This window comes from Paracoccus nototheniae (genome assembly GCF_004335005.1).
Taxonomy (GTDB): Bacteria; Pseudomonadota; Alphaproteobacteria; order Rhodobacterales; family Rhodobacteraceae; genus Paracoccus; species Paracoccus nototheniae.
Map to the genome: position 1 here is coordinate 1 of NZ_RQRT01000018.1, position 57,671 is coordinate 57,671.

General features: G+C 63.7%; 52 protein-coding genes and 1 pseudogene (1 of these 53 running past the window's edge). 41 read left to right on the top strand and 12 right to left on the bottom strand.

All coding sequences use genetic code 11. The annotated features are described in order from the left end of the window. From EG885_RS08920 to EG885_RS08935, 4 genes and pseudogenes are all read left to right on the top strand, one after another. Positions 1–112 (top strand): annotated as a pseudogene (locus EG885_RS08920) (IS5/IS1182 family transposase); the annotation flags it as partial. Between the two features lie 197 nt (positions 113–309). Further along, positions 310–1,290, top strand: coding sequence for a Bug family tripartite tricarboxylate transporter substrate binding protein (locus EG885_RS08925; protein ID WP_131574136.1), 981 nt, complete (start codon positions 310–312; stop codon positions 1,288–1,290). A 12-nt stretch (positions 1,291–1,302) separates the two neighbouring features. Then, a complete protein-coding gene (locus tag EG885_RS08930) occupies positions 1,303–1,752 on the top strand; it encodes a tripartite tricarboxylate transporter TctB family protein (RefSeq protein WP_131574137.1) in 450 nt (149 codons plus the stop codon). Continuing rightward, the gene (locus EG885_RS08935) at positions 1,749–3,254 is read left to right on the top strand and encodes a tripartite tricarboxylate transporter permease (protein WP_131574138.1); all 1,506 of its coding nucleotides are present in this window, start codon (positions 1,749–1,751) and stop codon (positions 3,252–3,254) included. Before EG885_RS08930 ends, EG885_RS08935 begins: the two co-directional genes overlap by 4 nt. A 184-nt stretch (positions 3,255–3,438) precedes the next feature. Here the strand turns inward: EG885_RS08935 and EG885_RS08940 are convergent, their stop codons facing one another. Next, positions 3,439–4,458 carry a purine-nucleoside phosphorylase gene (locus EG885_RS08940; RefSeq protein WP_131574139.1) on the bottom strand — a complete coding sequence of 340 codons (1,020 nt, stop codon included), beginning with the start codon at positions 4,456–4,458 and terminating at the stop codon, positions 3,439–3,441. A 168-nt stretch (positions 4,459–4,626) separates the two neighbouring features. After that, positions 4,627–4,803, bottom strand: coding sequence for a hypothetical protein (locus EG885_RS22700; RefSeq protein ID WP_165571087.1), 177 nt, complete (start codon positions 4,801–4,803; stop codon positions 4,627–4,629). Between the two features lie 517 nt (positions 4,804–5,320). Here EG885_RS22700 and EG885_RS08945 point away from each other — a divergent pair. The 9 genes from EG885_RS08945 to EG885_RS08985 are packed head-to-tail and all read left to right on the top strand — an operon-like array spanning position 5,321 to position 14,437. Continuing rightward, on the top strand, positions 5,321–6,124 hold the full coding sequence (locus EG885_RS08945) for a GntR family transcriptional regulator (protein WP_131574140.1): 804 nt from the start codon (positions 5,321–5,323) through the stop codon (positions 6,122–6,124). After that, on the top strand, positions 6,121–7,629 hold the full coding sequence (locus EG885_RS08950) for an ABC transporter substrate-binding protein (RefSeq protein WP_131574141.1): 1,509 nt from the start codon (positions 6,121–6,123) through the stop codon (positions 7,627–7,629). The genes EG885_RS08945 and EG885_RS08950 overlap by 4 nt, the downstream gene beginning before the upstream one ends. Before the next feature lie 31 nt (positions 7,630–7,660). Then, the gene (locus tag EG885_RS08955) at positions 7,661–8,587 is read left to right on the top strand and encodes an ABC transporter permease (RefSeq protein ID WP_131574142.1); all 927 of its coding nucleotides are present in this window, start codon (positions 7,661–7,663) and stop codon (positions 8,585–8,587) included. Continuing rightward, on the top strand, positions 8,584–9,426 hold the full coding sequence (locus EG885_RS08960; RefSeq protein ID WP_131574143.1) for an ABC transporter permease: 843 nt from the start codon (positions 8,584–8,586) through the stop codon (positions 9,424–9,426). Before EG885_RS08955 ends, EG885_RS08960 begins: the two co-directional genes overlap by 4 nt. Positions 9,427–9,449: 23 nt before the next feature. Then, positions 9,450–10,250 (top strand): SDR family NAD(P)-dependent oxidoreductase, encoded by an 801-nt coding sequence (locus tag EG885_RS08965; protein WP_131574144.1) that lies wholly within the window; start codon positions 9,450–9,452, stop codon positions 10,248–10,250. Then, positions 10,250–11,125 carry a polysaccharide deacetylase family protein gene (locus EG885_RS08970; protein WP_131574145.1) on the top strand — a complete coding sequence of 292 codons (876 nt, stop codon included), beginning with the start codon at positions 10,250–10,252 and terminating at the stop codon, positions 11,123–11,125. The genes EG885_RS08965 and EG885_RS08970 overlap by 1 nt, the downstream gene beginning before the upstream one ends. After that, positions 11,122–12,681, top strand: coding sequence for a gamma-glutamyltransferase family protein (locus tag EG885_RS08975; RefSeq protein WP_131574146.1), 1,560 nt, complete (start codon positions 11,122–11,124; stop codon positions 12,679–12,681). Before EG885_RS08970 ends, EG885_RS08975 begins: the two co-directional genes overlap by 4 nt. Next, the gene (locus EG885_RS08980; RefSeq protein ID WP_131574147.1) at positions 12,678–13,652 is read left to right on the top strand and encodes an ABC transporter ATP-binding protein; all 975 of its coding nucleotides are present in this window, start codon (positions 12,678–12,680) and stop codon (positions 13,650–13,652) included. The genes EG885_RS08975 and EG885_RS08980 overlap by 4 nt, the downstream gene beginning before the upstream one ends. Next, entirely contained in the window at positions 13,649–14,437 is a 789-nt protein-coding gene (locus tag EG885_RS08985; protein WP_131574148.1) for an ABC transporter ATP-binding protein, read from the top strand. The genes EG885_RS08980 and EG885_RS08985 overlap by 4 nt, the downstream gene beginning before the upstream one ends. A gap of 619 nt (positions 14,438–15,056) precedes the next feature. Here the strand turns inward: EG885_RS08985 and EG885_RS08990 are convergent. Continuing rightward, positions 15,057–16,211: an epoxide hydrolase family protein gene (locus EG885_RS08990; RefSeq protein ID WP_131574149.1), complete on the bottom strand. Its 1,155-nt coding sequence runs from the start codon at positions 16,209–16,211 to the stop codon at positions 15,057–15,059. Between the two features lie 94 nt (positions 16,212–16,305). Between EG885_RS08990 and EG885_RS08995 the strand changes: the two genes are divergently transcribed. Continuing rightward, positions 16,306–16,959: a TetR/AcrR family transcriptional regulator gene (locus EG885_RS08995; RefSeq protein ID WP_131574150.1), complete on the top strand. Its 654-nt coding sequence runs from the start codon at positions 16,306–16,308 to the stop codon at positions 16,957–16,959. Between the two features lie 208 nt (positions 16,960–17,167). On the opposite strand, the gene EG885_RS09000 is transcribed toward EG885_RS08995, so the two are convergent. From EG885_RS09000 to mqo, 5 genes are all read right to left on the bottom strand, one after another. Then, a complete protein-coding gene (locus tag EG885_RS09000; protein ID WP_341352756.1) occupies positions 17,168–18,640 on the bottom strand; it encodes a DUF6880 family protein in 1,473 nt (490 codons plus the stop codon). A 177-nt stretch (positions 18,641–18,817) separates the two neighbouring features. Further along, positions 18,818–19,575 (bottom strand): IS5 family transposase gene (locus tag EG885_RS09005; protein ID WP_131574152.1). Its coding sequence is split into 2 segments (ribosomal slippage): positions 18,818–19,254 and positions 19,254–19,575, totalling 759 coding nucleotides; the frame shifts between segments, so codons are not numbered across the junction. Positions 19,576–19,678: 103 nt separating this feature from the next. Further along, positions 19,679–19,996: a hypothetical protein gene (locus EG885_RS09010; RefSeq protein ID WP_131574153.1), complete on the bottom strand. Its 318-nt coding sequence runs from the start codon at positions 19,994–19,996 to the stop codon at positions 19,679–19,681. A gap of 182 nt (positions 19,997–20,178) precedes the next feature. Then, on the bottom strand, positions 20,179–21,549 hold the full coding sequence (locus tag EG885_RS09015; protein WP_131574154.1) for a tyrosine-type recombinase/integrase: 1,371 nt from the start codon (positions 21,547–21,549) through the stop codon (positions 20,179–20,181). 469 nt (positions 21,550–22,018) lie between these two features. Beyond that, positions 22,019–23,650: a malate dehydrogenase (quinone) gene (mqo, locus tag EG885_RS09025; protein ID WP_165571088.1), complete on the bottom strand. Its 1,632-nt coding sequence runs from the start codon at positions 23,648–23,650 to the stop codon at positions 22,019–22,021. Positions 23,651–24,632: 982 nt separating this feature from the next. On the opposite strand from mqo, the gene dusA reads away from it, so the two are divergent. Continuing rightward, positions 24,633–25,613, top strand: coding sequence for a tRNA dihydrouridine(20/20a) synthase DusA (gene dusA, locus EG885_RS09030; protein ID WP_131574156.1), 981 nt, complete (start codon positions 24,633–24,635; stop codon positions 25,611–25,613). Positions 25,614–25,658: 45 nt separating this feature from the next. Here dusA and mazG read toward each other — a convergent pair whose 3' ends face one another. After that, complete coding sequence (gene mazG, locus EG885_RS09035; protein WP_131574157.1) at positions 25,659–26,474, bottom strand: nucleoside triphosphate pyrophosphohydrolase; 816 nt, start codon at positions 26,472–26,474, stop codon at positions 25,659–25,661. A gap of 65 nt (positions 26,475–26,539) precedes the next feature. Here mazG and EG885_RS09040 point away from each other — a divergent pair, with 65 nt between their 5' ends. From EG885_RS09040 to EG885_RS09100, 13 genes are all read left to right on the top strand, one after another. After that, positions 26,540–27,706 (top strand): M20 aminoacylase family protein, encoded by a 1,167-nt coding sequence (locus EG885_RS09040; RefSeq protein WP_131574158.1) that lies wholly within the window; start codon positions 26,540–26,542, stop codon positions 27,704–27,706. 171 nt (positions 27,707–27,877) lie between these two features. Continuing rightward, positions 27,878–28,210, top strand: a complete 333-nt coding sequence (yajC, locus tag EG885_RS09045) for a preprotein translocase subunit YajC (protein ID WP_131574159.1) — start codon at positions 27,878–27,880, stop codon at positions 28,208–28,210. A gap of 16 nt (positions 28,211–28,226) precedes the next feature. Beyond that, complete coding sequence (secD, locus tag EG885_RS09050; RefSeq protein WP_131574160.1) at positions 28,227–29,891, top strand: protein translocase subunit SecD; 1,665 nt, start codon at positions 28,227–28,229, stop codon at positions 29,889–29,891. Position 29,892: 1 nt separating this feature from the next. Then, positions 29,893–30,888, top strand: coding sequence for a protein translocase subunit SecF (secF, locus tag EG885_RS09055; protein ID WP_131574161.1), 996 nt, complete (start codon positions 29,893–29,895; stop codon positions 30,886–30,888). Then, entirely contained in the window at positions 30,888–31,244 is a 357-nt protein-coding gene (locus EG885_RS09060) for an Mth938-like domain-containing protein (RefSeq protein WP_131574162.1), read from the top strand. Before secF ends, EG885_RS09060 begins: the two co-directional genes overlap by 1 nt. Then, on the top strand, positions 31,241–31,873 hold the full coding sequence (gene ccmA / locus EG885_RS09065) for a heme ABC exporter ATP-binding protein CcmA (RefSeq protein ID WP_131574163.1): 633 nt from the start codon (positions 31,241–31,243) through the stop codon (positions 31,871–31,873). The genes EG885_RS09060 and ccmA overlap by 4 nt, the downstream gene beginning before the upstream one ends. Next, positions 31,870–32,526: a heme exporter protein CcmB gene (ccmB, locus tag EG885_RS09070; protein WP_131574164.1), complete on the top strand. Its 657-nt coding sequence runs from the start codon at positions 31,870–31,872 to the stop codon at positions 32,524–32,526. The genes ccmA and ccmB overlap by 4 nt, the downstream gene beginning before the upstream one ends. 53 nt (positions 32,527–32,579) lie before the next feature. Beyond that, complete coding sequence (locus tag EG885_RS09075) at positions 32,580–33,305, top strand: heme ABC transporter permease (RefSeq protein ID WP_131574165.1); 726 nt, start codon at positions 32,580–32,582, stop codon at positions 33,303–33,305. Next, a complete protein-coding gene (gene ccmD / locus EG885_RS09080; RefSeq protein WP_131574166.1) occupies positions 33,302–33,445 on the top strand; it encodes a heme exporter protein CcmD in 144 nt (47 codons plus the stop codon). The genes EG885_RS09075 and ccmD overlap by 4 nt, the downstream gene beginning before the upstream one ends. Continuing rightward, positions 33,438–33,977: a DsbE family thiol:disulfide interchange protein gene (locus EG885_RS09085; RefSeq protein WP_242679575.1), complete on the top strand. Its 540-nt coding sequence runs from the start codon at positions 33,438–33,440 to the stop codon at positions 33,975–33,977. Before ccmD ends, EG885_RS09085 begins: the two co-directional genes overlap by 8 nt. Before the next feature lie 642 nt (positions 33,978–34,619). Then, complete coding sequence (gene dctP, locus EG885_RS09090) at positions 34,620–35,615, top strand: TRAP transporter substrate-binding protein DctP (protein ID WP_131574167.1); 996 nt, start codon at positions 34,620–34,622, stop codon at positions 35,613–35,615. 10 nt (positions 35,616–35,625) lie between these two features. Next, positions 35,626–36,180 carry a TRAP transporter small permease gene (locus EG885_RS09095; protein WP_131574168.1) on the top strand — a complete coding sequence of 185 codons (555 nt, stop codon included), beginning with the start codon at positions 35,626–35,628 and terminating at the stop codon, positions 36,178–36,180. Beyond that, on the top strand, positions 36,177–37,445 hold the full coding sequence (locus EG885_RS09100; RefSeq protein ID WP_131574169.1) for a TRAP transporter large permease: 1,269 nt from the start codon (positions 36,177–36,179) through the stop codon (positions 37,443–37,445). The genes EG885_RS09095 and EG885_RS09100 overlap by 4 nt, the downstream gene beginning before the upstream one ends. A 42-nt stretch (positions 37,446–37,487) precedes the next feature. On the opposite strand, the gene EG885_RS09105 is transcribed toward EG885_RS09100, so the two are convergent. Together EG885_RS09105 and EG885_RS09110 are read right to left on the bottom strand one after the other, a co-directional pair. Beyond that, positions 37,488–38,378 (bottom strand): hydroxymethylglutaryl-CoA lyase, encoded by an 891-nt coding sequence (locus EG885_RS09105; RefSeq protein WP_131574170.1) that lies wholly within the window; start codon positions 38,376–38,378, stop codon positions 37,488–37,490. Continuing rightward, positions 38,375–39,592, bottom strand: a complete 1,218-nt coding sequence (locus tag EG885_RS09110) for a CaiB/BaiF CoA transferase family protein (protein WP_131574171.1) — start codon at positions 39,590–39,592, stop codon at positions 38,375–38,377. Before EG885_RS09110 ends, EG885_RS09105 begins: the two co-directional genes overlap by 4 nt. Positions 39,593–39,782: 190 nt before the next feature. Here EG885_RS09110 and EG885_RS09115 point away from each other — a divergent pair, with 190 nt between their 5' ends. Further along, entirely contained in the window at positions 39,783–40,490 is a 708-nt protein-coding gene (locus EG885_RS09115) for a GntR family transcriptional regulator (RefSeq protein WP_131574172.1), read from the top strand. 182 nt (positions 40,491–40,672) lie between these two features. Here the strand turns inward: EG885_RS09115 and EG885_RS09120 are convergent, their stop codons facing one another. Continuing rightward, positions 40,673–41,632 carry an aldo/keto reductase gene (locus EG885_RS09120; protein ID WP_131574173.1) on the bottom strand — a complete coding sequence of 320 codons (960 nt, stop codon included), beginning with the start codon at positions 41,630–41,632 and terminating at the stop codon, positions 40,673–40,675. Positions 41,633–41,847: 215 nt separating this feature from the next. Between EG885_RS09120 and EG885_RS09125 the strand changes: the two genes are divergently transcribed. The 12 genes from EG885_RS09125 to EG885_RS09180 form a co-directional block, all read left to right on the top strand. Continuing rightward, positions 41,848–42,126 (top strand): SH3 domain-containing protein, encoded by a 279-nt coding sequence (locus EG885_RS09125; protein ID WP_131574174.1) that lies wholly within the window; start codon positions 41,848–41,850, stop codon positions 42,124–42,126. A 336-nt stretch (positions 42,127–42,462) separates the two neighbouring features. Then, positions 42,463–43,575 (top strand): efflux RND transporter periplasmic adaptor subunit, encoded by a 1,113-nt coding sequence (locus EG885_RS09130; RefSeq protein ID WP_131574175.1) that lies wholly within the window; start codon positions 42,463–42,465, stop codon positions 43,573–43,575. Further along, the gene (locus EG885_RS09135; protein WP_131574176.1) at positions 43,572–46,664 is read left to right on the top strand and encodes an efflux RND transporter permease subunit; all 3,093 of its coding nucleotides are present in this window, start codon (positions 43,572–43,574) and stop codon (positions 46,662–46,664) included. The genes EG885_RS09130 and EG885_RS09135 overlap by 4 nt, the downstream gene beginning before the upstream one ends. Positions 46,665–46,694: 30 nt before the next feature. Further along, entirely contained in the window at positions 46,695–46,985 is a 291-nt protein-coding gene (locus tag EG885_RS09140; RefSeq protein ID WP_131574177.1) for a hypothetical protein, read from the top strand. A gap of 56 nt (positions 46,986–47,041) precedes the next feature. Beyond that, positions 47,042–47,257 carry a hypothetical protein gene (locus EG885_RS09145; protein WP_131574178.1) on the top strand — a complete coding sequence of 72 codons (216 nt, stop codon included), beginning with the start codon at positions 47,042–47,044 and terminating at the stop codon, positions 47,255–47,257. Positions 47,258–47,278: 21 nt separating this feature from the next. After that, positions 47,279–49,978, top strand: a complete 2,700-nt coding sequence (locus EG885_RS09150; protein ID WP_131574179.1) for a calcium-binding protein — start codon at positions 47,279–47,281, stop codon at positions 49,976–49,978. Between the two features lie 127 nt (positions 49,979–50,105). Continuing rightward, the gene (locus EG885_RS09155) at positions 50,106–50,924 is read left to right on the top strand and encodes a glycosyl hydrolase (protein WP_131574187.1); all 819 of its coding nucleotides are present in this window, start codon (positions 50,106–50,108) and stop codon (positions 50,922–50,924) included. Positions 50,925–51,290: 366 nt separating this feature from the next. Next, positions 51,291–53,081, top strand: coding sequence for a polysaccharide pyruvyl transferase family protein (locus EG885_RS09160; protein ID WP_165571089.1), 1,791 nt, complete (start codon positions 51,291–51,293; stop codon positions 53,079–53,081). 14 nt (positions 53,082–53,095) lie between these two features. Beyond that, complete coding sequence (locus tag EG885_RS09165) at positions 53,096–54,265, top strand: KpsE/RkpR family capsule polysaccharide export protein (RefSeq protein WP_131574181.1); 1,170 nt, start codon at positions 53,096–53,098, stop codon at positions 54,263–54,265. After that, positions 54,265–54,945: an ABC transporter ATP-binding protein gene (locus EG885_RS09170; protein WP_131574182.1), complete on the top strand. Its 681-nt coding sequence runs from the start codon at positions 54,265–54,267 to the stop codon at positions 54,943–54,945. The genes EG885_RS09165 and EG885_RS09170 overlap by 1 nt, the downstream gene beginning before the upstream one ends. Before the next feature lie 4 nt (positions 54,946–54,949). Beyond that, positions 54,950–55,750, top strand: a complete 801-nt coding sequence (locus EG885_RS09175; RefSeq protein ID WP_242679576.1) for an ABC transporter permease — start codon at positions 54,950–54,952, stop codon at positions 55,748–55,750. Between the two features lie 317 nt (positions 55,751–56,067). Continuing rightward, positions 56,068–57,671, top strand: the 5' portion of a protein-coding gene (locus EG885_RS09180; protein WP_165571090.1) for a polysaccharide pyruvyl transferase family protein. The gene runs 286 nt beyond the window's last position; the window shows 1,604 of its 1,890 coding nt (coding positions 1–1,604); it begins with the start codon at positions 56,068–56,070; its stop codon lies off the right edge, out of view.

A 57,671-nucleotide genomic window follows, 5' to 3' on the forward strand; every position in this document is an offset into this window, starting at 1 on the left:
CATGTTCGGCAGGCTCAAGGATTGGAGGCGCGTGGCAACGCGATATGACAGATGTCCGAAGATCTTCCTCTCGGCCATCGCCCTCGCAGCAACCGTCATCTATTGGTTATGAATCCTGACCCTAGCACCCTTCCCCTGGCGCAGGATCCAATCTTAAAGGCGCCAGATCGTCGGCGTTAGAACGACGGACGGCATCTGCATCGGCAGCCCGATGCACGGCAGGCACCCGCATCTATCTGCCCATCGGCCATTGACGCCCCTGACCGCAGAGTGAAGAAACAGACCATCAATCACGGGGGGAAGCTTATCATGATCCATCGTCAGACCCGCAGCGCGGCGGCCATCGCTACGTTCGTTGCCGGATGTGCCCTTTCCTCGGGTGCGATGGCGCAGGAGTGGCCGACGGGGCCCGTCCATATCTTCGTGGGCTTTCCCGCAGGCTCTTCGCCCGACACGATCGCGCGCCTTGTCGCCGAGCCACTGGCCGAGGCGCTTGGCCAGCCTGTCATTGTCGAGAACCGGCCCGGCGCGGGTGGCGTGATCGCGGTCAAGCAGATGCTGGCGCGCGGCGGCGACAGCTTCGGGATCAATATCAATGGCCCGCTGACCACGGCGCAACGGCTGATCCCGGATCTGGGCTATGATCCGGCGACCGACATCGCCCCGGTGGGCCTGATCGCAACCAGCCCGCTGGTGCTGGCCGTGGGTGCCGATTTTCCGGCCGATGATCTGGCCTCGTTCATCGAGGCGGCCCGTGCCGAGCCCGAGGCGATCAGCTATGGCTCGGTCGGCGAAGGCTCGGGCGCGCATCTGACGGTCGAGCTGTTTGCCGATGCCGCCGGGGTCCAGCTGTTTCACATCCCATTCCAGAGCTATGCCGAAGTGACCACCTCGATTCTGGGGGGAGAGATCGACAGCGGCTTCATGGCCCCGTCGGCGGCGCTGCCGCAGGTCGAGGCGGGGTCAATGAAGATGTTGGGTGTCACTTCGGTCGAGCCCTTCGCCCAGGTGCCGGACGTGCCGGTGATGGCGGGCGCCGCAGGACTGCCCGACGACTTCCGTGCCGAGCTGTGGAACGCCTTCATCGCACCCACCGACACCGATCCCGCCATCATCGAACGCCTCAACGTCGAACTGAACCAGATCCTTGCGGATGAGGGTGTGCGTGATCGGCTGCTGGCCATGGGCTGGCAGGCAGAGCCGGGCACGCCCGCCGATTTGTCGCAGCGGATCGAGGATGACACCGCCCTCTGGGGCGGCGTGATCGACGCTGTCCAGACTGCGAACTGATCCGGATCGCCGATGCGCCGCGATCCATACGATCTGGCCTGGGGTGGCCTTCTGGGGCTGACGGGGCTGGTGGTCGCCGGATATGCTTGGGCCAGTTACGACATGGGCAGCCTGCGGCGAATGGGCCCCGGCGTCTTTCCGGTGACACTTGGGCTGCTGCTGGCCGTGTTTGGCGGGCTGATCGCCGTTCCGGCAATGGAGCGGCCGGTCCGGCGCCAACCCTTCGCATGGCCCGAGACCATCGCCGTCATCGCGGCGCTTCTGACCTTTGGGCTGCTTCTTGAAAGGCTGGGCGTGCTATTGACGACTGCCGCGACGGTGCTGATCGCCAGCTCGGTCGCCCCGCGTCGCGGACTTGGTTGGCGGCTGACGCTGACGCTGGCAGTCACCGCGCTGGTCTGGCTGGTCTTTGTGCGCGGTCTGAACATGTCGCTGCCCGTCTGGCCGGGAGCGGTGCGATGAACACGCTGGACGGTCTTGCGCATGGATTGGCCGTGGCGCTGCAACCCTCGGTGCTGATCTACAGCCTGCTGGGCGCGGTGCTGGGCACGCTGGTGGGCGTGCTGCCGGGGATCGGCGCGATGGCGGCCATCACCCTGCTGCTGCCGATCACCTATTACATCTCGTCCGAGGCGGCGCTGGCGATGCTGGCGGCGGTCTATTACGGCGCGCAATACGGCGGGGCGGTGGCCTCGATCCTGCTGCGGCTGCCCGGAACACCGCAATCGGTGGTCACCACCCTGGACGGATATCCAATGGCGCAACAGGGCCGGGCGGGGGTCGCGCTGTTCACGGCGATGATCTCGTCCTTTGCGGGCTCGATGCTGGGGATCGTTATTCTGGTCGTGCTGGCGGGGTGGCTCAGCGGTCTTGCGACCAGCTTTGGTGCGGCCGATTATGCCGCGATGATGGTGATGGGACTGGTTGCCGCCTGCACCATCGGCGAGGGGCGGCTGGCCAAGAGTCTTGCGATGGTCGTGCTGGGCATCATTCTGGGCTGCGTTGGCACCGACGTGAACTCCGGCGTGCAGCGATTTACCTTCGGGCAGGTCCAGCTGCTGGACGGCATCAATCTGGTTGCGCTGGCCATGGGCCTCTTCGGTCTGGCCGAGATCATCGGGAATATCCGCAAGGCCGAGCAGGACGGTCCGCCCCCCCGCGTCAGTCTGCGGCAGCTGGTTCCGACGCGCGACGATCTGCGCAGGATGGTCGCGCCCATCACGCGCGGCACCCTTCTGGGAGGCTTTTTCGGGGCTCTGCCCGGCACCGGCTCGACCATCTCGTCCTTCCTCAGCTATGCGCTGGAGCGGCGCGTGGCCCGCCATCCCGAACGCTTTGGCAAGGGCGCGATCGAGGGCATCGCGGGACCAGAATCGGCCAACAATTCGGCCTCGATCACAGCTTTTGTGCCGACTCTGACCCTTGGCATTCCCGGCGATCCAATCATGGCGCTGATGCTGGGCGCGCTGGTTATCCACGGTATCCAGCCCGGCCCGCTGATGCTGGATGCACATCCCGATATGTTCTGGGGTCTGGTTGTCAGCTTCGGGATCGGTAACCTGTTCCTGCTATTCCTGAACCTGCCACTGATCGGGATCTGGGTATCGATGCTGCGCATCCCGTTTCGCTTTCTGTATCCTGCAATCATCATCTTCGTCTGTCTGGGGGTCTACTCGGTGCGCGGATCGACCTTCGATATCGCCATGGTCGCTGCGATCGGTGTCATAGGCTACGCGCTTACGCAGGCGGCCTTCAGCCCGGCCCTGCTGCTATTGGGGTTCGTGCTGGGCCCACTGATCGAGACCAATTTGCGCCGCGCCCTGCTTGTTTCGCGCGGCGATCCGATGATCTTCGTCGAGCGTCCCATCTCTTGCGGCTTCGTGATCGCGACGACAGCGTTGCTGGTTTACGGCTTCGTAAAGCAAGGACGCCGCAGAGCCGGCAGCATCGGCGCTAGCGATTAGCAAACAGGCTGGCGGCCAGAGTAAGGGCTGGTCTTGCCGTTCGTTACGGCGCGCTGCTTCACATGGTGCCCCTTGAGAGCCCAAAATCGCGCTGGCGAAGGCTCGGCCCAATCTGCTGCTTGCAAAGATGGGCGGAACGGCGTGCGGTGGGCGGAGGCGCGTATTCGCGCACCCGCCTGTTTCCTTATTCCGCTTGAAGGCCTTCGGAAAACCGGACCCAGTCCCCTATAATCATCGTCGCAAACGCATTCCCCACGCGAAAGGCGTTCTCGGTCGCGGGGCCGAAGCCGCCCGAGGTGGCCGACAGCGAGGCCGCCGTATCCTGCCCTTCATGTGCGCGGTCGAAATTCGAAGCGGTGCGCAGCACGGCCACGCGATCCATGTCCAGCCGTCCCGCTTCGGCGGCGCGGGACAGGGCGGTGAGGGTGGCGTTATCTTCCATCTGGCTCATGCAATAGTCGGCAGCACCGTCGGTCAGAACGGCGGTGTGATCGGCGACTTCCGCGGCAAGCGTTGCGCCGTGCCAATAGGTGTCCGCCGAGACCGACGCGCAGACCATCACCTGCGGCGCGGCCTTGGCGGCATCCTGGGTGTAGTTGGCGCGATAGGCGGCGGCGTCCTCGCTGTCGGCCAGCTCGACATCCTTCGTGGCCTCCAAGGCAGCGGCGACAAGGGCGGGGTTCAGGGTGAAGACCTCGCTGCCCGCCGTCCATCCGGGCTTTTCGCCGGGGGCCTTGGCGCCCAGTTCGACGATCTGGCTGCTCCAGTCGTCAGGCGCATCGCGGCTGTCGATGCGGTGGACCAGCCCCGCATCCACGATATGATCGGCCCATGCCGCCGAGCCGAGTGTGCCATTCGTCGGATCGACGCCGGCAATCCCTGCGACCAGCACATAGGTCTGGGACAGGTCCAGCTGGTCGGAAAAGCCCACCGCCATCGCCGAACTGGCGGCATTGGCATAGCCCATGGTCGTGGTCATCACGCACAGGTCCGCATTGCAGGACAGCGCGTCGTAGTCCTTGGGCAGGCCGGGGACGGTGATGGTGTCGGGCAGGTCCAGATTGTCCAGCCAAGGCGCTGCCTCCGCCTCGAACATGGCCATCACCAGAACCTTGGGGGCAAAGGGCTCGGCTGCGGCCAGCACGGGCGTGGCGGTCAGCAACGTCGCAAGGGCAGCGCTGCAGGCAAGGGGGGTGGGGATCATCGTTCGTCTCCGGGTGAAGGGCTGGACCGGACCTATCGCGGCGGGGTCATGCTCGCCAGAGGCAAGGGTGGGGCGCGTCCTGCCGTGGCAGGTCTATGTCCTTGAAGGTTGCAATATGTGCAATTTTGAGGCGGCAGGAGGGGGTGCCCACCGGCCGCCAACAAAGCGTCAGTCCAGAGCGACGGCATCCGGGGCTGCGGCGACCAGAGGGGCAGGGGCGATGAAGGCCGCGATATCCTCGGTCGTGGGGATATCGGCGCGCAAGACACCTTGGCCGACGATCCATGTGGCCTCGCTGACCAGCGGGTCTAGCAGGTCGCGGTTCAGGATCGTTCCGAACTCCATATCCGCCCACATCCCATGCAGCGCCTCAACCGAGACGTTGCCGCTGCGCGAGGCCGAGACCGCCTCGGCTGCCGCCTGCGGGTGGGCGGCGACATCGGCATCGGCGCGAACGAGGGTGCCTAAGAAGGTGGTCAGATCCGCCCTGCGCGTCAGTATGTCTGAATCGATGAGCGGCAGGTGCGCCTGCTATTGCCTTGGTGAATGCCAATTCGACCTAAGCCGATCTGGGACGCTCAAGTCTTCGGATGGCAACGGCAGCCTCGTCCCGCATAAGAGACGCCGCCGGTTCGATCTCGCTACGTCGTGCTACAAGGTCTGCTTCGGGGAATGCGCTACAGCGCCAGTGAAGCGTCGACCGTCCGCTATGGGCCGCCTGTGCCGCTGAGATCCTCCTTTGAAGCTGAGGGCCCACTCCCAAGCTCGCTGACTGCCCAACAGACAGGCTGGTCGGTTCCGTATTTTCGACATGTTGTTACTGCATAATTGACATGTTCAATTCTGATGCCATCATCGACTCATGTATGACAAGCAGTCCCCTTTCTCAGTGACCAAACTGCCCGGACGGCGTGACAGCTTGTCCGACAGCGCCTATGCAACGCTTCGCGCCGCCATCATCGAATGCCAGATCTCTCCAGGACGGGCCGTGTCAGAGGCCGAGCTTAGTGCAAGGTTCGCGTTCGGACTGGCAGCCGTGCGCGCTGCGGTGATGTGGCTGACGGCGTCGGGATGGATTGCGCCCGACGGTCGGCGGGGCTCTGTCATCCTGCCAGTTTCGGCTGCGCATTTGGCTGATCTGAGTGTGTCACGGCGGTGCCTTGAACCGGCGCTGCTTCATCATATGCCGCCATCTGACCTCGGCACGGAACTGCGTTTGCGCGCTGCTGTCCATCAGGCGGCAACCGCTCAGGGCGCGGGGCCAAACCGACAGACGCTGCTGCATCAGGAGCGGGCCTTGATGGTGCTGGTCGCTCAGGCGGTCGCGGCACCCCGCATCAGGGGTTGGCTGATCGACACATGGGAGCTGTGTCTGCGCGCCGACCGCCATCTGGAACAGTGTTTCGGCATATCGCGCGAAGCTTTGCCGCTGCCTGGGCTGGCGGTGGCGGTGGCGGATGGCGATGCCCCGGCGACGACAGCTTTGCTGGAGCAGATGCGCCACGCCTTCGACCTTCGGGTGTCGCGGGCGCTGGCCCGCAGTGCCACTCCCTTGTTGGTAGCCCCTGAATCTCCGCAACAGGCGCGCCGTGGCATGGCACACACCACTGACCCACGGCCTGAAACTGCCCCCAAACCGCGTTCCACCAAAGGAGATCCGGCATGAGACTTGTTCCCAACACGCTGTTCGTCGCCATGTTGGCCGCGACCACGGCCCTGACGGCCCCCTCGGTTGCGCTGGCCGATGCCGAACGGCTGGTCGTCGATCTGGTCAATGAACCGACCACGCTGGACCCGCATCTGCAGTGGAACCCCGACAGCTACTACGTCTATCGCAACATCTTCGACAATCTTCTGACGCGCGACGACGAGGGCCAGATTGTTCCCCAGATCGCCACCGAATGGGAGCAGGTGTCAGACACCGAGACCGTGTTCACCATCCGCGACGATGTTCTGTTTCATGATGGCAGCCCGCTGACCGCCGAGGATGTGGTGTTCTCTGTCCAGCGCATCACCGACCCGGAATTCGGTTCGCCGCAGCTGTCGCAGTTCGAAAGCATCACCAACGCCGAGGTGCTGGAGGACGGTCGTGTCAAGCTGACCACCGCAACCGGCTATCCGGCGTTGTTTGCGCAACTGGTCAAGCTGTCCATCGTGCCAAAGGCTGTCGTGGAGGAACTGGGGCGCGAGGCGTTCAATCTGGCCCCGGTCGGTTCCGGCCCTTACCGGTTCGACAGCTGGCAGCGCGGGGTCGAGGTCGGCCTGGTGCGCAACGACGATTATTGGGGCGATGCGGGGGCATTTCCGGCGGCAGTCTTTCGCGCCGTGCCCGATGCCTCGACCCGGGTGGCGAACCTGACCTCGGGGGCGTCGGATCTGGTGGTGGGCATGGACCCTGATCTGGCCCTGCAGCTTGAGGCCGCTGATGGCGTCAGCCCCCTGTCGGCGCTGACCGAACGGGTCGCCTATCTGTCCGTGAACCGTGCAAAGCCGGGGCTGGACGATGTCCGCCTGCGCCGCGCCATCGCCCATGCCATCGACCGTGAATTGCTGGTCGAGGGGCTGCTGGGCGGTTTCGACAACCCTGTCGGCCAGATGCTGACCCCTGCCCATGTGGGCTGGGTTGAGGGAATGGAGGGCGTGCCCTATGACCCGGACGCAGCCCGCGCCCTGATCGCCGAGATTGGCGAACCTGCGACGCGGCCCCTCGGGTTCGCCACCTCGCCGGTCTTTGACCAGCGTATCGTCCAGGCGATCCAGCAGATGCTGGGCGATGTCGGCCTGACGGTCGAGATCGAGATGACCGACATGGCCACCTATCTGCAGAAATCGCAAAGCGCGCCCGAAGATGCCCCCGATATGGGCTTTGGTCGCTGGTCCTGCGCCTGTCAGGATGCGGATGGGGTTCTGTATCCGCTGCTGCATTCCAGCTCGTCCTGGTCGCGGGTCCGCGATGACGATCTGGATGCGCTGCTGGAAAGCGCGCGTTCTGAAATGGATCCCGACGCCCGGCTGGCGCTGTATGGGCAGGTTCATGAGTGGGTCGCCGCCGAGGTGCCGCAGGTGCCGCTGTATCAGGCCGCGATCCTTTACGGCGCCTCGGACAATCTGGACTGGACGCCAACCTCGAATGAAAGCCTGTTCCTGAACCGGATGGGTTGGTCGGAATGATCCCCGCCCGCGCCCCCGGAATGGTTGCGCGATGAGCCGGTTTCTGGCCCGGCGCCTGATGCAGGCACTGATCTCGATCCTTGGGGTCACGGCGCTGATCTTTTTCCTGCAGCGTCTGGCGGGCGATCCGGTCCTGCTGATGGTGTCCGAGGGCGCCAGCCAACAGGCTATCGACGCGCTGCGCGCCAATCTTGGGTTTGACCGGCCTGTGCTGGTCCAGTTCACCGATTACATGTCGGATCTGGCGCGGTTCGATTTTGGCCAGTCTGTCGTCCAGCAGGTGCCGGTCGTCGACATCATCGGATCGCGGCTGCCCTATACGATCTGGCTGGCGGGGGTGGCTTTGCTGCTGGCGCTTGGGATCGGTGCGCCGCTTGGGGTGTTCATGGCAATGCGCCGCGATCATCCGCTGAGCCGCCTTGGCATGGGGTTCGTGCTGGCTGGCCAAAGCCTGCCCACGTTCTGGAGTGGGGTGCTGCTGATCTTGCTGTTCGCGGTGACCCTTGGCTGGCTGCCCGCCTCGGGCGCGCGAGAAACGCAAAGCGTCATCCTGCCCGCAATCTGTCTGTCGCTACTGAGCATGGCGACATTCGCCCGCGTAACCCGCACGGCGGTTCTGGACGAATTGTCCAAACCTTATATCCGCGCCGCCCGCGCCAAGGGTCTGTCGATGGGTCAGGCCGTGCGCCGCCATGCGCTGCGCAACAGCGCCATTCCGGTGATCTCGATCGCGGCGCTGGAAATCGCCAACCTGCTGTCGGGTGCGGTCATCGTGGAAACGGTCTTTGCCTGGCCCGGCCTTGGCCAGCTGACCATCCAGTCCATCGCCGCGCGCGATTTTCCCATCGTTCAGGCCATCGTGCTGCTGGGGGCCTTTGTATCGATCTTTCTCAATCTGGCGGCAGATCTGCTTTACAGCGCCGTCGATCCCCGCATCCGGCTGGAGGGGGGCAAATGACTGCCTCGTCCCGCCTTGGCCGCTGGCTGCCACCTCGGCTGTGGGTGTTCGTCGCCATTCTGGCGGTGCTGGCGTTGGCGGCCGTGCTGGCACCATGGGTCGCGCCACAAAGCCCCGAGGCTCAGAACCTGCTGGGTCGTCTGCGCCCGCCGGGGACCGAGGTGCGGGGCATTACCTATCTGCTGGGCTCGGACGAGTTGGGGCGAGATCTGCTGTCGCGGCTGATCTATGGGGCGCAGGTCTCGCTGACGGTGGCGGCGCTGTCGGTGCTGGTCAGCGGCACCATCGGCACCGCCCTTGGGATGATCGCAGCATGGTCGGGCGGCTGGATCGGCACGATTATCATGCGCCTTGTCGATATCGTGCTGTCGGTGCCTGCTATCCTGCTGGCGATCATCACCGTCGCCATTCTGGGTCCGGGTTTCATCAACGTCATTGCCGTGCTGGCCTTCACCCGCTGGCCCCGTTACGCCCGCGTCGCCTATGGCCAGACGCTTGGGCTGATGAACCTGCCCTATGTCCGGCTGTCGCGCTTTATGGGAGCGTCTACGCTGCGCGTGCTCTCGCGCCATATCCTGCCCAACATCATCGGCCCGATCATGGTCGTGGTCACGCTGGAATTTGGGCTGATGGTCCTGTTCGAGGCGGGCCTGTCCTTTCTGGGGCTAGGCGTGCAGCCACCCACGCCCAGCTGGGGCGCGATCCTGTCGGCGGGGCGCAACTATGTCACCACGGCTTGGTGGATCGCCGTCTTTCCCGGCCTGTTTCTGTTTCTTCTGATCCTGTCGGTCAACGTTCTGGGCGATCACGTCCGCGACGTCGTCGAAGGCCGACGCTAAGCCTCTTTCGAAAGGACCACCCGATGACCAGACCCCTGCCTCTGCCCGGCGCCGATTTCACCGGCAAGTGCGTAATCGTGACCGGGGCCGCTGGCATCTTCGGGCGCTGGATCGTCGAGGCCTTCGATGCCGCCGGGGCGACGCTGCTGCTGTCGGACCGCGATCAGAACGCCATGGCAAATGTCGCGGGCAGCCTGTCACGTCCCGCGCTGACCCATGCGACCGAGCTGACCGACGCGGCCTCGATCGATGATCTGGTGGAAATGGTGGGGCGCGAATGGGGGGCGGCCGATATTCTGGTGAACAATGCCGCCGTCTATCCAAGCGGCTTTCTGCTGGATGTGGACGCCGACGAATGGGACCGCATCTTCGACATCAACCTGCGCGCGCCGTTCCTGCTGACCCGTGGCATCGCCACGCAGATGGTTCATCAGAAGGTTCGGGGCAATATCGTCATGATCTCATCGGGGGCATCGCGCAAGATGCGCACCACGGCGGCGCCTTATTCCATTTCCAAATCCGCGCTGGATAGGCTGACCAAGGGGTTCGCGGTGGAACTGGCCGAATATGGCATCCGCTGCAACGCGGTCGAGCCGGGCTTTGCCGCCGGCAGCACCGCCAGCCCGCTGACAGATGCGCATGTGAAGGCGGTCACCGGGGCGATCCCCCTGGGCCGCGCTTCGCGTTACGAGGATGCCCCGGCGGCGGTGATGTTTCTGGCGTCCGATGCGGCCAGCTATATCACCGGTGCGACGCTGTCGGTCGATGGTGGCGGATCGGCGGGCCAGATCCTTGTGCATCAGGACAAGAAGAAGGCCTTGTGATGGACCGTCCGCGCTACATCTGGCCGGAGGGCAAGCGGTCGGCGGCCTGTTTCAGCGTCGATGTCGATGCAGAGGCGCCCTACCTCTGGGCCAACCGCGCGGGCCTGCCGCCGCATCTTGGCCAGCTGGAACAGCGACGCTTCGGCCCGCGCGAGGGAATCTGGCGTATTCTGGACATGCTTGATCGTGTCGGTGTCAAAGGCAGTTTTTACGTGCCCTCGGTCGTGGCCGAGCTGCATCCAGATCTGCTGCCCGCCCTGTGCGAGAGGGGCCACGAGATCGGCCTGCACGGTCACCTGCACGAACTGGTATCCGAGACGACCGACGCCCGGTTCGAGGCCGCACTGGACAGGTCGCTGCAAGTGTTTCACGCGCAGACCGGGATCGTTCCGTCCGGCTTTCGGTCCCCCGCATGGGAGATGACGCCTGCCATGCTGGCCGCGCTGAAGGATCGGGGGCTGCGCTATGACAGCTCGCTGATGGGCTATGACCATCCTTATCAGATCGGCGGGCTGGTGCAGGTGCCGGTGCAGTGGCAGATCGACGATGCGATCTATTTCAAGTTTCAGGGCGGCGGCGCCGACCGCTGGCCCCCCGAACCCGCCCGTGCTGTCGAGGCTGGCTGGTGCGACGAATTCCAGGCCGGACGCGCGTTTGGGCAGCTGTTCATGATCACCGTGCATCCGTGGATCTCGGGACGCGCACAGCGGGTTGCGATGCTGGAACGGCTGCTGGCCGATATTGTGGCCCAGGACGACGTGTGGTTCGCCACGGCGGCCCAGATCGCCGACTGGCATCTGTCGGCCAATGAGGGCCGTTTTGTCGCCGAGCCGGGGCTTGAGCACCTGACCGCCGCGCTGGAGTCGGGCACATGACCTCGACCTGGGAACCTGGCAAGGCGATGGTTGAGGGACGCCACGGCATGGTCGCCGCCCAGCACAAGGTGGCGGCGCAAGCGGGCGCGGATGTGCTGGCGCGCGGCGGTAATGCGATGGACGCGGCGGTCACGACCGCATTGGTTCTGTCGGTGGTGGAGCCTTGGCTCAGCGGGATCGGCGGCGGCGGGTTTCTGTTGTGGCGCGACGGGCGCGACGGATCGGCGCGCAGTCTGGATTTCTCGATGAGATCGCCCCGCGGCTTGCGTCCTGAGGATTATCCGTTGGTGCCGGGCCGAGATGACGACTGGTTCAACTGGCCGCAGGTGCAGGGGCAAAGAAACCTGATCGGCGTGCATTCAATCTGCGTGCCCGGCGCGGTCGCCGGCCTGTCCGAGGCGCTGTCCGAGCATGGCACGATCACCTGGACCGATGCTTTGGCCCCCGCAATTGCAGAGGCCGACAAGGGGCTGGAGGTCGACTGGTTCACCGCGCTGTGTCTGTCCATCGATGCGGGCAATCTTATGACCGATGCGACATCGACCCGGATCTTTCTGCCGGACGGACGCGCGCCGTCTCTGGCGGAAGGGGGCGCGCGCCGTCGTCTGCCCCTGACCGAAAAGGCCGCCACCCTTCGCCGTCTGGCCAAGGAAGGACCGCAAGATTTCTATCACGGCCAGATTGCACGCGACCTGACCGCCGACATGCAGGATCTGGGGGGCTGCATGCGTGCGGATGACCTTCAGTCCTATCAGCCGCGTTGGGGCACGCCCTTGCGGCACGATTGGGCGGGCGCGACCCTGCTGGCGATGCCCGGCCTGTCGGGCGGGCCGGCGCTGCTGGACGTGCTGTCGCAGCTGGACGACACGGCGGTGTCAAATCCTCAAGCGATGGATTATGCCGCCTTTGCCGATGCGATCCGCAGCGCCTATGCGCGGCGCCTGACGCAGCGCGGCCATGCCCGGGCCCGCGTCGATCCGGGCTGCACCACGCACCTGTCGGTCATCGATGCGGAGGGGAACGCCGTGTCGCTGACCAATACGCTGCTGTCGCGCTTTGGGTCCAAGGTGACCTCGGCGCGCACGGGGGTGCTGTTGAACAACGGCATGATGTGGTTCGACCCACGCCCCGGCACACCCAATGCGCTGGCTCCGGGCGCGCAGCCTCTGGCAAATATGTGCCCGGTTCTGGCGGAAGTGCCGGGCGGCGGAATACTGGCCATCGGGGCCGCCGGGGGGCGGCAGATCATGCCCGCGATCGCACAGCTTCTGGCATTCCGGTTGCGCCACGGCATGGATCTGGGTCAGGCGCTCTCCTATCCCCGGTTGGACGCGTCAGAGCCGCGCATCCGTATAGACCGCCGCGCGCCCGAACAATGCGCAGGCCTGATCGCGCGCCACCATGATGTCGAGGTGGTGGACGATGTCCTCTATCCCGTGCAATTCGCCATTCCGAGTGCGGTCGAGCGCCACCCGGGCGGATTGTTGCAGGGCATGGTCCATCCCAACCATCCATGGTCTGCAGCCGTCGCCGCCGATGCGGAGCCGGGCCTATGACGCCTGTGCTGTCCTGCACTGACCTGCGCATCGAGATCGGCGGCAACCCGGTGGTGGACGGCACGTCGCTGGCTATCAATGCGGGCGAGACGCTGGCGCTGGTGGGCGAATCCGGCTGTGGCAAAAGCATGACGGCGCTTGGCCTGATCCGGCTGTTGCCCGGTGCCGCGCGGCAATCCGGGGGTCAAATAACCCTGCAGGGCGACCAGATCGACCAGCTGTCAGAGCGTCAGATGAACCGCCTGCGCGGGGATCGCCTGGCGATGATCTTTCAGGAACCAGTCGCTTCGCTGGACCCGCTGATGCCGGTTGGCCGTCAGATTGCCGAAGCGCTGTCACGGGACAGCACCCTGTCAGGCGCGCAGGTTGCGGCTCGGGTGCTGGACATGCTGAACCGTGTTGGGATCGATCGGCCCGAAGTGCGGGCCCGGCAATACCCCTTTCAGCTGTCGGGCGGCATGTGCCAGCGCGTGATGATCGCCATGGCGATGATCCGACAGCCCATCCTGCTGATCGCGGACGAGCCGACGACGGCGCTAGATGTGACGATCCAGAAACAGATCTTGCAGCTTATGGCGGATCTTCGTCGGGAAACAGGCAGCGCCGTCCTGTTGATCACCCATGACATGGGCGTGGTGTCCGAAAGTGCGGATCGTGTGGCGGTCATGTATGCCGGGCGCATCGTCGAAACGGGTAGTGTGGGGCAAGTTTTCGCCGCGCCTCGCCACCCCTATACCGCGATGCTGCTGCGCACGATCCCGCGTCTGGACGGCCCACGCAAGGTGGCGCTGCCCGCCATTGCTGGCGCTGTGCCCGATATCCGCGACTGGCCGCAGGGCTGCCGGTTTCATCCCCGTTGTCCGCTGGCCACCGACCGCTGCCGCATCGAGGCGCCGCCCCTCGCCACCGTCGCGCCCGGGCACGACACCGCCTGCTGGCATCACGACCGCATCGCATCGGATCTGCCATGACCCAACCCCTCGTCTCGGTTCAAGACCTCAAGGTTCATTTCCCGATCCGCGGCGGAATTCTGGGGCGGGTCAGCGACCATGTCCGCGCGGTCGACGGCGTCAGTTTCGATCTGATGCCGGGCAAGACCGTGGCCATCGTGGGCGAATCCGGCAGCGGAAAATCCACCACCGGATATGCGGTGATGGGGATGCAGGAACCGACCGGGGGACGGATCCTGATCGACGGCAAGGACCGAGCCGCGATGTCGCGGACTGAGCGGATGGAGACGATGCGCCGCTTGCAGATCGTCTTTCAGGACCCGGCCTCGGCTCTGAACCCGCGCATGTCGGCCGCCGACAGCATCGCCGAGCCATTGCAGATCCACCGTATCGGCACCGCCCGCGACCGCCGCGTGCGGGTAGCGGAACTGCTGGACCTGGTGGGACTGCCGCAATCCTCGGCGGGCAAGCTGCCGCGCGAATTCTCGGGCGGGCAAAAGCAGCGCATCGTCATCGCCCGTGCGCTCGCGCTGGATCCGCAGGCGGTTATCTGCGACGAGGCGGTGTCAGCGCTGGACGTCTCGATCCAGTCCCAGATCCTGAACCTGTTGCTGGAGCTGCAATCACGGCTTGGACTTGCTTATATCTTCATCTCTCATGATCTTTCGGTGGTGCGCCATATTGCGGACGACATTCTGGTCATGCAGGCGGGCAAGGTCGTTGAAAAGGGGCCAACTGACGACATTTTTCATGCCCCCAAACATCGCTATACCCGACAACTTTTGACGGCCGTCCCAAGGCTATGAGACTTCAGGAATGTCCAAGTTAGCCCTGTCGAGGAATGTCCCGTCGGGTGAAACGCGTAATGATCTTGCAGATCAGTGGTCGGTAGTAAATTTGCACCGGGTTGTGGCACGCAGTGGCGAGTGCAGCTTGAATAAAGCGCCTGTCGCAAAATGCGCCGCCCTGAAGCAATAGCCCTTCGACCTCCCTTACCGCTCTGTCTCGCGCTCCGGACATTTCTCGCCTGCTTGCGGTGCGACTGTCATAAGCGACAGGTTTCGGGAATTCGGCCTGTGCCATCCTGGTGACTTCGACCGTCCGCGTTTGGCCGCTGCGCCTCATCGGTGCTGCAATGGGACGGCCTGGCCGTAGCGCAGGGCCGTCCCTGATAGCAGACGCCGCTCCGGCGATCTCGCCGCGGGCGACACTAACGTCTGGTATCGGGAAACCGCACGACGGCGTCTGGCAGGGGTCGACCGTCCGCTAAGGGCCGAGTGCAAGGGCGGGTGGCCACTCCGCACCCGTCCCGTTGACAAGGGCGGCAGACCTAAGTGGAGAGCCCAGAGCGGACAGTGGTCCACTCTCCGCCGATGCTATTTCGCAGTGCGCATACCCCCGGAGGTTCCGCTCGGTCATTGGCCCTTACCGCAAACCCCTAAACGTCGCTCTCAGATCGTCGACGAGGGTTTGGGGACGTTCCATCGCTGCGAAATGACCGCCTCTGTCGTGCTCGGCGAAATGCACGAGGCGGCTGAACCGGGCTTCTGCCCAACGACGCGAGAGGCGAACCTGCTCACCACGGAACATCGAGATGCCGGTTGCAGTCTTCATCGTATCTCGCGGCATGCCACCCGCCCTCATGGCCTGCATCCCCTCCCAATAAAGCCGCGCCGAGCTGGGCCCTGCGTTTGGCAGCCAATAGAGCATGATATCGTCGATCATCTCGTCCAGCGAGAAGACACTTTCGGGATCGCCACCACAGTCGGAGACGTCTTGGAACAGCGCATAGATCCAGGCCGCAAGGCCGACAGGGGAATCCGCAAGCGAAAAGGCAACCGATTGCGGGCGCGATGCCTGAAGCTTCATATAGGCGGAATACTCGGCGTCATAGCGCGCCGCGTCCGACAGGAGCTGCTGCTCGTCGTGATCGGCATTCGCGATTTCGGCCTCGGACGGCTGGAAGGGGACAAAGTTGAGGTGGATGCCCGCCAGCTCCGCCGGGGCCATGTGGCCGAGGATCAGGGTGACCATCGCCCCCCAGTCCCCGCCCTGCGCGCTCCATCTGTCGTAACCAAGCCGCGCCATCAGCGTCGACCATGCGCCCGCAACGCGTGAGGGGTTCCAGCCTAACTCCGTCGGTTTTCCCGAGAAGCCAAAGCCGGGCATTGACGGGATGACTAGGTGGAATGCATCCCGTGCGGTTCCGCCATGGGCGGTCGGGTTGACCAGCGGGTCGATGACGTGCCGGAACTCCAGCACTGACCCCGGCCAGCCATGCGTCAGCAAAAGCGGCATCGCTTCCGCATGCGCGGAGGGGATATGTAGGAAATGGATGTCCACCCCGTCGATCCGGGTCACATGTTGTCCTAGGCCGTTCAGCAGCGCCTCGCAGCGGCGCCAGTCATAGCCGCCCTGCCAGCGCGCGACCAAGGCGCGCAGCTTAGCAAGGGGTGGACCCTGGCGGCCATCCTCGACCGGGCTTTCGTCGGGCCAGCGGGTTCGCGACAGCCGATCCTGCAGGTCGCTGAGGTCGACCTGTGGAATGTTGAGGGTGAATGGTGTGACGGCGTGGGACATGATGAGGATCGCTTGTGCGTGTTGCCCTGTGGGTCTATCAGCCCCTCACATAATTAAACGATAGAGTAAAGTTATTTGTGAAAGGACCGAGACGATGTCGGGTGAAGACAAGCTGAACAAGGGCGGTGGCGGTCGGCCAACCCGGAAAGACGCCGAAGCGATCGACGCACGCATCCTGTCTGCCGCCGCCACCCTCTTCATCGAACGCGGTTTGGACGGAACTAGTCTGGAGGCGGTTGCTGCGGCGGCAGCAGTCAGCAAGCCGACGCTCTATGCCCGCTACGCTCACAAGACCCAGCTTTTTACTGCCGTCATCCGCACGAATGTCAGCGCCGCCATGCCTACCTTCGATGGAACAGGCATCGGATCATCGACGGAGGAGCGCCTGCGCCATGCCGGGCGTGCTGTGATTGAAGGTGCCCTGCAGCCGACGCCCCTGGGTCTTATGAGGCTCTATATTGCCGAGGCACTCCGCCATGGTCCCCTCATCCGGGAGCTTGACCGCGTAGGGCGCGAGGTCGCACTGACGGCGATCGCCGGCGCGATCAGCGATCCGAAGGCCGCCTCCACGGACCGTGCGCGCATCATTGCTGGGCACTTCCTAGACATGGTGTTTGTGCCCCACTTGATGCGTGCTTTGCTGGACGATCTGCCAGATGAGAGCGACCCCCTGCATCCGTCCCTTGAGGAGCGGATCGACACTGCCGTAGCGGCTCTGAGGGCGTTGGCGCTCCTACCTTCCGATTAGCTTTGGTCCTCACCAATGGTTCGGGTCAGCAAGGCGGTTGCGCGGGGGGCGCGATCTCAAGGTGAGGTGCCCATAGGGCATGCCAACGGCAGCCCCGTCCCGCGTAGCGGACACGGCCCGATAGATATCTCTGCGCCCTGCAGCAACGTCCGGCTTGGCGAACTCGCACCGCAGCATCTCGCGGCCACCGACTGTCCGCTTAGGGCCGTCACTTCCTGACCCACACGGGTCCACGCAACCCGATGGTCTGTCGTGTCTTTGGCTCATCATCGCCGACGCGCGTCCAGAACCCTGATTTGCGCGAATGCGTTTTTTTCAGTTTCGCAAGATATGTGGCGTGGTCGATCATTGTGCCAGGGCGGGTGGGATCCGTCTCCCGGGCCAGCAGTTCCAGTTTCCCAAGGTATTTCGCGCCATGCCCGTAGGCATTGGACCGCGCGCGATCCAGAATGTCGTCGAGTAGCGCCCGGTAGAGGATCGTCGCCGCCCACGGATAATCGTGTTCCAGAAGCGACGCGACTTTCGGCAGGATGTGCCACGCGCCCCCATCCCAACGGTCCGGATGCGTGACGATCAGTTTTGCCGCGAGATCGAGGCGCGGCCAGTCGAGGAAGAACTGCAGCGCCGCCTCAGGTTCTGTCTTTTCCAGCGCCAGCGCGTGGGCGCGGTCCTCGGCTTCGATATCTTCAAAATCGGGCAGTTGCTTGAGGTAATCCCGCAGAATATCCGCCGATAGTTTCGCCTCGAAGCAACGCCAACGCAGGGTCTGCGCGGCAGATCTATCGCCCATGGCGTCCAGAATACGCGTCTCCAGTCTCACGCGCGCCGGTGACAGCTCTCCGTCGGACTCGCCATACGGGCGTTGGCCCGGTTTGCGCACCCATTCCAACGCCTCTGCACTGCGCCCGGCTTCCAGAAGCTGTGCAGCGATCCCCAGCGTATCCTGCATATGTGGCTTCTTCTTCGCCTCCAGCGCAATGAGCAGGTCGATATCACCCCGCGCCAAGGCAAGGATTTGGCGCATCCTCTCCCATTGAGATGTCATGGAATAGAACCAGCCATCCGGTTCGCGCGCCGCTTCCTCGGCCTGCCTCTCGGCTATGGCGGATGTCAGATCACCATCCCAGCGGTCCAGGCTATGTTTCGGCAGATGCGAAGCCACGGCATCGGTCACATCAGCCAGATAGCCATGCGTGCTTTCACCAAGGGCGGTCATGATCTTGTCGGGGAGCAGATCCGCATCGGGAGCGGTCAGGCTCTGCATCAGACCTTCGATGGCGGCAATCGCCTGATAATACACATCCTGAACGCGGCCCGAGGAGTCGTCGACGCGCTCGAACACCTGCTCATGTGTGGCGATAAATCGCAGCAACCGGTCGATGGCCAGCGCCGGGGCCGCAGGACCAAGCTCTGAAGTGATCGTATCGGTCAGACTGCGAAGATCGTCAGCAAAGGCGAGGGCTTTGTCCCATTCGATGAAACTCTTTGCCCGCGCCAGCCCTGACAAACGCCGGTCGATCAGCTTGGCGATGGCTTCGGGGCCGGATTTGCCGGCCAGCGCTGCTTTGACCTGCCGCCGGAACCCGGCATTGCGCTCAGCCTCTTCGAAAACCAGCTGCGCAAGTTTGTCGGCTCCGAGGTCTTTCAACATGTCAGCGGACAGGGTGGGACTACGGGCCATTGGCAGGTCTCAGGTTTGAACTGTTGCCCCAATAGGTGCCATGGTCAGACCGTGGGGGCAAGTTTTGGCGGCGCTATGGATGAATGGCCGGTCTGGGAAAGCCGCATTGCGGCGTCGCTGCGCTCCTGACCGGCCGCTATGGGCCGTGTGTGCATAGACTGTGTCTAGGGTCAGGATTCATAACCAATAGATGACGGTTGCTGCGAGGGCGATGGCCGAGAGGAAGATCTTCGGACATCTGTCATATCGCGTTGCCACGCGCCTCCAATCCTTGAGCCTGCCGAACATGATCTCGATGCGACTTCGCCGCTTGTATCGACGCCTGTCATATTTGACCGGCGTCTTGCGTTGCTTCCGACCGGGGATGCAGGCGCGTATCCCCTTGTCCTGCAATGCGTCTCTCAACCAGTCAGCATCATAACCGCGATCACCAAGCAGCCATTTGACGTTTGGCAAGCCGCTAAGCAGCGCCCGTGCGCCGATATAATCGCTCACCTGACCGGCGGTGATGAACAGGTCGAGCGGTCGTCCTTGGCTGTCGCAAATGGCGTGCAGCTTGGTGTTCATGCCGCCTTTGGTTCGGCCGATCAGGCGACCACGCCCCCCTTTTTGACGGCCATACTGGTCGCTGTGCGATGTGCCTTCAGGTATGTCGCATCTATCATCACGGTCTTCTCTTCACCGTGTTCGGCAGCAAGCCCGGCCATCATCCGAGCAAAAATGCCCTTCCCGCTCCAACGCCTCCAACGGCTGTAAAGCGTCTTGTGAGGCCCGTAGGCGGTAGGTGCATCACGCCAGCGTAAGCCATTGCGGATTATGAAGATAATCCCGCTAAGAACTCGCCTGTCATCAACGCGTGGCTTACCGTGCGACTTTGGAAAAAAGGGGGCCATGCGTGCCATCTGCGCGGCAGTCAGCCAGAAAAGGTCGCTCATGTCACCGCTCCGTTTCTGGGCCGTGAATCACGCCGCGAAACGGAAATCAATGCATCCTGACCCTAGCGCGATGCCGCCGCTTACGGGCCTTTAATCTCTTTTGTCATTCAAGAACCTTGCCGACTTTCGGTATCAGGGCGACCCGCAACTTCGGCCCGGGCGAAACCTGCAGCGCCACTGTGAACTCGACGCCGAAATCCTTTAGGAACAGGATCGCCGGTTCCTTTACGAGGGCCGATTTGGCGCCCCCTGCCTCGGACAGGCATCGGGTCACGGTTGTTGAAAGATTCTCGTCGCTGACCAGTTCTGGTTTAAATGCTTCCGTCCAGCCCGGCTTGTCTGCCTGACGGGTGACCTTGTCGCCACCGGAAACAGGATCGACCGCAAAGGTCGGAACGCCATTCCTCAGTGTCGAGACCATGCCATGAAAGCCAGGTCGTCAGCATCGCATCCAGCCTGCCGAGGATCGCCTCGAACTGCGCCGCATCGGACAGGCCGAACCTATTTGTTTCAACTGTCACCGGGGTATCCAACTCGATGAATGCCACGCCCGACCGCTCGATCAGGCGGCGTAGTTTCGCGGTATCCCCAAGAACACTCTGACTAAACGTCTTGGTTAGGAGGGTGGCGCTGGGCATTTTCAATGCGTGCATAAACTTCAGCCAGTTTGTCCAAAGCGTCCCGTTGGGGATCCTTCACGAAATCCAGCTCCAACTCCGAAGCAATGTAATTTCCCAGCGCTCGGCTGACAGTCTCGTCCTTGGTGCCGGCCTTGTGTGCCAGAATCTTGTCGATCACGCGCTCGGACGTCTTAACCTTCTCCATGATTGTCGCTGCTGTCCGCCGCAGGTCGTGGCGGTGCCACCCGGATGTCCCGCTTCTACGCTGAAGCGCACTGGTAATCCGATCCCAGTTCCCGAGCGCTCTGCCTTGCTTGTTGGGAAAAACAAGGCCGTCGGGCCGCCGATCGGTGTAATTCGGAAGACTGCGCAAAAGTGAAACCGCAGCGTCGGAGAGCGGCAGCGTTTGCTGACGCTTATCTCCGCGGACTGATTTGACATGCGGTTTGTGCCAGTTTGCCTCAGCCTCCCGGAAATCCTGCCAGCGCATCCGGACGAGTTCGTCAAGCCTTGCCGCGGTCAGCAACAGGAACCGGAGGGCGATCGGGCGGATGTCCACCTCGGGGGAAACCTGCATCCCAAGGCAGTCCGGAGCCGGCCAAACCAGCAGCGGAAGCAGTGCCTTCAGTTCATGCTGATCCAAGGCGCGATCTCGGCGTCCGGTGATCGCCGGATCGTCGGATGCTGGGTCATGCGTTTCGGTCAGGTCTATCACGGGAAGGGGAACGCGACGTCCGAAGCCGATCTTCCTGAACCTCTTGCGGTTGGCCGACCAGTCAAAGACAGGCGACAGATAGGCCCGCGCCCGCGATACTTGGCCGTTGGCAGACACCTTTCCTGATAGTGGACGATATCCTATCATATCATCCGACAGATCGCGCAAGGACAATTCGGTGACACGCGTTGGCCACCGGTGACCGAACACCGCCTTGATCCGCATTTCCGCCTCGGATCCGCTCCCACGTTTCGTCTTTCCCCAGATCCGGAACCGGTGGCCAACCGCCATCGCATATTCTTCGATGATCTCGCCAAGGTTGGGAATCTCCGTTGCCGCGGCCTCCTTGAGTGCTTTCGCGGCTTTCTCGGCGGTTGCCGTCACATCTTCTCCAGCGCGCACACGCTGACGCAGTTCAAACGCCTGAAGGCGCGCGGTCGATAGTTTGACATCGGGATACTCGCCGATCTTGGCATTCTGAAGCTTGCTGTCCTTGCCGCGTATCCTAAACGCGAATGTCCTGCGTCCGGACGGATAGACACGAAGCATTAGACCCACTTCCTTTTCGTCCATGATCTCGGTCCGGTGCGTGACCCGCAGCGCTCTGATCTGAACATCCGTCAGTATCATCCGTGACATAGTAGTCCTCCCTTATCTTGTAGGAGGACACTTGGGGCGGCTGATGCCGTGGCACAATGGTGGCACTGCATCGGGCGGTGGCGGCTGGTGACGATGATCTAGTCTGCACTATCATTAGCAAAATATTAAAGAATTAGTCATTGTTATTACTAAAAAAAATAGAAAACGCGCGAGCGTTTGCTGATTGCGCTGATGTGCGGAGATCAACTGAGCACGGATTGAAAATCCGCGTGTCGGCGGTTCAAATCCGTCTCCGGGCACCAATTAAAAAATACAGAATAGATTGTCCGTGACGCTTTCCCATTGCTTTGGCACGGGTACGGCCGCGCAAGGGCTGACGGCCCTGAATGGTCGCCTCAAGGCGTTTCATGTCGTTTCTTGAATGGGACCACACAGGCACCCGGGTTGACCCGAAACGCCCGCGCAAGCCGTCGTTCAGCCGGGCCGCCGCGCGACCCGGCCGGCGCGGTTACAGCGTGTCGCGGCGCAGGTCTTCGGGGCGGCGCAGCGCCAGCATCTCGGTGGAATAGGCCCAGGCATTGGCCAGCTGACGGGGATCGTCCGCCAGCGCGGTGCCAAAGCTGGGCACCAGATCGCGCAGCCGGTTCTGCCATGCGGCAGAGGCGAAGCGGTCCGGGAACATCCGCTGCAGCGCGTCCAGCATGATCGACGGCGCGGTCGAGGCGCCGGGCGAGGCGCCCAGCAGCGACACGAAGCTGCCATCCTGCGAGGTCACCAGCTCGGTCCCGAATTGCAGCGATCCGCCGCCGGTCTCGGTGCGTTTGATGATCTGGACGCGCTGCCCGGCCTGCGTCAGGGTCCAGCCCTCGGACGGGGCGTCGGGGAAATACTCGCGCACCTGATCGATCCGCGAGGACTGGGTCTGCACGACCTGACCCGCCAGATAGGTGACCAGCCCGAAATCGTCGATGCCGACATCCATCATCGGGCGCAGGTTGGCGGTGTTCATCGACCGGAACAGCCCGGTAAAGCTGTCCTGCATCAGGAAATTGGTCGAGAAGGTCGCAAAGGGACCAAAGGCCAGCTTGCGCACCCCGTCGACATAGCGCGTGTCCAGATGCGGCACCGACATCGGCGGGCTGCCCGCTGCGGCGCGGCCATAGGCCTTGGACAGGTGGCGGTCGGCAATCGCCGGATCCTCGTGGGTCAGAAACGATCCGCCGACCGGAAAGCCGCCATAAAGACGCGATTCCGGGATGCCGCTTTTCTGCAGCATCAGCAGCGCCGCCCCGCCCGCGCCGTTGAAGACATGGGTGGCATCGATCGCGCGCGCGGCGGTGTCGCCATTCGTCGCGCGGAAGGTGATCCGCCAGGACCCGTCGGCATTGCGGGCGATATCCTCGACCTCGGTGTTCAGATGCAGGCGGTTGGCGTCCTTGGCGATATACGAGGCGACCAGCTGTCGAGTGACCTCGCCCCAGTTGGCATCGGTGCCAAGCGGGTGCCATGTCGCGGCGATCGGCTGCGCGGCCTCGCGGCCTTCGGTCAGCAGCGGCGCCCATTCGGCGATCCGGCCCGCATCGGCGGAATACTCCATCCCCGCAAACAGCGGGTTCGCGGTCAGGGCCTCATGGCGCTGGCGTTGAAAATCCACATTCTCGGCGCCGATGCCAAAGCCCATATGCGGGACCGAATTGAGGAAACTGCGCGGTGCGCCCATCTCGCCCAAACGGACCATTGAGGCCAGAAACTGCCGCGTCACCTGAAACTGTTCGTTGATGCGCACGGCATTGTCGATGACCATCCGACCGTCGCGGATAGGGGTATAGTTCGGTTCGCACAGCGCCGAATGGCCGGTGCCCGCATTGTGCCACACGCCCGAGCTTTCCAGCGCCGGCGCATCGAGCCGTTCGAACATCGCCATGCGAAAACCCGGCTGCAGCTGGCCCAGCATCGCCCCAAGGGTCGCGCCCATGATGCCGCCGCCGATGATCGCCACGTCCACCCGGCCTTCGGCGGGCAGGGCGCTGCGCCCGCAGCCCGCAAGGGCCAGCGTCCCAAGCGCCGCACCGCCGATCAGCACCTTGCGGCGGGAGGGGCGGAACGCATCGCTGCGGGTGGATGTCGTCATGGCGGTCATCGGCATGTCCTTCGGGATGTCATTTGTCACTGACCTAGCGAAGCGCGCGGGCGGGTGAAACAACCTGCGCGGCAGTTTAATCACTATGGGTAGGAGCCATGCACGGGCGGAATGGCTGTGCGTGATTTTGCATACTGGCCCGTTCGATTTCTGGCACATAGGGCATCCCAAAGACGCCCTGCCGGATCGTGAGGGCCAGAATCAAAGGCATGCTGCCCCCGTCGCAGGCAGTGTCCCGTTCCCTTGCAGGGCCCGGCCGATTGCCCGGACAGGGCTGTCAGAACCGGATCGGGGCCGACACGGCACAGGGCCCGCCGCGCCCGCCGACAGAAAGCCCCGGGCCGAGGATACACACCCGGAACGGCGCGCGCCGGACCTCGGGCCTTGCCAGGCGCGCCGATGCGCATCTGCGGGGCGACAGGTTCCCCCGCATGGGCTGCGGCGGGCTGACAGATGGTGCCCGTGGCCGGAGCCTGACCGCCCGGCGCGTTCGCCTCGATGATCCGGTCCAACCGGACGACCCCGATGGGCAGGACCGCCCCGGATGCCCGCCGGACCAGTGCCAGCCCCGGGAACGGGGCCAGCCCCGAAACGCCAAAGGCCCGCCCGGCCCGCAATTTCCACCCCTCCGCTGGACAGCGACATTCGTGATCCCTCCCCATCATGGGAAAACTCCTGCCTGCCGACGACTGGCCCCGACCGGCCTCGACCGGATCGACAAGACTGACGAAACAAGCCGGGAACACGATTCATCAAGCTGCGCAGGGCGTTGCTTTTGGATGGCTGCCGTGATCCGTTACCGCCGGTTGCGCCCATGGTCCGGGTCCGGGTGGTCCCTTGGGACGCTCTGCGCCGACGCGGCGATGCGCGCCCTGACCCGGATGGCCATCCCCCGCGACATTCTGTATGCAGCCGGGGAACGAAACCTCGCCGGACGGGGCGGGACAAGACGCATGTCGGATGGTTGTCGAGACGCAGCAGAATGAACACACATCATCCCCACAGGCTCTCGGTCGCGCCGATGATGGACTGGACCGACAGCAATTGCCGCCGGTTCCACCGCCTGCTGTCGCGCCGCGCGCTGCTTTATACCGAAATGGTGACCGCCCCCGCGATCGTGCATGGCGACCGGGCCCGGCTGCTGGATCACGACGCCGCCGAACATCCGCTGGCGCTGCAACTGGGCGGCTCGGACCCCGCGCAATTGCGCGAGGCGACCCGCATCGCCGCCGATTGGGGCTATGACGAGATCAACCTGAACTGCGGCTGCCCAAGCGACCGGGTGCAATCGGGCGCCTTCGGGGCGATCCTGATGACCACGCCCGATCTCGTGGCCGAATGCGTCACCGCCATGCAATCCGTCAGCCCGGTTGAGGTGACGGTCAAATGCCGCATCGGCGTCGACGATCAGGATCCCGACCAGATCCTGCCCGCCTTTCTGACCACCCTGCGGCAGGCGGGCATCCGGCGGGTGATCATCCATGCGCGCAAGGCCTGGCTCAAGGGCCTCAGCCCGCGTGAGAACCGTCAGATCCCGCCGTTGGATTATCCGCTGGTGCACCGGATGAAGGCCGAATTTCCCGACATGGACCTGTCCGTGAATGGCGGCATCGACAGCATGGACCAGATCCACGCGCATCTGAACGTGATGGACGGCGCGATGATCGGGCGCGCCGCCTATCACGACCCCTGGACGATCCTCGGCGCCGCCGACCGTCTGTGGGACGACACGCCGCCCTTTGCCGATGCCGCCGCCGCCGCCGCCGCGATGCGCCCGATGATCGTTCAGCATCTGGCGCAGGGCGGCCGCCTGCACCAGTTCACCCGCCACATGCTGGGCCTGTTTCACGGCCAGCCCGGTGCGCGGGCCTGGAAACGCACCCTGTCCGAGAACGCCTCCAAAGGCGGCATCGAGGTCTACGACGCGGCCCTGTCGCAGATCACCAGCCTTTCTTCTTCATGAAAATATCCCGGGGGAGTCCCGGAACGGGACGGGGGCAGCGCCCCCTTATCCCCGTGCCGCCCGCTCGGCGGCTTTGGCGGCATCCCACAGCGCATCCATCTCGGCCAGATCGCTGTCTTCGGGGCGCCGCCCCCTGGCGGCCAGCGCCGCCTCGACGGCGCCAAAGCGGCGGGTGAATTTGGCATTGGCGCGCCGCAGCGCCAGTTCCGGGTCGATCTTCAGATGCCGCGCCAGATTGGCCATGACAAAGATCAGATCGCCGAACTCCTCCTCCCTCTCGGCGGCGCCAAGGCTGTCGCGGGCCTCGACCAGTTCCGCCGTCTCCTCGGCGATCTTGGCCAGCACATCGCCCGGACCGGGCCAGTCGAACCCCACCCGCGCGGCGCGGTTCTGCAGCTTGACGGCGCGTGTCAGCGCGGGCAGGCCCATGGCGACGCCGTCCAGCGTGGCCCCCTCGGCCTTGCCCGCACGCTCGACCGCCTTGATCGCCTCCCAGTCCTTGACCTGCTGCTCGGCGGATTTGTCGCGGCTTTCGGTGCCGAAGACATGGGGGTGGCGAAAGATCAGCTTGTCGCTGATCGCCGCCGCGCAATCGGCGAAATCGAACATCCCCGCCTCGCGCGCGATCTGGGCCTGAAAGACCACCTGCAGCAGCAGATCGCCCAGCTCTCCGGGCAGCTCGTCCCAGGCCTCGCGCTGGATCGCATCCTCGACCTCATGCGCCTCTTCGATCGTAAAGGGCGCGATCGAGGCGAAATCCTGTTCGACATCCCAGGGACAGCCGGTGTCGGGGTCGCGCAGCGCGGCCATGATGTCCAGCAGGCGAGTCAGCTCGGTCGCGGGGTCGCGGGTCTGGGCCATTGCAATTCCCTTTCGGTCGCGGATGATGCGTCCTTCGACTGCCACAGCAAAAGGTCCAAGTCCACATGCCCGTCCTGAACCGCATCGCCGATTTCGCCGACGACATGACCGCATGGCGCCACCATCTGCACCGGCATCCGGAACTGGGCTTCGACTGCCACGCCACCGCCGCCTTCATCGCCGACCGGCTGCGCGCATTCGGCGTGGACGAGATCCACGAGGGGATCGGGCAGACCGGCCTTGTCGCGATCCTGAACGGGCAGGGCGACGGCCCCACCATCGGGCTGCGCGCCGATATGGACGCATTGCCGCTGACCGAGGTGACGGGGCTGGACCATGCCTCGAGTGTGCCGGGGCGGATGCATGCCTGCGGCCATGACGGGCATGTGACGATGTTGCTGGGCGCCGCCCGCTATCTGGCCGAGACGCGCAATTTCGCGGGCCGCGTGGCGCTGATCTTCCAGCCCGCCGAAGAGGGTGGGGGCGGCGCCGATGCGATGGTGCAGGACGGCATCATGGAGCGTTTCGACATCGCCCGCGTGTTCGCGATGCATAACAGCCCCGGCGAGCCCGAGGGCAGCTTCCGCACCACGCCCGGCCCCATCATGGCTGCCGTCGATACGTTCGAGATCCACCTGCAGGGCCGGGGCGGGCATGGTGCCATGCCGCATCTGACCGCCGATCCGGTCGTCGCCGCCGTGGCGGTGGTGGGGGCGATCCAGACCATCTCCAGCCGCAATCATTTCGCGCTGGACGACCTGGTCGTCTCGGTCACGCAAATCCATACCGGCAGCGCCGACAATATCGTGCCCGACACCGCCTATATTTGCGGGACGGTCCGCACCTTTGCCCCGCATGTCCGCGACATGGTGCGCCGCCGCATGGCGCAGATCTGCGCGGGGCAGGCGGCGGCCTATGATGTGCAGATCCGGCTGGATTATCAGCAGGGCTATCCGGCGACCGTCAACGATCCCGACCAGACCGCCTTTGCCGTCACCGTCGCCCAGGACATCGCCGGCGCGGCGCAGGTCATCGCCGATGGCGGACGAGAGATGGGGGCCGAGGATTTCAGCTATATGCTGAACGCTCGGCCCGGCTGCTATCTGTTTCTGGGGCAGGGCGACGGGCCGGGACTGCACCATCCGGCCTATGATTTCAACGATGCCGTGGCGCCGGTGGGCGCCAGCTTTTTCGCCCGGCTGGTCGAACGTGCCCAACCTGCGCGCGCCTGAAGCCCGCGTCCGATGACCGCCCGCCCCGGCATGACGACCGGTCACAAAGCTGTTGGCCGCCCTTGCAGTCCGCGGGGGCGGCACTTTCTTGCCAAGGGCGGGCGTCGCAGATAGGTTGCGCGCCAATCCAGACGCGGCCATGGCCGTGACCCCTGACCGAAAGGACCCTTGATGTTCGTGACCCCCGCTTATGCTCAGGCTGCCGGTGGTGCCGGTGGCACCGCAGCCTTTGCCCAGTTCATCCCGCTGATCCTGATCTTTGCGATCATGTATTTCCTGATGATCCGCCCCCAGCAAAAGCGCGTCAAGCAACACCGCGCCATGGTCGAGGCCGTCAAGAAGGGCGATCAGGTCATCACGCAGGGCGGCATTCTGGGCAAGGTCGTCAGCGTCCGCGATGACGAGCTGGAGGTCGAGATCGCGACCGGCGTCCGCGTCCGTGTGATCCGTTCGACCCTCGCCTCGGTCGTCACCAAGACCGAACCGGTCGCCGCCAACAGCTGAAAAGGCTTTCGCCCAAATGCTTCAGATCGACCGATGGAAGCGCATCCTGATTTTCGGGATCTGCCTTCTGGGCCTGCTCTACGCGCTGCCCAACGCTTTTTACGCCCGTGTCGAGGCGCATAACGATGCCGTGGCCCAGATCGAGGCCACCGGCGTCGAGACGCCCGAACTGGTGGCGGCGCGTGACGGCTGGCCGTCATGGATGCCCTCCAATCTGGTCAATCTGGGGCTGGACCTGCGCGGCGGCGCCCATCTTCTGGGCGAGGTGCAGGTCGAACAGGTCTATAAGTCGCGTATCGACGCGCTGTGGCCGGAACTGCGCCGTGCGCTGTCCGCCGAACGCGACACGGTCGGTGCGATCCGCCGGACCAGCGCGCCCGAGGGTGTGCTGAGCATCGAGATCGGCAATGCCGACCAGATGGCCCGCGCGGTCGAGATCGCGCGCGGCTTTTCCGATCCGGTCACCACCCTGACCGGCGCGGGACAGCAGACGCTGGACATCGCAGCGCAGGGCACGACCCTGACCATCCAGCTGTCGGATGCCGAAAAGGCCCTGACCGACGACCGCACCATCCAGCAATCGTTGGAAATCGTGCGCCGACGCGTCGACGAGGTCGGCACCCGCGAACCCACCATCATGCGGCAGGGTCAGGACCGCATCCTGATTCAGGTGCCCGGCATCGGGTCTGCGGCCGAGCTGAAGGAACTGATCGGCACCACCGCGCAGCTGACCTTCAACCCGGTCGTCGGCACCACCGGCGATGCCTCGGCGCAGCCGGGAATCGGCCAAGTGATCGCGCCCTCGATCGACCAGCCGGGCCTGTTCTATATTCTGGAAGACAGCCCCGTCATCACCGGCGAGGATCTGGTCGACGCCATGCCCGCCAGCGATGAAAATGGCCTGCCTTCGGTCAATTTCCGCTTCAACCCCTCGGGGGCACGGGCCTTTGGGGCCTATACCTCGGCCAATATCGGCCAGCCCTTCGCCATCGTTCTGGACAACGAGGTCATCTCGGCCCCGGTGATCCGCTCGGCCATCACCACCGGTTCGGGGCAGATCTCGGGATCGATGGATTTCGATGAGGCCAACCAGCTGTCGATCCTGCTGCGCGCCGGCGCCCTGCCGGCGGAACTGACCTTTCTGGAGGAGCGCACCGTCGGTCCGGAACTGGGGCAGGACAGCGTGGACGCGGGCAAGATCGCGGCAGGCGTCGGCTTTGTCGCCGTCGTGATGCTGATGATCCTGTCCTATGGCCGCTTCGGGGTCTTTGCCTCGGTCGCGCTGGTTTTCAACATGCTGTTGCTGTTCGCGGTTCTGTCGATGATCGGGGCGACGCTGACGCTGCCCGGCATTGCGGGGATCGTGCTGACCATCGGCATGGCGGTCGATGCGAACGTCCTTGTGTTCGAACGCATCCGCGAGGAATTGCGCACCGCGCGTGGGCCCGCCCGCGCGATCGAACTGGGCTATGAAAAGGCGATGTCGGCCATCGTCGATGCCAATATCACCACGCTGATCGTGGCCGCGATCCTGTTCGTGCTGGGCTCCGGCCCGGTCAAAGGATTTGCGGTGACGCTGACCATCGGGATCGTCACATCGGTCTTTACCGCGCTGTTCGTCACCCGCCTGATCACCATCATGTGGTTCGAGCGCGCGCGCCCCAAGCAGATCGAGGTATAAGATGGCTTTCCGTCTGAAACTGATCCCCGAACAGACCAATTTCGACTTCTTCCGCTGGCAGATGCTGACCTTTGGCATCTCGGTGGTGATGGTGCTGGCCTCGGTCGTGTTGCTGTTCGTCAATGGGCTGAATTTCGGCATCGATTTCCGGGGCGGCACGACGATCCGCACGGAATCGGCGCAACCCGTGGACGTGGCCGCCTATCGCGACGCGCTGAGCGGGCTGGAGCTGGGCGATGTGGCCATCACCGAGGTCTTTGATCCGGGCTTCGGCGCCGACCAGAATGTCGCGATGGTGCGCATCAGCGCGCAGGACGGCACCGAAGCCGTGACCCCCGACACCATTGCCACGGTCGAAACCGCCTTGCGCGGGATCGACCCGGCGATGACCTTCCCGTCAGTCGAATCGGTGGGGCCGAAAGTGTCTGGCGAACTGGTGCAGACCGCGATCTATGCGGTGCTGGCCTCGCTTGTGGCGATCTCGATCTATATCTGGCTGCGCTTCGAATGGCAGTTCGCGATCGGGGCCATCGTGTCGCTGTTTCACGACGTGGTGATCACGATGGGGGTGTTCGCGCTGTTCCAGATCCGCTTCGATCTGACCACCATCGCGGCGCTGCTGACCATCGTCGGCTATTCGATCAACGATACCGTCGTGGTCTTTGACCGGCTGCGCGAAAACCTTGTCAAATACAAGACGCGCGCCCTGCGCGAGGTGATGAACCTGTCGGTCAACGAGACCCTGTCACGGACCGTCATGACCTCGGGGACCACGCTGGTGGCGCTGATCGCGCTTCTGGTGCTGGGCGGGGACGTGATTCGGGGCTTTGTCTTTGCGATCACCTTCGGCATCTTCATCGGCACCTATTCCTCGGTCTATGTGGCCAAGAATTTCGTGCTGTGGCTGGGGGTGACGCGGAACTGGGACAAGCCAGACCCCAAGGATCCCAAGACCCGCAAGAACGTATCGCCCTTTGAAGGCGCCGAGGAGGTCTGATGCCCGCGCTGGAGCCCACGGATTTCAACGGCCAGACCGCCGTCGACAGCTATGGGCCGGGCTTCTTCCGGGTGGCGGGTCAGATCTTTCACGGTCCGGTCATTGTACAGGCCCAGGGCGTAACGCCCTGGGCTGGCCTTGACGATCTGGCCACGCTGCAGGCGCTGGCGGGCCGGGTCGATGTGCTGTTTCTGGGGATGGGGGCTGCCACCGCGCCCATCCCGCGCGATCTGCTGGACCAGTTGGACGCCGCAGGCCTGCGGGCCGAGGCGATGACCTCGCCCACCGCCGCGCGCACCTATAACGTCACCCTGTCCGAGGGCCGTCGCGTCGCCTGTGCGCTGCTGCCCCTGTGAGCCTGCTGGCCGTCCATGACCTTGCCGTGGCCCGCGGCGGGTTGCGGGTGCTGGAGGGGGTGGGCTTTGCATTGGACCCCGGGCAGGCGCTGATCCTGCGCGGCCCGAACGGTCTGGGCAAGACGACCCTGCTGCGCACCATTGCGGGGCTGCAATCCCCCGTCGCGGGGCGGATCGAGATGACTGACGATGTCGTCGCCTATGCCGCCCATGCCGACGGGCTGAAACCCGCCCTGACCGCGTCGGAAAACCTGACCTTCTGGGCGCAGGTCTTTGGCGGCGGCGGGGTGGATGCGGCGCTGGCGGCGATGGATCTGACCGCGCTGGCCGCCCGCCCGGCGGGGGCGCTGTCGGCAGGGCAGAAGCGCCGCCTTGGGCTGGCGCGGCTGCTGGTCACCGGGCGCCCGGTCTGGGTCATGGACGAGCCGACCGTGTCGCTGGACGCAGCCTCGGTCGCGCGGTTCGCGGGGGTCGTGGCGGATCATCTGGGGCAGGGCGGGGCGGTGCTGATCGCCACCCATATCGATCTGGGCCTGCCGCAGGCGCGGGTGCTGGATCTGACCCCGTTTCGCGCCGCTCCGGGCGGCACCGTCACCCGCAATTCGGGCTTCAACGAGGCGTTTGCGTGATCGCCCTGCTGATCCGCGATCTGCGTCTGGCCGTGCGGGCGGGCGGGGGCTTTGGTCTGGGCGTGGCCTTCTTTCTGATCCTGTCGGCGCTGGTGCCGTTTGGCGTCGGTCCCGATCGTGCCACGCTGGCCCCGGTCGCGCCGGGCATTCTGTGGGTCGGGGCGTTGCTGGCCTGCCTTCTGTCGCTGGACCGCCTGTTCGCGCTGGATCACGAAGACGGCAGTCTGGACCTGCTGGCGACCGCCCCTCTGCCGCTGGAGGCGGTGGTGGCGATCAAGGCGCTGGCCCATTGGATCACCACCGGCCTGCCGCTGGTGCTGGCGGCGCCGGTCTTTGGCATTCTGTTGCAGCTGCCCGGACAGGCGGTGCCGTGGCTGATCGGTTCTCTGGCGATCGGCACGCCCGCCTTGTCGATGCTGGGCGCCTTCGGCGCGGCGATCACCGTGGGGCTGCGCCGGGGGGGGCTCCTTTTGTCGCTGTTGGTCCTGCCGCTGTATATCCCCACACTGATCTTCGGGGCCGAGATCACCCGCCGCGGCGCCGAGGGGCTGGCCATCGCTACGCCGCTGGCCTTTCTGGCGGGCATCACTTTGGGGGTCGTGGCGCTGATCCCCTTTGCGGCGGCGGCGGCGCTGCGGGTCAATCTGCGGTGAGAAGGCGCGCCCGCCTCTTGAGGGGCCGCGCGAAACGGGGGATAGAAGGCACCATGTCGATCTGGGAATATGCAAACCCGACCAAGTTCATGCGCACGACCGAGGGGCTGTTGCCCTGGCTGGTCGGCGGCGCGGTCATGGGCTGTGTGGGGGGCGTGGTGTGGGGGTTCCTGACCCCGCAGGATTATCGGCAGGGCGCGACCGTCAAGATCGTCTTTCTGCATGTGCCCGCCGCGATGATGGCGATCAACATCTGGGTGATGATGCTGGTCGCATCGGTGATCTGGATCGTCCGGCGTCACCATGTCAGCGCGCTGGCCGCCAAGGCCGCAGCCCCGATCGGCGCGGTGATGACGCTGATCGCACTGGCCACCGGTGCGATCTGGGGCCAGCCGATGTGGGGAACGTGGTGGGAATGGGATCCGCGCCTGACCTCGTTCCTGATCCTGTTCCTGTTCTATATCGGCTATATCGCGCTGTGGTCGGCGGTCGAGGATCCCGACAGCGCTGCCGATCTGACCGGCGTGTTGTGCCTTGTCGGGTCGGTCTTTGCGCTTTTGTCGCGCTATGCGGTGCTGTTCTGGAATCAGGGGCTGCATCAGGGCGCCTCGCTGTCCGTCGCCTCGGGCGAGCGGATGAGCGCGGTCTATCGCTATCCTCTGTATCTGTCGATGGCGGGGTTCTTCCTGCTGTTTCTGGCGCTGCTGCTGATCCGCACCCGCACCGAAATCCGCAGGCGCCGTCTGGCCGCCCTGCAAGTAAGGGACATGCGCGCATGATCGAACTTGGTGAATATGCCGGCACGGTGCTGGTTGCCTATGGCGTCAGTCTGGTGCTGATCGCGGGGCTGGTCTGGCACAGCGTTGCCGCCAATGCCCGCGCCCGCCGCGCCCTGCAGGAGCATGAGCGCAATGCCTAGGGTTGCGCCCCTGATGATCCTGCCGCCGGTGATCTTTGCGGCGCTGGCCGCGACCTTTCTGTGGGGCATGAACCGCGAGGATCCGGGCAACCTGCCCTCGGCCATGATCGGGCGGCAGGCACCCGAGGTGCCGGTGACGACCCTGCCCGGCAAGGTTCAGCTGACCGACGCGATGCTGCGGCAGCCGGGCGTCAAGCTGGTCAATTTCTGGGCCAGCTGGTGCCCGCCGTGCCGCGCCGAACATCCGACCCTGACCGAACTGTCGTCCCGCCTGCCGGTCTATGGCATCGATCTGAAAGACCCCGAACCCAACGCCCTGTCCTTCCTGACCGAGGATGGCGATCCGTTTGCCGCAATCGCCACCGATCCGCGCGGGCGCGGGGCGATTGACTGGGGCGTCACCGCCCCGCCCGAAACCTTCATCATCGACGGCGAGGGCAATATTCTTTACCGCCATGCAGGCCCCCTGATCCGCGAGGATTACACCGCCCGTTTCCTGCCCGAACTGGAACGCGCGCTGGCTGCGGAATAGTCGGGGCAGCCTGTGGCGGCGGCGGGGGTCGGCTGAGATTCGGGGGTGACACACCGGAACGCCGCAAGTCACCCTGGCCCGCGAAGCGGTCATTGAGACATCTTCCTCTTGATATGGCGCCACGGAACCGGGGCGGCATGGTGCGGATGGGTGGTTTCGGCGCATAACGCCTGACCGGGCCGATGCATCCGCCACCCGGGCAGACGGCGGGGACGGACCTTCTGTCCATTCCACTTGATGGGCTGATGTCAGGCCGTTGAAGCCGTCCCTGCCTCGGGTCTTCGAGATGGCATGGCAAGGCTTGAAGATCCGCGTTCCAACTCGGCCGGACGCTCGCCCACAGGGCGGATCTGCGGATAGAGAACGCCTCGGCCGATGGCGCGTTGGTGACGATCAGGGCTTGCCCACCGGGGGACCGATGCCGGTGCAGGCGCCTCTGCTTGCCACCAAAATTGTATCCAGCGGCGCCGGTGGACTGTTTGGGATACAAGCGTCGCCTTGCGTCAAAGACGGAAAACCCCGCCGCTGGGGCGCCTGCGCTGCTTTACAGAGAAATTTCTGTATGCATTATGGCACGCAGGGTCGGCTCGTGGAGGGGGCTTTTGCTCTGGGTTCGACCACCGGAAATCAGGGAGGATAACCATGAAATATGCAACAGCGGCTGCGCTGATGTGCGGTGCGATGTGGCTGGGCGCCAGCGAGGCCTCGGCCGAGCGGGTCTTGCGGATGACCGTTCAGGTCGGCGCCAATCACCCGGTGGGCGCAAACACCCATTATTTCGCCGACCAGCTGGCCGAAATCTCGGGCGGAGAGATGACCGTGCGCGTCTTTGACAGCGCCCAGCTGTTCAAGGGACAAGAGGTGCCGCAGGCGATTTCAAGCGGTGCGATCGATCTGGGGATCGTGCTGGCCGATGAATATGCGGGATCGGTCCCTGCGGCGGGCATTTTTTCGGTGGCCTTCCTGTTCCCGGATTATGACATTCTGGCCCGCGCCGCCGACCGAGAGGGAGAATTCCGCCAGACCTTCGACACTCTGCTGCTGGAGGCGGGCTCGAAGGTCTTGTGGTGGCAGGATTACGGTCCTGTCCAGATGCTGTCCAAGGGCGCCCCGATCGTCACGCCCGACGACATGCGCGGCAAGATGGTCCGCGCGACCGGCAAGCCGACGGGCGATCTGATCGAGGCCGTGGGCGGATCAGCCGTCGTGGTGGGCGGGGCCGAACAGTTCGTCGCCTATCAGCGCGGCCTTGTCGATGTCGGGATGAGCGGGACGACGGCGGTCAAGTCGCGCGCGCTGTACGAGGTGATGGACCATGTCACGATGACCAGCCACGGTCTGGCCGAGTTCATCGCGGTGATCAATCCCGGCCTGTGGGACAGCCTGTCCGAGCAGGAACAGGCCTGGATGACCGAAGCCGCCATCCGCGCCGAAGATCAGATGCGCGCCGGAACCGAGGCCGAGAATGTCGAGGCTGCCGAATGGCTGGCCGAGAACGGCCATGCGACGGTGACCGAACTGACGCCCGAACAGATCGCCGTCTGGCAAGAGGCCACGCGCCCCGCCGTCGAGCGTTTCCGCGAAGAGGCTGGCGAGGCCGGCGACCGGCTCTTGACCGCCTTGGACGCCTTGCGCTGAGGGGACGGGCATGACCGCACCCCGTGGCGCGCTGCGCCTTGCGGACGGGCTGTCGCTGATGGCGGCACGCCTGTCCGAACTGGGCATCGTCGCCATGACGGTGCTGCTGACCTATGAGGTGGTGGCGCGTTATGTCTTTCGCGCCCCCACGCATTGGACATCGGATGTCGCGACGACGGTGATGATCTGGCTGACCTTCCTGGCCATGGGCTATTGCCTGCGCGAGGGGCATATGATCCGCATCACCGCCGTCATCGGCCAGTTGCCCCCGGCGGGCCGGAAGGCTGCCGAGGCGCTGAGCCTGATCGCCATCCTGCTGTTCTCGGTCTTCGTGCTGTGGGTGACCAGCCGCGCGATGATGGATTCCATCGCCTTCGGGCGGCGGCAACCCTCGATGCTGCGGATGCCGACCTGGATCGCCGAGCTGCCGATCATTCTGGGTTTTGCCATTCTGGCGCTGCAGGCGCTGGCCGAACTGATCCGCCTGCCGGGTCGCCCCGCACCCGAATTTTCCAGCGCCGCAGAACAGGAGCTGCCGCCGGTGGTTCCGGAGGCACCGCGATGACCCCGTTCCTGATCTTTGGCGCGCTGCTGGCGCTGTTGCTGACCGGCATTCCGGTGGCCTTCACCCTTGGCATCCTCGGGGCGGGGCTGCTGGCGATCGACGGTTTGCCGCTGTCGATGGTGGCCAGCACGCTGTTCGGCGGCATCAACGATTTCGTCCTGCTGGCGATTCCGCTGTTCCTGCTGATGTCGAACCTGCTTCTGCGGGGCGGCATCGGGCGCGACCTGTTCGTGGCGATGCAAAGCTGGGTCGGCCACTGGCCGGGGGGCTTGGGGATCGCGGCGCTCTTGTCCTGCGGGGTCTTCTCGGCCATCTCGGGCAGTTCGATCACGACCGCCGCCACCGTCGGCACCGTCGCCATCCCCGAGATGATCAAGCGCGGCTATTCCCGCAGCCTGACGCTTGGCCTGATGGCGGCGGGCGGCACTTTGGGGATCATCATCCCGCCCTCGGTTCCGCTGATCATCTATGGCGCGATCACCGAACAAAGCATCGGGCAGCTGTTTCTGGCAGGCGTCGGTCCCGGCGTCCTGCTGATCGTGCTGTTCGGCATCTATGTGGTCATCGCCTCGGCCATTCAGGGCACGCATCAGGCGATGCCCCGGGCGACATGGGCCGAACGCGGGCTTGCCACGCGCCGGGCGCTGCCGACCCTGCTGCTGGCGGGCACCATCCTTGGCGGCATCTATGGCGGCATCTTCACCCCGACCGAGGCGTCGGGGATCGGCGCGACCGTGGCCCTGCTGATCCTGCTGGCCAGCGCAAGGCTGAGCCGCGCGGTGTTTCTGGGGGCGGTGCGCGACACGGTCAAGACGACCACTGTGATCTTCCTGATCGTCATCGGCGCGAAGATCTTCGGACAGGCGATCACGCTGTATCAGCTGCCCGCGCAACTGGCCTGGCTGTTCGAGGATTACTTCAACACCGCCACGCTGGCGCTGCTGCTGATCGCGATGATGCTAATCTTTATCGGCTTCTTTCTGGAAAGCATGTCGATGCTGCTGATCATGGTGCCGGTGCTGATGCCGACAGTTCTGGCGCTTGGGATCGATCCGATCTGGTTCGGCATCTTCTTCGTGCTGCTGATCGAGATCGCGCTGATCACGCCGCCCGTCGGGCTGAACCTGTTCGTCATCCAGTCGCTGGACCGGGCGCCGCTTGGCGTGGTGGCGCGGGGCGCGCTGCCCTTTGTCGCGATCATGCTGGGATCGGTGGTTCTGATCACGGCGTTTCCGCAGATCGTTCTGGTGATACCGGGGCTGTAGCGGGCGGCGCCCGGCCTTGGGGCCGGGCGCCCTTGTTGCGGATCAGGCGCCGAACCAGCCCGCGCGGGCCAGCTGGCCGGTGATCTTGTCGGGCACACGTTCGGCCAGCCAATCGACCAGTGCGGCCAGCCGGTCATGGTCCAGACCGGTCTCGATACCTTCGCGCGCCAGCAGGTAATTGACGTCCTCGGTCGCGATGTTGCCGGTTGCGCGCGGCGCGAAGGGGCAGCCGCCAAGCCCGCCGATGCTGGCATCGATGATGGTCGCGCCCCGGTCCAGCGCCGTCATCAGATTGGCATAGCCGGTGTTGCGGGTGTTGTGCAGATGAACGCCCCAGGGCGCCGCCCCAAGGACCCGGCGGCAGGCATCATGGACGCGCGCGATGTCGCGCGGGACCGCGACCCCGATCGTGTCGGCCAGCACCACCTGATCCGCCCCGGCCTGCAGCAGCGCTTCGGCGATGCGCGCAATGCGGGACGGCGCCACCTCGCCTTCGAAGGGGCAGCCATAGGCGGTGGCGATGATCCCGGTCAGGCTGCGGCCCGCATCCCGGACCATCGGCGCGATCGCCGCAAAGGCCGCGATGCTGTCATCGCTGTCCATATTCTGGTTGCGCTGGCAGAACGTGTCCGAGGCGACGACGGCAAAGCGGATCTCGGCGGCGCGGGTGGCCAGCGCCCGTTCGGTACCCTTGCGGTTCAGGACCAGCGCCGACAGGGTGGTGCCGGTCAGCGCGGGCAGGCTGTCCAGCAGAGCCTCGGCATCGGCCATCTGGGGCACGCGCGCCGGATGGACCATGCTGACAGCCTCGATCTGGCGCAGCCCTGCGGCGGCCAGTTCGGTCACGATATGGGCGCGTTCCTGCACCGAAAAGATCCGGGCCAGATTTTGCAGCCCGTCGCGCGGCCCGACATCGCAGAGGGTGACCGTCATATCACGCCCCGCTGGCGCAGATCGCCCATCTCGGCCTCGGTCAGGCCCATCCGGCCGTAAATCTCGGCATTATGGGCGCCGACGTCCTGCGGGCCCAGCCAGACGACATCGCCGGGCGTTTCGGACAGGACCGGAAAGACGCCCGGAATGGTGATGGTGCCGAAATCCGGGTCTTGATAGTCGCGCACCATCCCGCGTTCGCGGAAATGCGGATCCTTGACCACCTCGGCGATGGAATTGATCGGGCCATAGACGACGCCGAATTCCTCCAGCCGCGCCGTCAGGGTCTCCATATCCAGGGACGAGGACCACTCGGCCACGATGGTATCCAACAGTTCGGCATGATCGCCGCGCGCGATATGGGTGACAAAGCGCGGATCGTCGGCCAGCTCTGGCCGGTCCATCGCCTGCGTCAGGCGGCGGAACATCGCATCGATATTGGCGGCGATCACGACATATGTGCCGTCTTTCGCCGGATAGATGTTCGAGGGCGCGATCTTGGCGATGCCCGTCCCCGAGGGCTGGCGCACCTCTCCGGCCTTGGAATATTCGGTGACCGTGCTTTCCAGCATCGCAAAACAGCTTTCGGTGATCGCCGCATCGACCACCTGCCCGCGCCCGCCATTCCGGTCGCGATGATACAGCGCCATCATCATCCCCTCGAAGGCGAACAGCGCCGTCAGGGTATCGCCAAGCGAGATGCCAAAGCGCGGCGGCGGCATGTCGGGATAGCCGTTGATATAGCGCAGCCCCGACATCGCCTCGCCGACCGAGGCGAATCCCGGACGGCTTGCATAGGGGCCGGTCTGTCCGAAACCCGACACGCGCACGATCACAAGGCCGGGGTTGAGCGCGTGCAGTTCGGCGGGGCTCATACCCCATTTTTCCAGCGTGCCCGGCTTGAAATTCTCGATAAGCACATCCGCTTCGGCGATCAGCTGCCGTGCCAGCGCCTGCCCATCCCCATCGCGCAGGTTGATGGACACCGACTTCTTGTTGCGCGCCATGATCGGCCACCACAGCGTCTTGCCTTCGTGCTGCAGCCGTCCCCAGTTGCGGATCGGATCGCCAGTTCCCGGGGCCTCGACCTTGACGACCTCGGCGCCGAAATCCGCACATCGGGTGCCGACGAACGGTCCGGCCAGCAGTTGCCCCATCTCGACAACGCGCAGGCCTTGCAACGGGCCGAACGGCTTTTCCTGTGGCTTGCTCATAAGGCCTCCTCGTGTTTTCCCTGTCTGCCTTTCTAGCCCAGTGCCTGTATATTTGCATACAATATTTGGAAAGATGGCAGCAGTTTTCGCTGGATGATCAAATCAAGGAATATTTTGCACTCTTTTTATGGCATTGTGCCCGCCGACAGGAGGTGCTGAACTCGCATGACACCCCACAGGAACACAGACGATGCAGCCGGAAACACTCGAAAACGCCTCGAGGCGCGCCTACCGGGAGTTGCGGCAGGCCATTCTGGAAAGACGGCTTCCTGCCGACCGCAAGCTGACCGAGCTTGGCCTGGCCAAGCGGTTGGGCATTTCGCGAACCCCGATCCGCGAGGCGATCAAGCGCCTTCTGCTGGAAGGCATGATGCAGCGGCGCAAAGGGCAGGGGCTGTTTTGCGTGCTGCCCGATGCAGGCGAGGTCCGTGAAATCTTCGACCTGCGACTGCGGCTTGAATCCTATGCGGCGGCGAAGGCTGCCGAACGTGCCACCCAGGACCAGATCGAGATGCTTGTCACCTCTGCCCGCCGAATGACCGAGCTGGCCCATGTGGATGAGGATTCAGAGGGCCTGATCGCCAGGATCGACCGCGAGAATGCGCTGTTTCACAGCCTGATCGTCGAGGCGACGCATTCTCAGAGGCTTATTCACCTCATCCGGGCCACCGTCGACATCTCGTTGGTGACACGCACGTTCCGTCGGTTCACCCCTGATCAGCGTCGCCGCTCGGCGCAGCATCACACCGAGATCGCGGCGGCCATCGCGGCCCGCAAGCCGCTTTGGGCCGAGCGGATGATGCAGGTTCATATCCTCTCGGCCGAGGACACGATGGACCAACCCCCGCTTGCGGAGGATTGGCCCACAGCCGGTTCTGAACCGACCGGGAAAGCTTGATATCCTGACTGCGCGGCACTGGTGGCGTTCTGCATCGGCCCGGATTTTGCCGTTGCTTCGTTGGTCCAGAAGCGGCGCGGCGACCGGGTCGGTCCATGAAGAGGCGCGCGACATTGGCTTGCCACGCTATCGGATGAGGGTTTCCAGGCAGCAATGCACGCATCAGGGGATGCGCCGGGTTTTCAGCAATAGCTTTCGACGAACGCCATCTGGTGATCGCCATAGCGGCTGCCATGGGCAAAACCTGCCGGAAGAAGATGCTCGATCCGGGACAGATCAGCCGTGTCGAGAACTGGAACCTGCCAATCGGCAAGATGATCCGCCGTCCGCGTGCCCGGGATCGGAATGATGTGATCTCCCTGCGCCAGCACCCATGCCAGCGCCGCACCCGGAACGGTCCAGCCCCGGGCGGCGCAGAGGTCGCGGAATGGCGCGATGGCGGCGAGATTGGCCGAGAAGTTCGGCTCGACAAAGCGTGGATTGCTGTCCCGGAAATCGATGCCCGCGCGGAAGGTCCGCGTCAGCGGCGTGCGCCCAAAGACGCCCCGGCCCAACGGGGAAAAGGCGACGAACGCCACACCGAGCTGCTGGCAGGCCTGGATCAGGCCAAGCTGCGGCAGACGGGTCCACAGCGAAAATTCGTTCTGGACCGCCGTCACCGGGTGCTCGGCATGGGCACGGCGCAATGTCGACGGGGCGATCTCGGACAGGCCATAGCCGCCGATCTTTCCCTCCTGCACCAGCTTTGCCATTGTGCCGGCCAGATCCTCGATCGGTATGTCGGGCTGGCGGCGGTGGATGTAATACAGATCCACATGCTCTCGGTTCAGCCTGCGAAGCGATTCCTCCAGGCACTGGCGGATGTAAGGCTCGTCGTTGCGCACGGTTCGGGGCGGACCGCCGACGATGCCGCATTTCGTGGCCAGATGCACATCCCGGCGGCCCCACATGCCGATGATCCGTTCCGATACGCCCATGCCATAGATGTTCGCCGTATCGACATGGCTGATGCCAGCCGCCGCGGCGGCGTCGAGGCAGGCCAGCGAGGTCGCTTCGTCCGTCGCACCGAACATCCCGCCAAAGCTCATGGCGCCAAACCCGACTGCGCCGACGCTGCGGTTGCCGATGAATCTCTGTTGCATCCGGGCCTCCTTTGCCGCGAGGCGGCAGAAGACCGTGGCGCGGACGGCCCGTCAAGCGAAAGCGCCTGCTTGTGCAAGCACCTGACGCCGGGATCGCCCCCGCCTGTGCAGGGCAGCATCAAGCGCGCTGCAGCGGGGCAGGCGCGACCGCAACCTGATTGCTGTCATTTGCGGTGATCCTGTCGTATTGACGCAAAAACGATGAAGGTCATGCAATGCACATTCGATTTTCCGCTCTTTTGGCTCTCATGATCGCCGCCGGTTGCGCTGTCGGTTCCGGTGCGGTCGTCAAGGGTGCCGGGCCTGACGAGCTTCTCAAGCTGCGCAAAGGCCCCGGCCTGAACCATGACATCATCATCGGCCTGCCCGACGGAACGCGCCTGACCCGTCAGAACTGCGTGACGAATAACGGTAAGGTCTGGTGCAGGGTCATGCTGACAGACAGGCCAAGCGTTTCGGGTTACGTCTCCGCAGACTATCTGGCGCATCGCTGAGGGCAGCATTCCGGGCGTTCGTCACAAACGACCGGGCAGTCTTGATCGACCGCGGCGTGTCTGGCAGCAAGGGCGACCGCTTTGACCCGGACGCCCTTTTCGGAATCTGCGGCCGGATTGCGGACCACCAGTGCGGCACAGGCCAGCCCGTCGGGGGGTGCGGATGCCGGTTTGACACAGGACCAGCGCGATCCGCGAATTGCCATTCACCATGGCCCGGCTGCAGCCTTGATAACGCAAACGTAGAGAGGCAGGCAGGAACTCTTGGGGACAGCGCGACTTAGCCCGCTGAACCGGGTGTTCACCTCATCATGCTCAAGACAAGGGTCGCTGCACATGCAAAAAGGCATTCTGGCGGTTGCCTGTTCGATCGCGGTTGTGATCGGCATTGGCACGGCGCTTGGCCTTGGCGGCCCGCTTGTCGATCGCTTCCTGACAGACGAGGCCGACGAGGCTGGCGGTCGCGGTGCGGAACCACAGAGTGTCCGGACAGCGGGTGCGGAGCGATCCGAGATTGTGGAACAATTCTCGGCTGTGGGAAACACCCGGGCCATCCGATCGGTGGATATTCTGGCGCGGACGGCAGGGGTCGTCACATCGTTCGATATCCCGGGCGGGACGCGCGTGGATGCGGGATACCCGCTTGTCCAGCTGGACGACCGGGCCGAACGGGCGGCCCTGCGTCAGGTGCAGGCCCGGCTTGGCGATGCGCAGGCGACCGCAGATCGCACTGTCGAGTTGTCCGACCGCAATGTGGCGGCGGATGCGTCGGTGGATACGGCGCAGGCCGATCTGGATCTTGTGCTGGCGGAACTGGACGCGGCGCAGGTCGAGGTTGATGACCGCACCATCGTTGCCCCCTTTGCCGGAACGGTGGGTCTGACCGATATTGAAATCGGCGCGCGGGTCGAGCCGACGGATGTGATCACCACGCTTGATGACCTGTCGCAGATCGAGGTCATTTTCAATTTGCCCGAATCCCTGTTTCTGCGGGTCGAGGCCGGGCAAGCGCTGCAGGCAGTCGGAACCGGCAGCGACCGGATCTTTCAGGGCGAGGTGGCCATTGTCGGCACGCGGATCGATCCGGTCGCCCGGTTTTTCGAGGTGCGCGGCCTGCTCGACAACCCTGACGGCATTCTGACGACCGGCATGCTGATGAATGTCGATCTGACGCTGGAAACGCGCGATTCGGTCTCTGTTCCGGAACTGGCCATCGTGAATGTCGGCGAAGAATCGGTCGTCTTCGTCTTGGCGGATGGCGAGGCGCAGGAGCGGGCGGTGCGGACCGGCCTGTTGCAGGACGGATCGGTCGAAATTCTTGACGGGCTGGAGGACGGCGAAAGCGTGATCGTCACCGGCCTGCAAGCCATCGAGGACGGCGATCCCGTCGAACCCGAAGACACGGCCAGCGACCAGGAGGCGGTCCCCGCCGCCGAGGCCGCGCCATGACCCTGTCGGAACTGTGTCTGCGCCGCCCGGTTCTGGCCATTGTCGCCAATCTTCTGATCATCGTCGGCGGCACCGCGGCGATCCTGTCGCTGCCGGTGCGCGAGCTGCCCGATGTCGATACCGCGACCGTCACCGTCAACGTGCCCTATGAAGGCGCCGCCCCGGAAGTGGTGGACGCCGAGATCGCGACCGTGATCGAAGGCGCCGTCTCGGGCATCTCGGGGATCCGCACGATCTCGTCCGACAGCGCGCGCGGCAACAGCCGGACGGTGATCGAATTCGAGACGGGCGTCGACATCGATGTCGCCGCCAATGACATCCGCGCCGAAGTCGCCCGGATCACCGGCGATCTGCCTCTGGAGGCCGAGGAACCCACCGTCGCCAAAAGCGACGATCAGGGCGACCCGGTGATCCGGCTCAGCCTGACCAGCCAGCGTCAATCGGCATCCGATCTGACCGATTTCGCCGACCGCTATCTGGTGGACCGGCTCGGCACGATCAACGGCGTGGCCGATGTGACGATCGAGGGCGAACAGGCCTATGCCATGCGGATCTGGCTGGACAGGCGCGCCCTTGCGGCCCGCAACATCACGACATCCGAGGTCGTCGAGGCCTTGGAACGAAACAATATCGAATTGCCTGCAGGTGCGCTGGAAACCGGATCGCGGCAGTTTCAGGTGCGCACCGATACGCGGCTGTCCGATCCGGTCGAATTCGAACGCATTCCGGTTGGTGGCACGGCGGATTTTCCTGTGACGCTTGGCGATGTCGCCCGTGTCGAGCGCGGTGTCGAGGATGACAGCTCGATCCTGCGCGCGAACTTTCAGTCGGCGGTCGGGCTGTCGGTCCTGCGCCAATCCCAATCGAACACCGTCGAGATATCGGCCGAGGTCGAGGCGATGCTGCCCGAGCTGCGCGAAAGCCTGCCCTCCGGGACCGAGCTGACCGTGTCCAGCGACGACGCCATCTTTATCCGCGCCTCGATCCGCGAGGTGCTGGTGACGCTGGCCATCACCACGGCCCTGGTGGTTGCGGTCATCGCGCTGTTTCTAGGATCGCTGCGCGCGACGCTGGTGCCTGCCGTGACGATCCCCGTCGCCGTCGTGGGAGCCTGCGCAGGCCTTGCTCTGTTCGGCTTTTCGATCAACATCCTGACGCTGTTTGCGCTGATCCTGGCGATCGGGCTGGTCGTGGATGACGCCATCGTGGTGTTGGAAAACGTGCAGCGCCGGGTCGAGAACGGCGAAGAGCCGCTGTCGGCCGCCGCCAACGGATCGCGGCAGGTGACCTTTGCGGTGATCGCGACGACCGCCGTTCTGGTGTCGGTCTTCGTCCCAATCTCGCTGCTTGAGGGCGAGGCCGGACGGCTGTTCACCGAATTCGGCATCACCCTGTCCATCGCGGTGATCGTGTCCAGTTTCGTGGCTTTGTCGCTGTGCCCCCTGCTGGCGTCGCGGCTGTTGCGCAAGGACCAGAAGCCGGGTTGGTTCGGGCGGCTGCTGGACCGGTTCTTTGCTGCCATCGAACGCGGCTTTGGCAAGGTTCTGGGCGTCGTGCTGGCCTTGCCATGGCTGGTTCTGGGCGTGGTCGCCTTTCTGGGCGCGCTGTCATGGCCCTTGTTCGACCGGCTGCCGTCCGAACTGACCCCGGACGAGGACCGGGGCCTGTTCTTCATCAATGTCGATGGGCCGCTTGGCGTCAATCTGAGCTATACCGATGATGTCGTGTCCGAGGTCGAGGCGATCCTGCAGCCGCTGATGGACGAGGGGGTGGCGACCGGCGTCACTTCGATCATCGGACGCTATGGCGATCTGAACAGCGCCTTCGTGATCGTGCGGCTGTCGGAATGGGATCAGCGGACGGAATCCCAGTTCGACGTCATCGCGCGGATCGAACCGGAGCTGAACCGGATCAGCGCCGCCGACATCCGCGTGGACAGCCCCGCAGGTCTGGGTCTGCGGGGATCGGGCAGCCCCCTTTCGGTGCAGGTCGGTGGACCTGACCGGGCCGACGTGATCGCATGGGCCGCAACACTGCAGCGCGCGATGGAGGATAATAATCAGCTGACCAATGTGCAGAACCAGTACGAGCCGAACCAGCCCGGCTATCGCGTGACGGTGGATCGCGACCGCGTGCGCGATCTGGGTCTTGACGCGGCGGACGTGTCCGAGGCGCTGCAGGTGCTGTTCGCCTCGGCCGAGGTCAGCGAATTTACCGAAGATGGCCGTCAGTACCCGGTGATCGTGCAGGCCGAGGATGCCGACCGTGTCTCTGCGCAGGATATCGCCGCCAGTTTCATCCGCGCCGATTCCGGCCAGCTGGTGCCGCTGGCAGGTCTGGTCACGATCGAGGACGATGCCGGCCCCCCCGCGCTATACCGTTTCGACCGCCTGCCGTCGATCGAGCTGTCTGCCGGTCTGGCCGACGGCTATGATCTGGGCAGCGCGGTCGCCTTCATTCAGGACGCGGCGACCGAGGAACTGCCCGTCGAAGCCACGATGACGCTGGATGGGCAGGCGCGCGAATTGCAGGATTCCTCGGGCGCGCTGTTCTTTGCCTTCGGGTTGGCCATCCTGACCGTGTTTCTGGTGCTGGCGGCCCAGTTCGAAAGCTTTGTCCATCCGCTGATCATCATCCTGCCCATCCCGCTTGGGGTGACGGGGGCGCTGGGTACCCTGCTGCTGACAGGCCAGTCGCTGAACATCTATAGTCAGGTCGGCATGGTTCTGCTGATCGGGCTGATGGCCAAGAACGGCATCCTGATCGTTGAATTTGCCAACCAGCTGCGGGACGCAGGCAAGGATATCCGCGACGCGGCCATCGAAGGTGCCACCTCGCGTCTGCGCGCCATCATGATGACCGTGGTTTCCACGTTGCTTGGTGCGGTGCCGCTGGTTCTGGCCAGTGGTGCAGGCGCGGAAAGCCGTGTGGCGATCGGTCTGGTGATCCTTGGCGGCCTCGCCTTCTCAAGCGTGCTGATCGTTGTCCTGATCCCGTTGCTTTACACGCTGCTGGCGCCGCTGACCGCGCGGAAGGGACAGGCCAGTGAGGCTTTGGACAAGGCGCTTGGACGAAATCAAGCAGGGTGACGACAGATCCTCAGGCCGAGATGGGAACGGTTGACGCTGTGCGATCCCAAGCGGATCTGCCCGACAGGCAGGCCCCATGGCCTGCTGCTGGCGCAGAACCGTAAAATCACCACCTCGCAGATGTCGGTGAATCGAGAGATCAACGGCTCCACCATCTGCGGCATGATGCCAGAGCCGTGGGAAGGTCGCGTTCAAGCATGCTCTGCACTGTCGTTCATCGCGATGCTGCCCGATACCGGCTTCCTTTATGTCGCCAACGACATGCCGAGTTTCGCCGGCCTTGTGGCCCGAAGCTTGCTTTGCGCCGGTCCGGAGCCCTGATGGCGAGGTCTTGCTTGGAAGTATTCGTCAAGGCGCCGAGGTGCGAGGACGTTCAGGTGACGCCATTGCTGGATCTCGGTAACATTCTCGGACTGGTCGAAGGCCGGATCAAGGACGACAACGAAAACTCTAACCGCGCTGAGGTCTGGCAAGGCGCACACCTCTCGGGTTCGTTGCAGATCACACTGCGATCGTCTGAGTGTTCGGAAAAACGGGAGCACGGCCATCATCTTGCAATGGTGTGCTTTTTGGGGTGCACCAAAGCCGATTAAACATGAGATTTCAGAAAATTATTGTCAGCCAGCCGAACTGGTTTACTTGCGATAATTCGGAGAAGCGCCGTTTTTCGCTTCCTTTTTTGTTCGGGTTTTCTCATGGCTGACACCGGTCCTTCGCATATCCTTTCCCTTGATATTCCCTCGGTTCTCGATCTTCGCCGCGGACAGTTGGACGCGATATTTGCGGCCTCGGTCCAAGACCCGGACGGGGTGCGGCAGGTCGTTGTCTATTATGACCGGCCTCTGGCGACTCAAGCAGGGTCATATGACTTTCAGATCATCCATGGTTGGGGGAATGACTGGACCGATGGCCGCCACAGCTATACGGCGTCGGTCTTGCCGCACAATGTCGGCGGGCCCCTGAACATCACTCATGTCGTGATCGAGGATAACGAAGGAAACCGGACAACCGTTTCTGCACAGGCATTGCGGGATCTGGGAGTCGATACGTCGATCGCTGTGCGCAGCTCTGACCCCGATGTGACGGCGCCGGTCCTGACCGAGTTGGTCCTGCCCGACCGGATTGATGTGAGAAATGGCCACGCGACCGCCGAATTTTCAGCCGCTGGAAGGGATCAGAACGAGATCGCTCAGGTCAATATCTGGTTCGACCGGGATCTGAGCTACAGCTTTGGGACAGGAAACGGGGCGAGCTTCAACGAATTTAGTCTCGCCGGGCTTTATGGTTACATGGGGGATGACTGGTCAGACGGCCGCTCCACTCGAGCGCTGCTGGTGTCCCAGAGCAACCCATCCGGTCTGGTCATGATCGACCGTGTGGATATCACGGATGTTTATGGCAATCGCAGCACCTATACGAATGCAGACCTGCGGCGCCTTGGCTTTGACACGTCCATCGATGTGATCGGCGCTGCGGCGCCGACCCCTGCGACCTATGTCGCCGAATTTCCCGATGTGATCACCCTGCGCGAGGGCCAGACATTGCAGATGCCGCTGCAGTTTGTCGGGATGACAAATCACTGGGTGTATTATGAATACTCGGTGTCCGCCGATGGTGGAACCGCTTCGGGGTCGGATATCGGGGCATCGTCGGGCACTGGCTGGGTCTCTGTCTCGTCGACGTCGCCCTCGGATAGGACGGTGCTCGTGCCCATTTCAGCCAACCGAGATGATGTCGCCGAACCAACCGAGACGGCTTATCTGACCGTGCGTCTGACCGGAAACCTGACCTTCGAGGACGGTGGCACCCTGCGGGTCGTGCGGATCGATATTCTGGATGACAACCGGACGATTGGCGGGAATGGCGGCGATACGCTGTACGGCACCCCGGCGGCCGAGACCCTTGCAGGCGGTCGCGGTGATGACCGCTATTTTGTCACACCGGGTGATCTTGTCGTCGAGCTGGCGAATGGCGGCACCGATACCGTGGTTGCGGGCTCCTCCTTCGTCTTGACGCCCCATGTCGAAAATCTGGTGATGACCGGGGCCGGGCATATCAATGGCACGGGAAATGGGCTGGCCAATCGTCTGATCGGAAACGCAGGCAACAACACGCTGGACGGCGGGTTGGGTGCCGACACGATGGAGGGTGGCATCGGCAACGACACCTATATCGTGGATAACTTTGGTGACCGTGTCATCGAGGCCGCCAATGCCGGGACCGACCGCGTGCGGGCATCCGTGTCTCATGCTCTTTCGGCCCATGTCGAGAATTTGGTTCTGACCGGCACCGCGCATGTGAATGCCACTGGAAATGCGCAGGCCAACTATCTGTTCGGAAATGCTGGGAACAATATTCTGAATGGTGGCTTTGGCGCAGATACGATGGAAGGTGGTGCCGGAAACGACACCTATCTTGTCGACAACATCGGAGACCGGATCGTCGAACGCGCGAATGGCGGAACCGACACGGCCCGTTCTGCGATTTCCCATTCGCTGACTGCCCATGTCGAGAACCTGATCCTGACAGGAAACGGACATGTGAACGGAACGGGTAACTCCCAGTCCAACGCCTTGACCGGCACGACAGGCAACAATGTTCTGGATGGCGGGCAGGGTGCCGATACGATGTCGGGGGGGCGTGGCAATGACCTCTACATTGTCGATAACGCGGGGGATCGTGTGGTCGAGGTCTTGCACAGCGGTATCGACACTGTGCAGGCCTCGGTCAGCCATGCCTTGTCGGCGAACGTCGAAAATCTGACCCTGACAGGGGCTGCCCACCTGAATGGGACCGGCAATGCGTTGGCCAATCGCCTGAACGGCAATTCCGGGAACAACAACCTTGGCGGCGGGCAGGGCGCGGATACGGTCGCGGGCGGCGACGGCAATGATACGCTGCGCGGGGAGGGCGGCAATGACACTCTGTTCGGAGGCGCGGGTCATGACCGGCTGCTGGGCGGCGCGGGCAAGGACCAGCTGACCGGCGGGCTTGGCGCCGATCACTTCATCTTTGCAAGCCATCTGGAGTCCGGCGCGGTTGCGGCGGCACGCGACGTGATCACCGATTACAATCGTTCGCAGGGCGACCGGATCGACCTGACCATGATCGACGCCAATGCGCGCCTGACCGGCGATCAATCGTTCGATTTCGTTGGCACGGCTGCGTTTTCAGGGGCGGCGGGCGAAGTCCGGTATCAGCAGGCCAATGGCACAACGCTTATCTATGCAGATATCGACGGCGATCGCAGGGCTGATTTCGCCGTCGAACTGTCCCGGCAGATCGCGCTGGTCGAACACGACTTTCTTCTTTGATCCCTGACGCAGACGTGACGGCGCTGGCCGGGTGCCGTCCGTGGACATCTGAAATCCGACTTGGCAGCTATGTCATCTGTCCCGGGCGCTGTCCGGCGCTTGCTGTGATTTTAAAGGAAGACGACGCATGCATCAGCAAACAGGTTGCTCACGCCGCAGCTTTTTAAAGGCCTCGGCGGCGGGTCTTGCGGGCCTTGCCGTGCTGCCAGGCCTGCCTGCCGTGGCCCTCGCCCGTTCGGGAAAGAAGGGATTCTGCGGCGCCGAAGAGATCTTTCGTCCGATGCTGGGCTGTGACTGGTATTATAACTGGAGCCTCTCGCCGTATCGCGGTGTCAATCTGCCCTTCGCGCCGATGGTCTGGGGGTGGAGCGACGAACGCACGCCCAAGCGTCTGCGGGTCTTGTCCGGTCGCCAGCCCATCCTGTTCGGCTTCAACGAACCGGACGGGCGCAATCAGGCCAACATGTCGGTGCCCGCAGCGCTGGACGCATGGCCGCGCATCCAGGATCTCGCAGATGAGATCGTGTCCCCTTCCTGCGTCAATGCGCGCGGGCGTTGGATGACGAACTTCATGATTCAGGCCGAGCGGCGGAAGCTGCGGATCGATTCGATCGGCGTTCACAGCTATTCTGGACCGAATGCCGGGCAGGTGATCGAGCGCCTCGAAGAAACCTATCGTCTGTATGGGCGCCCGCTATGGGTGACCGAGATCGCCGTGGCGGACTGGCGGGCCGCGGATGGCACAAGGCCGAACCGATATGGCGAGCAGGCAACGATGGATTTCATGACCGAGATCGTGGGCTTCATGAACGGCACATCCTGGATCAAGGGCTATTCCTGGCTGGCCAGCGGGACTTTTGGCGATGCAGGTCCGTTATCGACCTCGGCCTTCCTTGACACCCAAGGCCGGGCTTCGCCGATGATGGAGCATTATGCGTCGCTTTAGATCTGACGTGCCCTCAAACTGATGCCTGAAAAAGGGATGGCCCGCGCCTGCGGCGCCCAGAAAGAGGCCGGTCGCCGTGACCTCTGCCGTGGCGACCCGGGGTGCGGAAAGACAATCTTGCCAAGGCAAGCGGCTGGAAGCGGTTTGCAAATTCAGCACAGTCTTTTTCGCAAGGCTTTGAAAAACAGTCTTTTCATTCTACAATCCTGCGGTCTTGCGGAATATTAAGTGTTTGTTTTGCGCGGTGGTTGCGTAAACAGTTGGGTTTAGTTAGTGCTCTGCCAGTAACATGGCGCAACGTTCTTCTGCGCCACCGCAACGCCCGCGGTGATTGAAAGAGACTTCGCAATGCCCCTTGGCGGTTTGATGCCCGCAGACGTTCTGTTCTGCTCGTTCCACACACCGGACGAATATTACACCAAGGCTGCAGACAATCTTCGGACGTCGCTGAACCGGCTTGGTATCGCGCATGAGATCGCCGAAGTGCCAAAGGCGCCCGGCGAAGAGTGGCTGGAGATCTGTCGCAAGAAGATCCCCTTCCTGCATTCGGTGTGCGAGGCGAACCCCGAGCGCAAGATTTTCTGGATCGACGTCGATTGCGACATCGATTACCTGCCTGATTTCGTTTCGGGGTTTTCTGCCGATATCATCGGCTTTCAGCGTGGCTTCGGTCATCCGATGCGGATCGGCTATGGCAACAGCGCCCGGTTCTGGGAACCCTGTTTTTGGGGGATCAACACCAGCCCTGCCGCCCGCGCCTATATCCGCGATGCGCATGACGCCTGCGACAGCATGACGGTCCGCGCCACGGATGATTTCTTTTTCGAAGAAGCCTGGCGCACGAATGCCGACCGCCTGACATTTCAGGTGATCCCGTCATCAATGCTGCTGGGGCGCGCCAGCTTGCCCGAGGATGCGCGGCGGGCTTTCTTTTATTTCGGGTCCAGCGGGAACGTCCCGGCATTCAAGGGGCTGGCGGCACAGCACACGCGTTCCGGCGGCAAGACCAGCACGGCGTCGGCGCCGGGGGTCAAATCGCTTGCGCTCCGGCTGGCGCGGCGCACCCAGGGTGCGCTGCCTCAGCGGATCACGATTCCCTTGCGCCGGATATCAGACGAACTGGGCCTGACCGAATATCTGTCGCCCACATTGCCCGCATCGCGGCAATTGTCGCAGCGCAGCATCTATAACATCGTGCACGATGCCCGGGAGGGTCGCCGGGACGTGGTGGAGGCGCGGTTGGCCGATATTTCTTCCCGCCGCCTTCTGGGGCGCGCCGACCGGGCGGTCATCGGTGCCGCCGAGGCGCTGCTGGATTACGCGTCGCCCAAAGGTGGCAAGGACGTGCGGCTGCTGTGGTGGGACAAGCCCTATCCGGGCAATTATGGCGACTGGCTGTCACCGCTTGTCGTGCAGGGCGCGGTGGACCGGCCCGTCCGCTTTCAGCGCCATGACGAGATCAACGCAAAGCCCCATCTGGTCAGCATCGGTTCGATCGGGCGGTTCGCGCAGCAAAGCTCGATTGTCGTGGGGTCGGGTTTCAGCCGGGCCGATGCGGCGATTGCGCCGGATGCGACCTATGTTTCGCTTCGCGGACCTTACTCCGCGCAGTTGGTCGCTGCGGCAGGTGGGCCCAAGGTGGATCGGTTCGGCGATCCGGCGGTCATCCTGCCGCGGCTGATCCCTTTGTCCCGCCCTCAGACGACCAATGGGCGGCTGGCGCTGGTCCGGCATTTCGCGCACCGCGAAATTTCGCTGCGGTTGCCCGAACATGTCGATGAACATTCGGTGCTGTTGTCGCGCCGCGCCGACATCGAGGCCTTTATCGCCCGGCTGGTCGGCTATGATGCCGTGCTGACCAGTGCCATGCACGTCTATATCACCTGCCATGCTTACGGCATTCCTGTCGCTCTTTTGACCTTTGAGGGGTTCGAGGATGCCGTGGCAGGTGATCAGATGAAGTATCGCGATTATGCGGCGGGGGTGGGCCTGCCCGAACGGATGCCGTTGCCCGTGTCCCATGACCTGCGCGACCGGACGCTTGCCGATCTGGTCGAGCATGATCGCATTTCCGAAGCCGTCATGGACGACGTTCAGACGGCCCTGACTGATGCGGTGGCCATTTTAGACCACGCGCTCGAACCCTCGCTCAGATAAAGGAGGGGTTCCTCATGGACGACCTCGCGACACCGCGCCCGCGCGTACAATCTGCCAATCCGCGCATTCCCCCGGCCGTCGGTCAGGCGGTCTGGAGCAAAAAGCACACGTTGCTGCTGGCCAGCTTTCTGCTGGTCTTTGCACTGCCCTCGTTGATGGTTGCGGGCTATATGTATCTGGTCGCCAAGGATCAGTATGTCTCGGAAGTGTCCTTCGTGGTTCGCGACGAAGAAACGCAGAATATGGGGCTGCTGGCGGGGATCGGGCTATCGCAGGTCGGCAATGCCACGACCGATGCACAGATCCTTTACAAATACCTGCGTAGCCCGAATTTCGTGGCCGAGCTGGACCGCGAGATCGGCCTGCGCGCCATGTTCACCAAAGCTACCGGCGATCCCGTCTTTGCGCTTCACGACGGATCCAATCTGGAACAGCTTGTGGCCTATTGGCGCAAGATGGTCACGATCAGTGTCGACTCGGCAACGGGCATGACGGAAATTCAGGCCCGTGCCTTTGCCCCCGAGGATGCCAATCGCATCGCTCAGGGCGTGCATTTGGCCGCGGGTCGGCTGGTCAACAATATTTCGGACGATGCGCGTGACAATGTCCTGCGCTATGCCGAACGCGATCTGGCCCAGACCGAGGAACGACTGGCCGATGCGCGTGTCGCCTTGGCCCGCTTCCGCGACGAATTCAAGCTGATCGACCCGCAGGCGATGGTCACGACCAACGCGACCATCGTGACATCGCTGTCGCAGGAACTGACCGAGGCGATGATCCAGTTGGAGACCTTGCGTCAGCAGGGCACGGCAGACGTTCGCCTGAATCAGGCCGAGATGCGCGTCTCGGTGTTGGAGCAGCGCATCGAGCAGGAACAGCAAACCTATGTCGGTGGCCCGGCAGGTGATGTCACCTTCAGCTCGGTCATCGATCAATACACCAAGCTGCAGCTCGATCTGGAACTGGCTGGGCAAAGCTACAGCCTCGCGCTGTCCGGCGTCGAGGCGGCCCGGTCCAAGTCACAGCAGGATACCCGCTATCTGGCGACCTTTGTCGAGCCGACGACGCCCGAAACCGCGACCCGTCCCCGCCGTCTGATGATTACCTTGCTGGCGATCACCTTCATCTTCATCGGCTGGAGCAGCCTCGTGCTGATCGGCTATTCCAATCGTGACCGTCACTGATGATCCGGCTTGAGAACCTTTCCAAAAGCTTCACGGTCAATGGCCGCACCACCGTGGTGGCGCGCAACATGAACGTGACGTTTCCGACAGGCGCCAGCGTGGGTCTGCTGGGCCATAACGGCGCAGGAAAATCGACGCTGCTACGCATGATCGCGGGCGTCGTGCGCCCCGATCATGGCAGGGTGGTCACGACCGGCAGCGTGTCATGGCCGGTGGGTTTCGCGGGCAGCTTTCACCCCGACCTGACGGGCGCACAGAACACCCGGTTCATCGCACGCGTCTATAATATCCATGCCGAAAAGCTGTTGCAGTTCGTGGCGCAGTTTTCCGATCTGGGACACCATCTGTATCTGCCTTTCGGACATTATTCGTCCGGCATGCGGTCGCGATTGGCCTTTGGGGTGTCGATGGGAATCCATTTCGACACCTATCTGGTGGATGAGGTCACCTCGGTCGGCGACGGGAATTTCCGCGACAAGAGCCAGGCCTATTTCCGCAATCGGCTGCTGAACAGCGGGGCGATCATGGTGTCGCATTCCATGAGCATGATCCGCTCGGTGTGCAAATCGGCGGCGGTGCTGAGGGACGGGCAATTGACCTATTACACGGATGTCGATGAGGCGATCGAGACTCATCTTGCAAATATGGGCGCCAGTGGCGCCCATGACGACGAGGATTAGGCCGATGATTCAGGCGCTGGTTCCCCAACACCACCCCATGCGGCGCTGGCCGTCATGGCGCACGATCACCGCGCTGATCTTCCGCGAAATGTCGACGTCTTACGGCAAGTCGCCGGGCGGGTTCATCTGGACGATCCTGGAGCCTGTCGGCGGCATCGCCCTGCTGACGGTGATTTTTTCACTGGCCGTGCGCGTGCCTCCGATGGGGTCCAGTTTTGCGCTGTTCTATGCGACGGGCCTGCTGCCTTTTCTGATGTTTCTGGACATCAGCAAGAAGGTGGCGCAGGCCCTGCAGTTTTCAAAACAGCTGCTGTTCTATCCCGGTGTGACCTTCGTGGACGCCATTTTTGCGCGGTTCTTTCTGGCCTGCATGGTCCACGCGCTGGTCTTCGTGATCGTTTTGTCCGGCATCCTCTGGTATGATAATGTCGAGCTGATCGTGAATATTCCGCTGGTCGTGCTGGCGTTTCTGATGTCGGCCGGGCTGGCCCTTGGCGTGGGTTGCGCGAACTGCTTTCTGATGCGCCGTTTTCCGATCTGGGCGAATGTCTGGGCTATCGTGACGCGACCGCTGTTCCTGATTTCATGCATTTTCATCCCCTATGACAGCATGCCCGAAAGTTTTCGGGATATCCTGTGGTTCAACCCTCTGGTCCATATCGTGGGCACCAACCGCACCGGGTTCTATTCGACATATCGCGCCGAATACGTCGAGCCGATCTATGTGGCACTGGTCGCGGCGCTTCTTTTTGGAGTTGGCCTTGCGTTGTTGACGAAATGGCATCGCGACCTGGCACAACGCTAGGCGTCGACAAGGCAGACATATGACCCAGGACGAGCCGCAATCACCTGCGCGCCGACCCAGGCAATCCAACGCGTCCGGTCCGCCGGGCGCGTCATCCGACGCGCAGCGATTGTCCCTCCCCCGATCGCTGCACGATGTGAATGAGTGCTCTGTTTGTGTGCCCCGCCCCTCCTTCGACATGTCGCGCCCGTCGCGACAAAGAAATTCCCTCGCAGGAAGCCAAGATGATGAGCAATTCCATTTCCTCCCCCGCCCAATTTCAATCTGCATCCGCGCCTTTTTCTGTCCGTCTGGCCAAGAAGGTTCTTCCGGGTTCCATGATCCGCTACCTGCGCAACCGGACAACATCGCCAAAGCCCCGCATTACGATCGTCAGCTTTTACACCGAAGGCGGCTATTACGAAGAAATGGCCGATGCCCTGCGCGCGCGCTGCGATGCCTTGGGCATGCTGCATGACATTCAGCCCATCAGCTTTCGCGAAGGCACAAGCTGGAGCGCGATCTGCCGCGCGAAGGTCCGTTTTTATCGCAAGATGCTGCTCAAGCATCGCAGCACCATCATGTGGCTGGACGTGGACACCAAGCTTTTGCGCAATGTCGACAGTCTGGCGGGGCGATCGTATGATATCGCCATGTTCATGCGCGGCTTTCGCTTTCTGCCGCAGGACAATTTCGCATTGTATGCGCGCCGGTTCCATCCGGGTTATCTGATCCTGAACTACACCCGCGAAACGCTGGAACTGCTCTACGAATGCAAGCGCGTCGAAGAGAGCACGCGGGGCGATTTTACTGACGATTATATCCTGGAAGAAGCATTCCGCCGCACCACGGCGCGTCCCCGGCTGCTGGTTCTGTCACCCAATGACATCACCCGCCCGCAGGATGCAGAAAATCCCGGAGCCTATTTTCTTCACGGAGACAGCGGAAACGTCAAGGAATTCAAAGGTAAGGTATTGCAGCATTCGCCTGATATCCTGCGTCCGGAAAGTCAGAAGGCGGTGATCCTGGACCTGATCCAGGACGCAGCACGCAAGGGCAAGCGCGCCTTGGTCTGCGATTATTACAATGCCATTCTGTCGCGCAACCCCGAGGATTACGGCAGCTATCATCGGTTGCTGGAGATTTCGGCCAAGTTCGACGACCCTGCCGTGCTTGACGCCAATATTGCCCTTTACCGCGACAACGAGCATTTGTTTCCTTATGCCCTGCGCTTCCGGCTGCTTCAGGCTCTAGACCGGCGGGACTGGGACGCGGCGGACCGTCTTTTCGCTCAGATCACTGCCGCTGGCAGCGAGGCGGTGACCAGCTTTGCCCGCAGCCGCATGTTCCGCGCCTCGCTTGACCGGCGCGCCGAAAGCATGGGCGTGGCGGATGCGGATCGGGTCAAGCTGTTCTGGTGGGAGCAACCCTATCCCGGCAATCTGGGCGATATCGTGAACCCCTATATCGTCGAAAAGGCGACCGGCATTCCGCCGCAATGGGCGGGCCGGGGGACGGGGCTGTGTGCCATCGGTTCGGTCATCAAATACGCCAAGGACGGTACTGCTGTCTGGGGCAGCGGCACGCCGAACTCGCGTGATACCCTGGCCGCTGGCGCACGCTATCACGCGGTGCGCGGGCCGCTGACACGCGATCTGGTGATCGAGAACGGCGGCACCTGTCCCGAGGTCTATGGTGACCCCGCATGGCTTTTGCCGATCCTCTATCCGCGCAAGGCGAAGCCGACCCGCAAGACCGGCCTGATCCTGCATTTCACCCATGAAGAGATGACGACACCCGTCGCGCCCGGCGTCCGGCGCATCGACATCCGGCGGATCGGCTATGGCGAGATCGAGGCGTTTCTGGATGAAATGCTGGATTGCGAGCGCATCGTTTCGTCGTCGTTGCACGGCGTGATCATCGCGCAGGCCTATGGCATTCC

Coding starts and splice junctions, on each gene's coding strand:
- EG885_RS08925 (WP_131574136.1), top strand. CDS start 310: ATGATCCATCGTCAGACCCGCAGCGCGGCGGCCATCGCTACGTTCGTT.
- EG885_RS08930 (WP_131574137.1), top strand. CDS start 1,303: ATGCGCCGCGATCCATACGATCTGGCCTGGGGTGGCCTTCTGGGGCTG.
- EG885_RS08935 (WP_131574138.1), top strand. CDS start 1,749: ATGAACACGCTGGACGGTCTTGCGCATGGATTGGCCGTGGCGCTGCAA.
- EG885_RS08940 (WP_131574139.1), bottom strand. CDS start 4,458: ATGATCCCCACCCCCCTTGCCTGCAGCGCTGCCCTTGCGACGTTGCTG.
- EG885_RS22700 (WP_165571087.1), bottom strand. CDS start 4,803: ATGGAGTTCGGAACGATCCTGAACCGCGACCTGCTAGACCCGCTGGTC.
- EG885_RS08945 (WP_131574140.1), top strand. CDS start 5,321: ATGTATGACAAGCAGTCCCCTTTCTCAGTGACCAAACTGCCCGGACGG.
- EG885_RS08950 (WP_131574141.1), top strand. CDS start 6,121: ATGAGACTTGTTCCCAACACGCTGTTCGTCGCCATGTTGGCCGCGACC.
- EG885_RS08955 (WP_131574142.1), top strand. CDS start 7,661: ATGAGCCGGTTTCTGGCCCGGCGCCTGATGCAGGCACTGATCTCGATC.
- EG885_RS08960 (WP_131574143.1), top strand. CDS start 8,584: ATGACTGCCTCGTCCCGCCTTGGCCGCTGGCTGCCACCTCGGCTGTGG.
- EG885_RS08965 (WP_131574144.1), top strand. CDS start 9,450: ATGACCAGACCCCTGCCTCTGCCCGGCGCCGATTTCACCGGCAAGTGC.
- EG885_RS08970 (WP_131574145.1), top strand. CDS start 10,250: ATGGACCGTCCGCGCTACATCTGGCCGGAGGGCAAGCGGTCGGCGGCC.
- EG885_RS08975 (WP_131574146.1), top strand. CDS start 11,122: ATGACCTCGACCTGGGAACCTGGCAAGGCGATGGTTGAGGGACGCCAC.
- EG885_RS08980 (WP_131574147.1), top strand. CDS start 12,678: ATGACGCCTGTGCTGTCCTGCACTGACCTGCGCATCGAGATCGGCGGC.
- EG885_RS08985 (WP_131574148.1), top strand. CDS start 13,649: ATGACCCAACCCCTCGTCTCGGTTCAAGACCTCAAGGTTCATTTCCCG.
- EG885_RS08990 (WP_131574149.1), bottom strand. CDS start 16,211: ATGTCCCACGCCGTCACACCATTCACCCTCAACATTCCACAGGTCGAC.
- EG885_RS08995 (WP_131574150.1), top strand. CDS start 16,306: ATGTCGGGTGAAGACAAGCTGAACAAGGGCGGTGGCGGTCGGCCAACC.
- EG885_RS09000 (WP_341352756.1), bottom strand. CDS start 18,640: ATGGCCCGTAGTCCCACCCTGTCCGCTGACATGTTGAAAGACCTCGGA.
- EG885_RS09010 (WP_131574153.1), bottom strand. CDS start 19,996: ATGGTCTCGACACTGAGGAATGGCGTTCCGACCTTTGCGGTCGATCCT.
- EG885_RS09015 (WP_131574154.1), bottom strand. CDS start 21,549: ATGTCACGGATGATACTGACGGATGTTCAGATCAGAGCGCTGCGGGTC.
- mqo (WP_165571088.1), bottom strand. CDS start 23,650: ATGACCGCCATGACGACATCCACCCGCAGCGATGCGTTCCGCCCCTCC.
- dusA (WP_131574156.1), top strand. CDS start 24,633: ATGAACACACATCATCCCCACAGGCTCTCGGTCGCGCCGATGATGGAC.
- mazG (WP_131574157.1), bottom strand. CDS start 26,474: ATGGCCCAGACCCGCGACCCCGCGACCGAGCTGACTCGCCTGCTGGAC.
- EG885_RS09040 (WP_131574158.1), top strand. CDS start 26,540: ATGCCCGTCCTGAACCGCATCGCCGATTTCGCCGACGACATGACCGCA.
- yajC (WP_131574159.1), top strand. CDS start 27,878: ATGTTCGTGACCCCCGCTTATGCTCAGGCTGCCGGTGGTGCCGGTGGC.
- secD (WP_131574160.1), top strand. CDS start 28,227: ATGCTTCAGATCGACCGATGGAAGCGCATCCTGATTTTCGGGATCTGC.
- secF (WP_131574161.1), top strand. CDS start 29,893: ATGGCTTTCCGTCTGAAACTGATCCCCGAACAGACCAATTTCGACTTC.
- EG885_RS09060 (WP_131574162.1), top strand. CDS start 30,888: ATGCCCGCGCTGGAGCCCACGGATTTCAACGGCCAGACCGCCGTCGAC.
- EG885_RS09075 (WP_131574165.1), top strand. CDS start 32,580: ATGTCGATCTGGGAATATGCAAACCCGACCAAGTTCATGCGCACGACC.
- ccmD (WP_131574166.1), top strand. CDS start 33,302: ATGATCGAACTTGGTGAATATGCCGGCACGGTGCTGGTTGCCTATGGC.
- EG885_RS09085 (WP_242679575.1), top strand. CDS start 33,438: ATGCCTAGGGTTGCGCCCCTGATGATCCTGCCGCCGGTGATCTTTGCG.
- dctP (WP_131574167.1), top strand. CDS start 34,620: ATGAAATATGCAACAGCGGCTGCGCTGATGTGCGGTGCGATGTGGCTG.
- EG885_RS09095 (WP_131574168.1), top strand. CDS start 35,626: ATGACCGCACCCCGTGGCGCGCTGCGCCTTGCGGACGGGCTGTCGCTG.
- EG885_RS09100 (WP_131574169.1), top strand. CDS start 36,177: ATGACCCCGTTCCTGATCTTTGGCGCGCTGCTGGCGCTGTTGCTGACC.
- EG885_RS09105 (WP_131574170.1), bottom strand. CDS start 38,378: ATGACGGTCACCCTCTGCGATGTCGGGCCGCGCGACGGGCTGCAAAAT.
- EG885_RS09110 (WP_131574171.1), bottom strand. CDS start 39,592: ATGAGCAAGCCACAGGAAAAGCCGTTCGGCCCGTTGCAAGGCCTGCGC.
- EG885_RS09115 (WP_131574172.1), top strand. CDS start 39,783: ATGCAGCCGGAAACACTCGAAAACGCCTCGAGGCGCGCCTACCGGGAG.
- EG885_RS09120 (WP_131574173.1), bottom strand. CDS start 41,632: ATGCAACAGAGATTCATCGGCAACCGCAGCGTCGGCGCAGTCGGGTTT.
- EG885_RS09125 (WP_131574174.1), top strand. CDS start 41,848: ATGCACATTCGATTTTCCGCTCTTTTGGCTCTCATGATCGCCGCCGGT.
- EG885_RS09130 (WP_131574175.1), top strand. CDS start 42,463: ATGCAAAAAGGCATTCTGGCGGTTGCCTGTTCGATCGCGGTTGTGATC.
- EG885_RS09135 (WP_131574176.1), top strand. CDS start 43,572: ATGACCCTGTCGGAACTGTGTCTGCGCCGCCCGGTTCTGGCCATTGTC.
- EG885_RS09155 (WP_131574187.1), top strand. CDS start 50,106: ATGCATCAGCAAACAGGTTGCTCACGCCGCAGCTTTTTAAAGGCCTCG.
- EG885_RS09160 (WP_165571089.1), top strand. CDS start 51,291: ATGCCCGCAGACGTTCTGTTCTGCTCGTTCCACACACCGGACGAATAT.
- EG885_RS09165 (WP_131574181.1), top strand. CDS start 53,096: ATGGACGACCTCGCGACACCGCGCCCGCGCGTACAATCTGCCAATCCG.
- EG885_RS09170 (WP_131574182.1), top strand. CDS start 54,265: ATGATCCGGCTTGAGAACCTTTCCAAAAGCTTCACGGTCAATGGCCGC.
- EG885_RS09175 (WP_242679576.1), top strand. CDS start 54,950: ATGATTCAGGCGCTGGTTCCCCAACACCACCCCATGCGGCGCTGGCCG.